At 68.5% G+C, this 54,590-nt stretch carries 55 protein-coding genes, 1 tRNA gene and 1 pseudogene (1 of these 57 running past the window's edge); 24 read left to right on the top strand and 33 right to left on the bottom strand.

The features are described 5' to 3' along the window. The 3 genes in view from AC1DH3_RS00285 to AC1DH3_RS00275 are tightly spaced (at most 17 nt apart) and all read right to left on the bottom strand, a layout consistent with a single transcriptional unit that may run on beyond the window. A protein-coding gene (locus AC1DH3_RS00285; protein ID WP_441416796.1) for an NUDIX hydrolase crosses the window boundary here: on the bottom strand, positions 1 to 142 show its beginning. It extends 770 nt beyond the left edge of the window; only the first 142 of its 912 coding nucleotides appear in the window; the start codon lies at positions 140 to 142; the stop codon falls past the left edge of the window. A gap of 17 nt (positions 143 to 159) precedes the next feature. Continuing rightward, positions 160 to 729 (bottom strand): RidA family protein, encoded by a 570-nt coding sequence (locus AC1DH3_RS00280; RefSeq protein ID WP_476908373.1) that lies wholly within the window; start codon positions 727 to 729, stop codon positions 160 to 162. A 2-nt stretch (positions 730 to 731) separates the two neighbouring features. Next, the gene (locus AC1DH3_RS00275; RefSeq protein ID WP_175321496.1) at positions 732 to 887 is read right to left on the bottom strand and encodes a DUF4177 domain-containing protein; all 156 of its coding nucleotides are present in this window, start codon (positions 885 to 887) and stop codon (positions 732 to 734) included. A gap of 37 nt (positions 888 to 924) precedes the next feature. Here AC1DH3_RS00275 and AC1DH3_RS00270 point away from each other — a divergent pair, with 37 nt between their 5' ends. The 5 genes from AC1DH3_RS00270 (at position 925) to AC1DH3_RS00250 (ending at position 8,564) form a co-directional block, all read left to right on the top strand. Continuing rightward, positions 925 to 3,276, top strand: a complete 2,352-nt coding sequence (locus AC1DH3_RS00270; RefSeq protein WP_441416794.1) for a transglycosylase domain-containing protein — start codon at positions 925 to 927, stop codon at positions 3,274 to 3,276. After that, positions 3,276 to 4,223, top strand: coding sequence for a metallophosphoesterase (locus AC1DH3_RS00265; protein WP_476908372.1), 948 nt, complete (start codon positions 3,276 to 3,278; stop codon positions 4,221 to 4,223). Before AC1DH3_RS00270 ends, AC1DH3_RS00265 begins: the two co-directional genes overlap by 1 nt. Positions 4,224 to 4,726: 503 nt before the next feature. Further along, the gene (locus AC1DH3_RS00260) at positions 4,727 to 6,544 is read left to right on the top strand and encodes an ABC transporter ATP-binding protein (protein WP_476908371.1); all 1,818 of its coding nucleotides are present in this window, start codon (positions 4,727 to 4,729) and stop codon (positions 6,542 to 6,544) included. Continuing rightward, entirely contained in the window at positions 6,541 to 8,373 is a 1,833-nt protein-coding gene (locus AC1DH3_RS00255) for an ABC transporter ATP-binding protein (RefSeq protein WP_476908370.1), read from the top strand. Before AC1DH3_RS00260 ends, AC1DH3_RS00255 begins: the two co-directional genes overlap by 4 nt. Positions 8,374 to 8,487: 114 nt before the next feature. Then, positions 8,488 to 8,564, top strand: a tRNA-Pro gene (locus tag AC1DH3_RS00250). 228 nt (positions 8,565 to 8,792) lie between these two features. On the opposite strand, the gene AC1DH3_RS00245 is transcribed toward AC1DH3_RS00250, so the two are convergent. Further along, complete coding sequence (locus AC1DH3_RS00245; RefSeq protein WP_175321501.1) at positions 8,793 to 9,038, bottom strand: hypothetical protein; 246 nt, start codon at positions 9,036 to 9,038, stop codon at positions 8,793 to 8,795. A 143-nt stretch (positions 9,039 to 9,181) separates the two neighbouring features. Here AC1DH3_RS00245 and AC1DH3_RS00240 point away from each other — a divergent pair, with 143 nt between their 5' ends. Beyond that, positions 9,182 to 10,447, top strand: a complete 1,266-nt coding sequence (locus tag AC1DH3_RS00240; protein WP_175321502.1) for a helix-turn-helix domain-containing protein — start codon at positions 9,182 to 9,184, stop codon at positions 10,445 to 10,447. A gap of 33 nt (positions 10,448 to 10,480) precedes the next feature. Here the strand turns inward: AC1DH3_RS00240 and AC1DH3_RS00235 are convergent, their stop codons facing one another. Both AC1DH3_RS00235 and purD read right to left on the bottom strand, forming a co-directional pair. Beyond that, positions 10,481 to 11,428, bottom strand: a complete 948-nt coding sequence (locus AC1DH3_RS00235; protein WP_476908369.1) for a phosphoribosylaminoimidazolesuccinocarboxamide synthase — start codon at positions 11,426 to 11,428, stop codon at positions 10,481 to 10,483. A gap of 2 nt (positions 11,429 to 11,430) precedes the next feature. Continuing rightward, positions 11,431 to 12,753, bottom strand: a complete 1,323-nt coding sequence (gene purD / locus AC1DH3_RS00230) for a phosphoribosylamine--glycine ligase (protein ID WP_476908368.1) — start codon at positions 12,751 to 12,753, stop codon at positions 11,431 to 11,433. Between the two features lie 849 nt (positions 12,754 to 13,602). Between purD and AC1DH3_RS00225 the strand changes: the two genes are divergently transcribed. The 3 genes from AC1DH3_RS00225 to AC1DH3_RS00215 are packed head-to-tail and all read left to right on the top strand — an operon-like array spanning position 13,603 to position 16,713. Continuing rightward, positions 13,603 to 15,234: a molybdopterin-dependent oxidoreductase gene (locus AC1DH3_RS00225; protein WP_476908367.1), complete on the top strand. Its 1,632-nt coding sequence runs from the start codon at positions 13,603 to 13,605 to the stop codon at positions 15,232 to 15,234. Positions 15,235 to 15,270: 36 nt separating this feature from the next. After that, positions 15,271 to 16,287 carry an asparaginase gene (locus tag AC1DH3_RS00220; RefSeq protein ID WP_441416787.1) on the top strand — a complete coding sequence of 339 codons (1,017 nt, stop codon included), beginning with the start codon at positions 15,271 to 15,273 and terminating at the stop codon, positions 16,285 to 16,287. A gap of 3 nt (positions 16,288 to 16,290) precedes the next feature. After that, on the top strand, positions 16,291 to 16,713 hold the full coding sequence (locus AC1DH3_RS00215; protein WP_476908366.1) for a sterol carrier family protein: 423 nt from the start codon (positions 16,291 to 16,293) through the stop codon (positions 16,711 to 16,713). A 49-nt stretch (positions 16,714 to 16,762) separates the two neighbouring features. Here AC1DH3_RS00215 and AC1DH3_RS00210 read toward each other — a convergent pair whose 3' ends face one another. Further along, positions 16,763 to 17,524, bottom strand: coding sequence for an SDR family oxidoreductase (locus AC1DH3_RS00210; RefSeq protein ID WP_441416785.1), 762 nt, complete (start codon positions 17,522 to 17,524; stop codon positions 16,763 to 16,765). Positions 17,525 to 17,670: 146 nt separating this feature from the next. Here AC1DH3_RS00210 and AC1DH3_RS00205 point away from each other — a divergent pair, with 146 nt between their 5' ends. Then, the gene (locus AC1DH3_RS00205; RefSeq protein WP_476908365.1) at positions 17,671 to 18,597 is read left to right on the top strand and encodes a CHAD domain-containing protein; all 927 of its coding nucleotides are present in this window, start codon (positions 17,671 to 17,673) and stop codon (positions 18,595 to 18,597) included. A 30-nt stretch (positions 18,598 to 18,627) separates the two neighbouring features. Here the strand turns inward: AC1DH3_RS00205 and AC1DH3_RS00200 are convergent, their stop codons facing one another. The 4 genes from AC1DH3_RS00200 to AC1DH3_RS00185 form a co-directional block, all read right to left on the bottom strand. Further along, positions 18,628 to 19,803: a zinc-dependent alcohol dehydrogenase gene (locus AC1DH3_RS00200; protein WP_476891987.1), complete on the bottom strand. Its 1,176-nt coding sequence runs from the start codon at positions 19,801 to 19,803 to the stop codon at positions 18,628 to 18,630. 77 nt (positions 19,804 to 19,880) lie between these two features. Beyond that, on the bottom strand, positions 19,881 to 20,597 hold the full coding sequence (locus tag AC1DH3_RS00195; RefSeq protein WP_476891986.1) for an HAD family hydrolase: 717 nt from the start codon (positions 20,595 to 20,597) through the stop codon (positions 19,881 to 19,883). Beyond that, on the bottom strand, positions 20,584 to 20,886 hold the full coding sequence (locus tag AC1DH3_RS00190) for a YegP family protein (protein WP_441416781.1): 303 nt from the start codon (positions 20,884 to 20,886) through the stop codon (positions 20,584 to 20,586). The genes AC1DH3_RS00195 and AC1DH3_RS00190 overlap by 14 nt, the downstream gene beginning before the upstream one ends. Before the next feature lie 144 nt (positions 20,887 to 21,030). Continuing rightward, entirely contained in the window at positions 21,031 to 22,794 is a 1,764-nt protein-coding gene (locus AC1DH3_RS00185) for a glycoside hydrolase family 15 protein (RefSeq protein WP_476908364.1), read from the bottom strand. Between the two features lie 158 nt (positions 22,795 to 22,952). On the opposite strand from AC1DH3_RS00185, the gene AC1DH3_RS00180 reads away from it, so the two are divergent. Beyond that, positions 22,953 to 23,717, top strand: a complete 765-nt coding sequence (locus tag AC1DH3_RS00180; RefSeq protein WP_441416779.1) for a DUF72 domain-containing protein — start codon at positions 22,953 to 22,955, stop codon at positions 23,715 to 23,717. A 49-nt stretch (positions 23,718 to 23,766) separates the two neighbouring features. After that, positions 23,767 to 24,849 (top strand): App1 family protein, encoded by a 1,083-nt coding sequence (locus AC1DH3_RS00175; RefSeq protein ID WP_441416778.1) that lies wholly within the window; start codon positions 23,767 to 23,769, stop codon positions 24,847 to 24,849. Here the strand turns inward: AC1DH3_RS00175 and AC1DH3_RS00170 are convergent. From AC1DH3_RS00170 to AC1DH3_RS00155, 4 genes are all read right to left on the bottom strand, one after another. After that, a complete protein-coding gene (locus AC1DH3_RS00170) occupies positions 24,846 to 26,399 on the bottom strand; it encodes a glycoside hydrolase family 1 protein (protein WP_441416777.1) in 1,554 nt (517 codons plus the stop codon). The two genes, AC1DH3_RS00175 and AC1DH3_RS00170, sit on opposite strands and share 4 nt — an antisense overlap. Before the next feature lie 127 nt (positions 26,400 to 26,526). Further along, entirely contained in the window at positions 26,527 to 26,916 is a 390-nt protein-coding gene (locus AC1DH3_RS00165) for a hypothetical protein (protein ID WP_441416776.1), read from the bottom strand. 93 nt (positions 26,917 to 27,009) lie between these two features. After that, on the bottom strand, positions 27,010 to 27,429 hold the full coding sequence (locus AC1DH3_RS00160) for a DnaJ domain-containing protein (RefSeq protein ID WP_441416775.1): 420 nt from the start codon (positions 27,427 to 27,429) through the stop codon (positions 27,010 to 27,012). Positions 27,430 to 27,549: 120 nt separating this feature from the next. Further along, the gene (locus AC1DH3_RS00155; RefSeq protein WP_441417825.1) at positions 27,550 to 27,975 is read right to left on the bottom strand and encodes an Hsp20/alpha crystallin family protein; all 426 of its coding nucleotides are present in this window, start codon (positions 27,973 to 27,975) and stop codon (positions 27,550 to 27,552) included. A 149-nt stretch (positions 27,976 to 28,124) separates the two neighbouring features. Between AC1DH3_RS00155 and AC1DH3_RS00150 the strand changes: the two genes are divergently transcribed. After that, positions 28,125 to 28,412, top strand: coding sequence for a MerR family transcriptional regulator (locus AC1DH3_RS00150; RefSeq protein WP_441416774.1), 288 nt, complete (start codon positions 28,125 to 28,127; stop codon positions 28,410 to 28,412). A 29-nt stretch (positions 28,413 to 28,441) separates the two neighbouring features. Here AC1DH3_RS00150 and AC1DH3_RS00145 read toward each other — a convergent pair whose 3' ends face one another. Further along, positions 28,442 to 29,221 carry a phosphatase PAP2 family protein gene (locus AC1DH3_RS00145; RefSeq protein ID WP_441416773.1) on the bottom strand — a complete coding sequence of 260 codons (780 nt, stop codon included), beginning with the start codon at positions 29,219 to 29,221 and terminating at the stop codon, positions 28,442 to 28,444. 123 nt (positions 29,222 to 29,344) lie between these two features. On the opposite strand from AC1DH3_RS00145, the gene AC1DH3_RS00140 reads away from it, so the two are divergent. Further along, positions 29,345 to 30,442, top strand: coding sequence for a DNA alkylation repair protein (locus AC1DH3_RS00140; protein WP_441416772.1), 1,098 nt, complete (start codon positions 29,345 to 29,347; stop codon positions 30,440 to 30,442). Positions 30,443 to 30,558: 116 nt separating this feature from the next. Further along, entirely contained in the window at positions 30,559 to 30,768 is a 210-nt protein-coding gene (locus AC1DH3_RS00135; protein ID WP_346957867.1) for a hypothetical protein, read from the top strand. Positions 30,769 to 30,896: 128 nt separating this feature from the next. Here the strand turns inward: AC1DH3_RS00135 and manD are convergent, their stop codons facing one another. From manD to AC1DH3_RS00100, 7 genes are all read right to left on the bottom strand, one after another. Continuing rightward, positions 30,897 to 32,126, bottom strand: coding sequence for a D-mannonate dehydratase ManD (gene manD / locus AC1DH3_RS00130; RefSeq protein WP_346957868.1), 1,230 nt, complete (start codon positions 32,124 to 32,126; stop codon positions 30,897 to 30,899). Between the two features lie 65 nt (positions 32,127 to 32,191). Further along, positions 32,192 to 33,181 (bottom strand): sugar kinase, encoded by a 990-nt coding sequence (locus AC1DH3_RS00125; RefSeq protein WP_441416771.1) that lies wholly within the window; start codon positions 33,179 to 33,181, stop codon positions 32,192 to 32,194. Continuing rightward, a complete protein-coding gene (locus AC1DH3_RS00120) occupies positions 33,178 to 33,852 on the bottom strand; it encodes a bifunctional 4-hydroxy-2-oxoglutarate aldolase/2-dehydro-3-deoxy-phosphogluconate aldolase (RefSeq protein ID WP_476908363.1) in 675 nt (224 codons plus the stop codon). The genes AC1DH3_RS00125 and AC1DH3_RS00120 overlap by 4 nt, the downstream gene beginning before the upstream one ends. 5 nt (positions 33,853 to 33,857) lie before the next feature. Then, a complete protein-coding gene (dgoD, locus tag AC1DH3_RS00115; RefSeq protein WP_441416769.1) occupies positions 33,858 to 35,006 on the bottom strand; it encodes a galactonate dehydratase in 1,149 nt (382 codons plus the stop codon). 7 nt (positions 35,007 to 35,013) lie between these two features. Further along, positions 35,014 to 35,904: a carbohydrate ABC transporter permease gene (locus AC1DH3_RS00110; protein ID WP_441416768.1), complete on the bottom strand. Its 891-nt coding sequence runs from the start codon at positions 35,902 to 35,904 to the stop codon at positions 35,014 to 35,016. Next, positions 35,901 to 36,866 carry a carbohydrate ABC transporter permease gene (locus tag AC1DH3_RS00105; RefSeq protein WP_441416767.1) on the bottom strand — a complete coding sequence of 322 codons (966 nt, stop codon included), beginning with the start codon at positions 36,864 to 36,866 and terminating at the stop codon, positions 35,901 to 35,903. The genes AC1DH3_RS00110 and AC1DH3_RS00105 overlap by 4 nt, the downstream gene beginning before the upstream one ends. Positions 36,867 to 37,024: 158 nt before the next feature. Further along, positions 37,025 to 38,314: an ABC transporter substrate-binding protein gene (locus AC1DH3_RS00100; RefSeq protein ID WP_441416766.1), complete on the bottom strand. Its 1,290-nt coding sequence runs from the start codon at positions 38,312 to 38,314 to the stop codon at positions 37,025 to 37,027. Between the two features lie 134 nt (positions 38,315 to 38,448). Between AC1DH3_RS00100 and AC1DH3_RS00095 the strand changes: the two genes are divergently transcribed. Then, positions 38,449 to 39,183 (top strand): FadR/GntR family transcriptional regulator, encoded by a 735-nt coding sequence (locus AC1DH3_RS00095; protein ID WP_175323859.1) that lies wholly within the window; start codon positions 38,449 to 38,451, stop codon positions 39,181 to 39,183. A 73-nt stretch (positions 39,184 to 39,256) separates the two neighbouring features. Here AC1DH3_RS00095 and AC1DH3_RS00090 read toward each other — a convergent pair whose 3' ends face one another. Both AC1DH3_RS00090 and AC1DH3_RS00085 read right to left on the bottom strand, forming a co-directional pair. Continuing rightward, entirely contained in the window at positions 39,257 to 40,288 is a 1,032-nt protein-coding gene (locus AC1DH3_RS00090) for an aldo/keto reductase (RefSeq protein WP_476908362.1), read from the bottom strand. A 37-nt stretch (positions 40,289 to 40,325) separates the two neighbouring features. Continuing rightward, positions 40,326 to 41,198 carry an NAD-dependent epimerase/dehydratase family protein gene (locus tag AC1DH3_RS00085; protein ID WP_441416764.1) on the bottom strand — a complete coding sequence of 291 codons (873 nt, stop codon included), beginning with the start codon at positions 41,196 to 41,198 and terminating at the stop codon, positions 40,326 to 40,328. A gap of 147 nt (positions 41,199 to 41,345) precedes the next feature. Here AC1DH3_RS00085 and AC1DH3_RS00080 point away from each other — a divergent pair, with 147 nt between their 5' ends. The 4 genes from AC1DH3_RS00080 (at position 41,346) to AC1DH3_RS00065 (ending at position 43,614) form a co-directional block, all read left to right on the top strand. After that, the gene (locus tag AC1DH3_RS00080; protein ID WP_476908361.1) at positions 41,346 to 41,810 is read left to right on the top strand and encodes a universal stress protein; all 465 of its coding nucleotides are present in this window, start codon (positions 41,346 to 41,348) and stop codon (positions 41,808 to 41,810) included. Between the two features lie 38 nt (positions 41,811 to 41,848). Continuing rightward, complete coding sequence (locus AC1DH3_RS00075) at positions 41,849 to 42,562, top strand: SRPBCC family protein (RefSeq protein WP_476908360.1); 714 nt, start codon at positions 41,849 to 41,851, stop codon at positions 42,560 to 42,562. Continuing rightward, entirely contained in the window at positions 42,559 to 43,236 is a 678-nt protein-coding gene (locus AC1DH3_RS00070) for a hypothetical protein (RefSeq protein WP_476908359.1), read from the top strand. Before AC1DH3_RS00075 ends, AC1DH3_RS00070 begins: the two co-directional genes overlap by 4 nt. A 117-nt stretch (positions 43,237 to 43,353) precedes the next feature. Further along, positions 43,354 to 43,614 (top strand): DUF6480 family protein, encoded by a 261-nt coding sequence (locus AC1DH3_RS00065; protein WP_441416760.1) that lies wholly within the window; start codon positions 43,354 to 43,356, stop codon positions 43,612 to 43,614. Positions 43,615 to 43,777: 163 nt separating this feature from the next. On the opposite strand, the gene AC1DH3_RS00060 is transcribed toward AC1DH3_RS00065, so the two are convergent. The 3 genes from AC1DH3_RS00060 to mgtA all read right to left on the bottom strand — a co-directional run bounded on the left by AC1DH3_RS00060 (position 43,778) and on the right by mgtA (position 48,398). Further along, on the bottom strand, positions 43,778 to 44,191 hold the full coding sequence (locus AC1DH3_RS00060; protein WP_476908358.1) for a DUF302 domain-containing protein: 414 nt from the start codon (positions 44,189 to 44,191) through the stop codon (positions 43,778 to 43,780). Further along, positions 44,188 to 45,549 carry a phosphoribosyltransferase family protein gene (locus tag AC1DH3_RS00055; protein WP_441416758.1) on the bottom strand — a complete coding sequence of 454 codons (1,362 nt, stop codon included), beginning with the start codon at positions 45,547 to 45,549 and terminating at the stop codon, positions 44,188 to 44,190. Before AC1DH3_RS00055 ends, AC1DH3_RS00060 begins: the two co-directional genes overlap by 4 nt. 101 nt (positions 45,550 to 45,650) lie before the next feature. After that, on the bottom strand, positions 45,651 to 48,398 hold the full coding sequence (gene mgtA / locus AC1DH3_RS00050; protein WP_476908357.1) for a magnesium-translocating P-type ATPase: 2,748 nt from the start codon (positions 48,396 to 48,398) through the stop codon (positions 45,651 to 45,653). 311 nt (positions 48,399 to 48,709) lie between these two features. Here mgtA and AC1DH3_RS00045 point away from each other — a divergent pair, with 311 nt between their 5' ends. Then, positions 48,710 to 49,444 carry a GAF and ANTAR domain-containing protein gene (locus AC1DH3_RS00045; protein ID WP_441416756.1) on the top strand — a complete coding sequence of 245 codons (735 nt, stop codon included), beginning with the start codon at positions 48,710 to 48,712 and terminating at the stop codon, positions 49,442 to 49,444. Between the two features lie 12 nt (positions 49,445 to 49,456). On the opposite strand, the gene AC1DH3_RS00040 is transcribed toward AC1DH3_RS00045, so the two are convergent. From AC1DH3_RS00040 to AC1DH3_RS00030, 3 genes are all read right to left on the bottom strand, one after another. After that, a complete protein-coding gene (locus AC1DH3_RS00040; RefSeq protein WP_441416755.1) occupies positions 49,457 to 50,140 on the bottom strand; it encodes an esterase/lipase family protein in 684 nt (227 codons plus the stop codon). Next, positions 50,137 to 50,937, bottom strand: a complete 801-nt coding sequence (locus tag AC1DH3_RS00035) for an alpha/beta fold hydrolase (RefSeq protein ID WP_476908356.1) — start codon at positions 50,935 to 50,937, stop codon at positions 50,137 to 50,139. Before AC1DH3_RS00035 ends, AC1DH3_RS00040 begins: the two co-directional genes overlap by 4 nt. A 173-nt stretch (positions 50,938 to 51,110) precedes the next feature. Continuing rightward, entirely contained in the window at positions 51,111 to 51,458 is a 348-nt protein-coding gene (locus AC1DH3_RS00030) for a cupin domain-containing protein (RefSeq protein WP_476908355.1), read from the bottom strand. Between the two features lie 132 nt (positions 51,459 to 51,590). Between AC1DH3_RS00030 and AC1DH3_RS00025 the strand changes: the two genes are divergently transcribed. Next, positions 51,591 to 51,839: a hypothetical protein gene (locus AC1DH3_RS00025; RefSeq protein WP_476908354.1), complete on the top strand. Its 249-nt coding sequence runs from the start codon at positions 51,591 to 51,593 to the stop codon at positions 51,837 to 51,839. A gap of 19 nt (positions 51,840 to 51,858) precedes the next feature. Here AC1DH3_RS00025 and AC1DH3_RS00020 read toward each other — a convergent pair whose 3' ends face one another. Next, a complete protein-coding gene (locus tag AC1DH3_RS00020) occupies positions 51,859 to 52,272 on the bottom strand; it encodes a VOC family protein (protein ID WP_441416751.1) in 414 nt (137 codons plus the stop codon). 159 nt (positions 52,273 to 52,431) lie between these two features. Then, positions 52,432 to 52,998: a type 1 glutamine amidotransferase domain-containing protein gene (locus AC1DH3_RS00015; RefSeq protein ID WP_476908353.1), complete on the bottom strand. Its 567-nt coding sequence runs from the start codon at positions 52,996 to 52,998 to the stop codon at positions 52,432 to 52,434. A 559-nt stretch (positions 52,999 to 53,557) separates the two neighbouring features. On the opposite strand from AC1DH3_RS00015, the gene AC1DH3_RS00010 reads away from it, so the two are divergent. Both AC1DH3_RS00010 and AC1DH3_RS00005 read left to right on the top strand, forming a co-directional pair. Beyond that, entirely contained in the window at positions 53,558 to 54,169 is a 612-nt protein-coding gene (locus AC1DH3_RS00010) for a hypothetical protein (protein ID WP_476908352.1), read from the top strand. 90 nt (positions 54,170 to 54,259) lie between these two features. After that, a pseudogene (locus AC1DH3_RS00005) lies at positions 54,260 to 54,590 on the top strand (hypothetical protein); the annotation flags it as partial.

The raw sequence follows: 54,590 nt of genomic DNA, 5'->3' as shown, positions 1-54,590 counted from the left end.
CGGTGGGCGAATCCCGCAGCAGGACCACGGAGGAGGCGTAGCGGGGGGCACGGGGGGTCCGCTCGCCGTGTTCAAGCCAGCTGCGGGCTGCCCCCTCAAGATCCGGGGGAAGGCTAAACAGGCGTCGTGCTAAGTGCGGCAAGGGAAGCGACCGGCCCTCTAGGCGAATTCGGCGATCAGTTCGACTTCGACCGGAGAGTCGAGCGGCAGAACTGAAACGCCGACGGCGGAACGTGCGTGCTGGCCGGCGTCGCCAAGGACTTTGCCCAGGAGCTCGGAGGCGCCGTTGATGACGCCGGGCTGGCCGGTGAACGATGGATCGGAAGAGACGAAGCCGACCACCTTGACGATCCGGGTGATCCGGTCCAGGTCGCCAATGACGCTCTTCACGGCGGCCAGCGCGTTGACGGCGCAGACCTCGGCGTAGCGCTTGGCCGCTTCCGGGGACACGGTCGACTCGTCCGAGGTCCCTTCGGTCCCGGAGGAGACCTTGCCGGTGGCTTCAAGCTTGCCGTTGATGAAAGGCAGCTGGCCGGAGGTGTAGACGTGGTTGCCGGAGATGACGGCCGGAACGTAGGCGGCCACCGGGGCGGCAACCTCGGGAAGGGTCAGGCCGAGCTCGGCCAGGCGCTGTTCGACGGCGGACGACGCGCCGGTGCCGGCGTCACTTTGGACCGTGTTGGCGGGGCTCGTGGCCTGTGCCGGAGCCGCCGTTTCGGGGATGCTCATGGCTAGTTCTTCTCCCGCTTCAAGTAGGCAACCAGGCCGTTTCCATCGGGGCCCGGAACAACCTGGACGAGCTCCCAGCCGTCGTCTCCCCACTGGTCGAGGATCTGCTTTGTCGCGTGGATAATGAGCGGAATCGTGGCGTACTCCCATTTGGTCATGAAGTAAAGCCTAGTCCTTGCCGGTAAAGTGGAAAACATGGCGACTGGTAAGAACCCTTTATTCGACACGGCCACCACCCTCGGAAAGCTCATCCTTTTCCTGGGCGTGAGCGCGATTTGTGGTGTCCTGATGGCGGGCCTGCTGGTCCCTGCGGCCGCCGTCTCCGGCAACGCAGCAAGCGGTTCGATCAAGTTCTTCGAGACCCTGCCGGCCGAGCTGAAGGTTGACCCGCCGAGCCAGTCGACCAAGATCCTGGCCGCGGATGGCAGCGTCATCGCCAACCTCTATCTTGAGAACCGCACCCGCGTGTCGCTGGACCAGATGTCGCCGTACATCAAGGACGCGGTGATCGCCATCGAGGACAGCCGCTTCTACGAGCACGGTGGCGTCGACACCACCGGTATTCTCCGCGCGCTCGTCGCCACCGCGCGCGGGAACAAGCAGGGCGCCTCGACCATCACCCAGCAGTACGTGAACAACGTCATCAACTCCTCCCTGGAGTCCGAGGGCAAGGGCGACCAGGTCCTGCTGAACGGTGTCAACAAGGGCGTCGGCGACAAGCTCCGCGAGATGAAACTGGCAATCGCGCTGGAGAAGAAGTTCACCAAGGAACAGATCCTTGAGGGCTACCTGAACATCGTCTTCTTCAACCGCGACGCCTACGGCATCGAGGCGGCCTCCCGGCTGTTCTTCAGCACCTCGGCCAAGAATCTGACGCTGCCGCAGGCCGCGCTCCTGGCCGGCGTTGTGAACAGCCCGTCCTTCTACGATCCGATCACCAACCCGGACAACGCGAAGGTCCGCCGCAACCTGGTCCTCAAGGCCATGCTCTCGCAGGGCAAGATCAAGCAGGCGCAGTACGACGCCGCCGTCGCCACCCCGGTCAAGACCAAGGTGACCCAGCCGCGCCAGGGCTGCGCCTACTCGCCGACGTCGCCGTACTTCTGCGATTACGTGCTGCACCTCCTGCTCAACAACCCGGCGTACGGGGCGGACACCAAGGAACGCGAGCGGAAGATCTTCCGCGGCGGCCTGACCATCAAGACCACGCTGGAGCCCAAGGCACAGAAGGTCGCGCAGGCGCAGGTCGACGCCGCTGCCGGTGCGAACCCGAACAAGTGGGGTGCAGCCCTGGTCTCCGTGGAGCCGGGGACGGGCAAGATTACCAACATGGCCCAGAACACGTCCTGGCTGCCGGGCAAGGGCAAGTTCGACACCCAGCTGAACTTTAACGTCGACAAGTACGACGACAAGGGCAATGACCTTAATGGCCTCGGCGGCGCCCAGCCGGGCTCCACTATGAAGCCGTTCACTTTCGCCGAATGGCTGGACGAGGGCAAGTCCATGAATACCGTGGTGGACGGCTCCGTGCGCCGATACCCGTTGGACTTCCAGTGGCGGAACTCCTGCGGCGTCACCACGGGCGCCTACAGCACCCCGGAACACGACGCGCAACTGGGTGCCGCCGAGGACCTCCAGAACGCGGAGCCGGACTACTACAGGCCCATGACGGTGCTGAAGGGTCTCTACAACTCGATCAACACCATTACCTTCGCCTCGGCCGCGCAGCTCGACTTCTGCGGGATCCAAAAGATCGTGGACGCGGCAGGACTGCACTCCGGCCTGCCCACCCGTGACCAGAACCAGAAGATTGTGTTGGATGCGAACGGGAGGATCAAGGAACCGAACCCGAAGATCAACATGTCGATGCTGTCGAACCTCCTCGGCTCCACCCAGACCGCGCCGCTGACCATGGCCAGCGCCTTCGCCACCTTCGCCAACGACGGCCGCTACTGCGAGCCGATCGCCATCACCTCCGTGACGGATGCGACCGGGGCCAAGCTGCCCGCCCAGGCCACGAACTGCCGGGACGCCCTCAAGCCCGAGGTTGCGCGCGGTGTGAACTACGCGCTGCAGGAAGTCTTGAACCGGGGCTCCGGCTCGCTCATCCAGCCGCGCATTTCCACTGTGACAAACTTCCCGATCGCGGCGAAGACCGGTACCTCGAACAACAACGGCTCCACCTGGGTGGTCGGGCACACCACCGGTCTGGCGACGGCGGCCTGGTTTGGCGACCCGCTCGGCGACCAGGGACGCTCCGGGCAGAACATCACTGTCAACGGCCAGTTTTACGAAGGCATCGACGGTTACATGATCGCCGGGCCGATGTTCTCCAAGTTCATGGCCGAGATCGCCCCCTCGCACGGCGCCGAGCCGTTCCCGGAACCGCCGTCGAACCTGCTGTCCGAGCCGTACCAGCAGCCGACCAACAACGACGCGGGCCGGAACAACAACTTCATGCCGCCGGCGACGCAGAACCCGGCACCGGCGCCGTCATCCCCCGCGCCGGCCCCGTCGACGCCAAAGAAGCCCGGGAACGGAAAGTAGTGACCGCCGGAACCACCCTGGCCAGCCGCGCCCGAAGCATCGGGCGCGGCTTTGCCGTAACCGCCGCCGCCGGCGCCGCCGCGGGCGCCGCCGCGGGCGGCTACGGGTTGTGGGAGAAGAACCAGTTCGTGCTGCGGGAAGAGTCGCTCGCCATCCTGCCGGCGGGGTACGGGCCGCTCCGCGTGCTGCACCTGAGCGACATCCATTTCGTCCCCGGCCAGAACCGCAAGGCCGCGTGGCTGCGCTCCCTCGCCGGGCTGGAGCCGGACCTGGTGGTGAACACCGGCGACAACCTCAGCCACGCCAAGGCAGTCGATCCCCTGCTGGAGGCGCTGCGGCCGCTGATGGAGTTCCCGGGAGTCTTCGTCCCCGGCTCGAACGACTACTTCGCGCCGCGGCTGAAGAACCCGGCATCCTACCTGCTGGGGCCGTCCAAATCGCGTCCCGACCCCGTCGAGCTCGACTGGCCGCGGCTCCGGTCAGGCTTCGGCATGGGCGGCTGGGTGGATCTGACCAACCGCTGCCAGTCGCTCGTGATCAAGGGCCTGCGCGTGGACTTCTCCGGCGTCGACGACCCGCACCTTCGCCTCGAGCGCTACGCCGGCTGGCCGCGCGGCACCAAGGGCCAGGACGCCAAACCGCACCTGCGGATCGCCGTCGCGCATGCCCCGTACCAGCGGGTGCTGGACCACTTCACCGAGGACGCCGCGGACCTGCTGCTGGCCGGCCACACTCATGGCGGCCAGATCTGCGTCCCGGGCTACGGCGCCCTCGTGGCCAACTGTGACCTGCCCACCTGGCGTGCCAAGGGACTGCACGACTGGGAAAGCAACGGACGCACGACGCCGGTCAACGTCTCCGGCGGAATCGGCACCTCACGCTTCGCCCCGGTCCGGATCGCCTGCAAGCCCGAGGCCGTGCTGCTCACCCTCACCGCCCGGCCCTGAGCCCGTCGGCGCCTCCCCCGCGCCAGCTCCGGAGGGACATGCCCACCCCCGCGCTCTGACTCTCCGCGGGACATGCCCACCCCCGGCACTTGCTCCCCGCGGGACATGCCCTGTCTTCCCGCCCAGGGATGGACATAACGGCATCCTGCCCACGCCCGGCGTCCAGGGATGGACATGTCCCCCAAGGGCGGTCGCGAAGAATGAGCATGCTCAGCGGAGCGTCCGCGGAACGGGCATGTCCCGAACCCGTGTGCTCGAGGAGCGGGCATGTCCAGAACTCGTACGGTCGAACCATGGGCATGTCCCGCTGGCATGCCGAGCGATGGGCATGCCCCAGGGAAAGCCCGCACCTCCCCGTGCCATTGCGGAACATAATTACTGGGACAGATTCCGGAACGGCCCGATATCCTGTGAACCGGGTCACGCGATGGCCTAGGGTAGTTGCTACAGGAAACTACATCCAGTTGCGTAATCCATTTCGCAGTTGCAGTTAAGAAGCAGGCATGGCCAAGCAGACTCCGTTTTTCTCATCAATCAGCCGTCTCTATCCGCACGTCAGACCGATCATGCCGCGGCTGGTCATGGGCCTGCTGTCCGCCCTGCTGGCCAGCATCGTCGCCCTGGCCATCCCCCAGGTGCTGCGCGTACTCATCAACGACTGGCTGAGGCCCGGCGGCAGCAGCCAGGCCGTCTGGATCGCCTCGACCGTGATCCTGCTGCTGGGCATCGCCGAAGCCGGGCTGGTGGCACTGCGCCGCCAATTCGTCATCAACCCGGCCACCACGGTGGAAACCCGGATGCGGGTGTCGCTCTACGACCATCTGCAGGACCTGACCGTCTCCTTCCATGACCGCTGGGGTTCCGGTCAGCTGCTCTCGCGCGCCATGACAGACCTGAACTTCCTCCGGCGCTGGATGGCGTTCGGGGCGATCATGCTCGTGGTCACCACGCTGACCGTGGTGATCGGCGTCGTCGTGATGTTCTCCATGAGCTGGCAGCTGGCCCTGATCTTCCTGGCCGCCGCCGTGCCGATCATGATCTACGGCTTCCGGTTCCGGACCCGCTTCAGCAAGGTGGCCCGCCGCAGCCAGGACCAGGCCGGAGACCTCGCCACCACGGTCGAGGAGTCCGTCCACGGCATCCGCGTGCTCAAAGCCTTCGGACGCAGCCGCGAGGCGCTCGAAAATTTCAATGAACAGGCCGAGGAACTGCGCCAGACCGAGATCGCGAAGGCCAAGCACCTGGCCGCCTTTAGCCTCGTCGTCACCTTGCTGCCAGAACTCGCCCTCGGTGCCGGGCTCGTCGTCGGCGTCATGCTCGCGGCCGACGGGCAGCTGAGCATCGGCTCGCTCGTAGCCTTTTTCGCCACCGCCGCCGTGATCGCCGCACCGGTGGAGTTCTGCGGCATGCTGCTGGCGATGGCGCTCACCGCCAAGTCCGCCGTGGACCGGCACTTTGAGGTAATGGACTCGGTCAACACCATCACCAGCCCGCCGCAGCCGCGCCGGCCTGCCGAGCTCAAGGGCGCCCTGGGCTTCCACAACGCCACCTTCGCCTTCGAGGACGCACCGGACAAGCCGATCCTCAAGGACATCAGCCTTGACATCCGCCCCGGCGAGACCATGGCCCTGGTGGGCATCACCGGCAGCGGCAAGAGTGCCCTGCTGCAGCTGGTGCCGCGCCTGTTCGAGGTCACGGCGGGCTCGGTCACGATCGACGGCGTGGACCTGCGCGACTTCAGCGTGGAGGAGCTGCGCACCGTCGTCGCCGTCGCCTTCGAGGACACCACCCTGTTTTCCAACTCCGTCCGGGACAACGTGCTCCTCGGCGTGCAGGGGCACGAGACGGAGGAGCGCCGGGAGCAGATCCTGGCCGAGGCGCTGGACACCGCCCAGGCCCACTTCGCCTACTCCCTGCCGGAGGGACTGGACACCCTGATCGGCGAGGAGGGCCTCAGCCTCTCCGGCGGCCAGCGGCAGCGCATCGCCCTGGCACGGGCCGTCGCGGCCCAGCCGAAGGTGCTGGTCCTGGACGATCCGCTCTCCGCGCTGGACGTGAACACCGAGGAACTCGTCGAGGCAAGGCTCCGTGAGGTGCTCGCTGACACCACCACCCTGATCGTGGCCCACCGTCCCTCCACCGTGGCCCTGGCCGACCGCGTGGCCCTGCTGCAGGACGGCCGGATCTCCGCCGTCGGCACCCACACCGAACTGCTCGCGGAGAACAGCCACTACCGCTACGTGATCGCCAGCCTGGACCCGGAACCTAGGGACCTGGACTCCGAATTGTCCGCCCTCGAGGCCGAGGAGGTGTCGCGATGAGCACGGCCACCTTCGGCACCGCCAACGAGGACAACGCCCACCTTTCCAAATCCGAGAGCAAGGCCGTCCGGCGTCGCTCCCTGGCCCTGCTCGGCTCGCTGATCCGTCCCGTCCGCCTGCGTTTCTGGCTGACCATCGCCGCCGTCGTGCTGTCCCAGGCCGCCCGCGTCGCCGGGCCGGCCCTGATTGCCTTCGGCATTGACCACGCCCTGCCTGCCCTGCGCGCCGGGGACAACCTCCCGCTGGTGCTGGCCGGCGTCGCGTACCTCGCCGCGGCCGTCGCGACCGCCGGGCTCACCGCCCTGTACGTGACCTCGACGGCGCGCCTGAGCCAGGCGATGCTGCTGGACCTGCGCGTGCGGGTCTTCCGGCAGACCCAGCGGCTGAGCCTGGAATTCCACGAGAAGTACACCTCGGGACGCATCATCGCCCGGCAGACCTCGGATCTTGAGGCCCTGCGCGAACTCCTCGACTCGGGGGTCAGCTCGCTCGCCTCCGGGATGCTGTTCATGATCTTCACCGCCGTCACGGTGTTTGCCCTGGACTGGCGCAGCGGGCTGCTGGTGCTCGCGGCCGGCGTGCCGATGTACTTCCTGGCCCGCTGGTACCAGAAGCACTCGCAGATAGCGTTCCGCGAATCCCGCGTCGTCTCGGCCCGGCTGATTGTGCACTTCGTCGAGACCATGACCGGTATCCGTGCGGTCAAGGCCTTCCGCAAGGAGCGCCAGAACGCCGAGCGCTACGCCGAACTCTCCGAGGAGTACCGCAAGGTCACCGTCCGCTCCATCAACCTCAACGGCGTCTTCCAGCCCGGCCTGGTGCTGATCGGGAACGTCTGCGTCGCGGTCGTGCTGCTTTCCGGCGGCTTCCGCGTCCTCAGCGGCGAGCTCGCCGTCGGCGTGCTGCTGGCCCTGATCCTGTCCACCAAGCGGTTCTTCCAGCCGGTGGACCAGATGGCGATGTTCTACAACTCCTTCCAGAGCGCCCAGGCGGCGCTGGAAAAGGTCTCCGGGCTGCTGGAGGAAATACCCACCGTCCGGCCGCCGAAAAACCCCGTGGCCCTGCCCGAGGCGAAGGGCAGCATCGATTTCGAGAACGTCGAGTTCCGCTACGGCGACGGCCCGGTCATCATCCCGGCCATGGACCTGCACATTCCCGCGGGCCAGACGGTCGCGCTGGTGGGCCAGACCGGCGCCGGTAAGTCGACGCTGGCCAAGCTGATCGCCCGCTTCTACGACGTCTCCTCCGGCTCGCTCACGCTCGACGGCGTGGACCTGCGGCAGCTGACGACGGCGGACCTGCGCCGGAACGTCGTCATGGTCACCCAGGAGGCCTTCCTGTTCAGCGGATCGGTGGCGGACAACATCGCCCTGGGCCGGCCCGAGGCCTCCCGGCAGGAGATCGAGGACGCCGCAAAGGCCGTCGGCGCCCACGAGTTCATCTCGGCGCTCCCGGAGGGCTACGACACCGACGTCAACAAGCGCGGCGGCCGGGTCTCGGCCGGGCAGCGCCAGCTGATCAGCTTTGCCCGGGCCTTCCTGGCCCGGCCCGCCGTCCTGATCCTCGACGAGGCGACGTCCTCGCTGGACATCCCGTCCGAGCGGATGGTCCAGGCCGGGCTGGCGAGCCTGCTGCAGGGCGTCAGCTCCGGCGAGGCGGGCCGCACGGCGTTGATCATCGCGCACCGGCTCTCCACCGTGGAGACCGCGGACCGGGTGCTCGTGGTCCATGACGGCCGGGTGGTGGAGGACGGCACACCGGCGGAGCTGATCGGCGGCGGCGGGCGCTTCGCCAAGCTGCACGGCGCCTGGAAGGACTCGCTCGTCTGATTCCTCCGCTCCGGCGGCGCTTCGACGAAGCTCGGGCGGCGCTTCGACGGCGCCGATTTCGCATCCGGGGCCGGAATCGGATACTCTTGTGAAGTTGCTTTTGAAGTAACGGATCGGGATGTGGCGCAGCTTGGTAGCGCGCGTCGTTCGGGACGACGAGGTCGCAGGTTCAAATCCTGTCATCCCGACCAATCTAAAGAGGGTCTTCCAATCGGAAGGCCCTCTTTTGTGTGCCGGCGATATTTGCGCCCTTCCGACGGCGCCCGCACCGTCCACCGCCGCCGTACCCCATCGACTGCTCCGCAACCGCCGTTTAGACCCGTCATAAGGGTCCGCTTCGGAGCAATCGACGGAGGGACCGGGGCAAAGAACAGCCCCGGGACACACCTTGGGTGTCCCGGGGCTGCCTGGAGCGTTGGTTACATCGGGTCCGGCCAGTTGCCGATGTTGGTGGAGTTGGACATCGGGTCCGGCCAGTTGCCGATGGCCGAGAGGGTGCCATTGCTCGAGCTCATGGGATCGGGCCAGTTGCCGATCGCCAGGGTGCTGTTGCTCATGGGGTCCGGCCAGTTACCGATGGCACTTACTGACAGCACTGCGGGAGCCGCTGCGGAGAACGCCAGAGCCCCAGCCAAGGCGACAGAGGCAGCAATCTTCTTAAACATGTGGGTTCCTCAATACGAGTCGGAAATACGATTCGGAAAGTTACAAAGCCAGCACCAGCCCTTGTTGACATACATTGTAAAATTACTTGCACAGAGACTGTCAAGCATTTAGTACATCGACTGTCCGGAATTAGGAGGATCCCGTGGGGAACGGATTCGGGGAAAAACTCCGAGCGGAACGGCTGGAACGCGGCCTCACCCAGGCCGAACTGGGTAAGGACCTGTTTTCACCCAGCTACATCTCGCTACTGGAGACCGGCCGCCGTGAACCGACCGCGGACGTCATCGAAGAGCTCGCCCGCCGGCTGGAGCTCGCCCCCAAGGCGCTGGAGGCCTGGAGCCAGCCCGTGTCCGTCAGCGACGCCGAATACGTGCTCGCCGGGCTGTACGCGCGGCAGGCCTGGGACTTGCGCGACTATCCGCTGGCCGCCAGCCACGCCGCCACGGCCGCCCAGATCGCGCTGGAGGGGAAGAACACCAGCGCCTGGTGGAACATGACCTACATGCAGGCCGAATGCCTGATGAAGCAGGGCCAGCTCAAGGAATGCCAGAACCTGGTACAGCGGCTGCTGGACCACCCGATGGCTGCCGAATCGGCCGGCCTCGGGGTGCGCGCCCGGCAGATGCTTGCCGCCGTGTGCCACGGCCAGGGCCAGCTGGCGGTCGCCGTCGAGCACGCCCAGGAAGCGGTGCGGCTCTGCGCCCAGCTGCCTAAGGGCTCCACCCTGATCATCGGCGCGCTGCGCGCCCTGATCGGCGCCCTCGCCGAAAGCGGCCGGCTCGACGAGGCGTGGCAGTACTGCCAGGACATGAACGACCAGATGGATGACCAGTCCATCTCCCAGCTGGCCGGAGAGGTCGCCTGGGTGATCGGGAACGTGGCGTTCATGCGGCATGACTACGCCGAAGGCATCAAGTACCACGAGAAGGCGGCCAAGCTGCTCTCCCCGGCGAACGACATCGACCTCTGGGCCCGGTTTAACAAGGCTTCCGCCGCGGTCCGTCTGTCCTCCGGGATCGTCGAACCGGAAACCCTGTCCTCGATCGAGCGCGCCGAGCTGGCCCTCTCGATCGTGGGCGGCAACAAGACCGACCGGCTCGAGGTGGCCTTCATCCGGGCACGCTGGCTGTACCTCACCGGGGACATCGTCGGCGCGGTACAGAAGCTGCGGGAAATCCACGCCGAACGGGATTCGCTGGCCAAACACGTCGCCGGCGAGGTGGCCCTGCTGCTCGGCAAGGCGCTCAAGGCCGCCGGCGAGTCCGAGGAAGCACTCGTCTATCTCGAGGAAGCGCAAAAGGAGTTCAGCGCGGCCGGGGCCTCGGACCGGGTCCAGCAGGCCATGGACGCCGTGCTGGAAATCCGGCTGGCCCAGCGCCGCGCCGAAGCCGCCGCTGCCGGAAGCTAGGCGGACGGCCGGGCGCCAGGCGAAGGCGGACGGCTAGGCGAAGGCCCGGCCCGTCAGCAACTCGTAAGCTTCCACGTAGCGGCTGCGGGTGCGGGCGACGACGTCGGCCGGCAGCGCCGGCGGCGGCGTGTCGGAGGACTTGTCCCAGCCCGATTCGGCCGACGTCAGCCAGTCCCGCACGTATTGCTTGTCATATGACGGCTGTGCCTTGCCCGGCTCATAGGTGGCGGCATCCCAGAACCGCGAGGAGTCGGGGGTCAGGACCTCGTCGCCGAGCGTGATGACGCCGGTCGCGGCGTCGATGCCGAATTCGACCTTGGTGTCGGCCAGGATGATGCCGCGGCCGCGGGCGATCTCCTCGGCCTTGGTGTAGATCTCCAGGGTCAGCTCGCGGAGCCGGCCCGCGATGTCCGGGCCCACCAGCGCGACGACGGCGTCGTAGGTGATGTTCTCGTCGTGCTCGCCCACCTCGGCCTTCGCGGAGGGGGTGAAGATGGCCTCGGCAAGCCGGGACCCGTCCACCAGGCCGGCCGGCAGCGGAATGCTGCACACGGTCCCGGACTGCCGGTATTCGGCCAGCCCGGAGCCGGTCAGGTAGCCGCGGGCGATGCATTCCACCGGGAACATGTCCAGCTTCTTGCAGATCATCGCGCGGCCCTCGACCGCCGCAGGCACGCCGCCGTCGACCGTGGACGCGAGCACGTGGTGCTCCACACCCAGCTGCTCGAACCACCACAGGCTCAGCTGGGTGAGGATGCGCCCCTTGTCCGGGATCTCGCTCGCGAGGACATGGTCGTAGGCGCTGATGCGGTCGCTCGCGACAACCAGGACGCACTCGTGGCCGACGCGTTCGGTGATGGACGCGTCCGCCGGGACGTAGAGGTCGCGGACCTTGCCGGAGTAGACATGCTTCCAGCCGGGCAGGTCCAGCGTCTCGGTGTGCAGGCCGCCGGCGGGCATCGCGGATTCAGTTGCGTTCATGCTCAGGCCTTCGCTTTCGCCGCGGCGGCCGCGGCAGCCGCTGTGCCGGGCGCCGTCACCTTGATTTCGCCGCGGGCGGCTTTGCCGCCGATGTCGGTACGGAACTGGCCGCCGTCGAGCTGGACGAGTTCGACGCCGTCGTACGCCCGTTCGCGGGCCTCCACGAGGTCCGTCCCGAGCGCCACCACGGCGAGGACGCGGCCGCCCGCGGAGACGACCTTGCCCTCGTCGTCGAGCTTGGTGCCGGCATGGATCACGTGCACGCCCTCAATGGCTTCGACCTTCTTCAGGCCGCGGATCCGGTCCCCGGTCCGGGGCGTGCCGGGATAGTTTTCGGCGGCGACGACGACGGCGACCGCTGACTCCTTGGACCAGCGCAGCGGCTGGACCTTGTCCAGTTCGCCCTTGGCGGCGGCCATCAGCAGGCCGCCGAGCGGCGTCTTGAGCCGGGCCAGGACGGCCTGGGTTTCCGGGTCGCCGAACCGGACGTTGAACTCGATGACGCGGGTGCCGCGGGAGGTCAGGGCGAGGCCGACGAAGAGCACGCCGACGAACGGGGTGCCGCGGTGGGCCATCTGGTTGACGGTGGGCTGCGCGACCCGGTCGATGACCTCCTGGACGAGGCCTTCGGGGGCCCAATCGAGCGGGGTGTAGGCGCCCATGCCGCCCGTGTTGGGGCCTTCGTCGTTGTCGAAGATGCGCTTGAAATCCTGTGCCGGGGAGAGCGCCACGGTGGTGCTGCCGTCGCAGAGGACAAACACGGAGACCTCGGGGCCGTCAAGGAATTCCTCGATCACCACGGTGCCGCCGGCGTCGAAGCAGCTCTGCGCGTGCGCCAGCGCCTCGTCCCGGTTGCGGGTGACGACGACGCCCTTGCCGGCGGCGAGCCCGTCATCCTTCACGACGTAGGGGGCGCCGAAGGTGTCGAGCGCGTCGGCGGCTTCCTCGGCGTTGGAGGCCACCCGGGCCATCGCGGTGGGCACGCCGGCCTCGGCCATGACTTCCTTGGCGAACGCCTTGGAGGCCTCAAGCTGGGCGGCGGCCTTGCTGGGGCCGAACACCGGGATCCCGGCGTCGCGGACGGCATCGGAGACACCCGCGGCCAGCGGGGCTTCCGGACCGACCACCACGAGGTCGACGGCGAGCTTGGTAGCCAGCGCGGCGACGGCGTCGGGGTTGTTCGCGTCGATGGCGTGTGTGGGGACCAGCCTGCTGATACCGGCGTTGCCCGGGGCCGCGTGGACCTCGGAAACATTGGGGTCGGCGAGCAAGGATCGGACAATGGCGTGTTCGCGGCCGCCGGGGCCGATGACAAGTACCTTCACAGTTCCCAAGGGTACTTTGTGGACCCTGCAGGCTCCTAAGCTGTGACTGCCACCGGACATGCCCACTCCTCACGCCGGATTTGCGCACAGGCCACGGTTGCAGCGGACATGCCCACTCCACGGGCCCCGGTTCCAGCGGGACATGCCCACTCCGCGCCGCAGCCACTGGACATAATGCGTATATGCCCACTCCTCACGCCCAAGGATGGGCATGTGCGTCGCCGGGGAAGCCGCCCAGTCCACACGACGTGCCATTCCGGACCCGAGCTCCACGGGACATGCCCACTCCACGCCGGAACCACTGGACATAATGCGCATATGCCCATCCCTCACGCCCAAGGATGGGCATGCCCGTCCCTGGAAGCCGCCCAGTCCATCGGGCATGCCATTCCGGACCCGAGCTCCACGGGACATGCCCACTCCACGCCGCAGCCACTGGACATAATGCGCATATGCCCACTCCTCACGCCCACGGATGGGCATGTGCATCGCCGGGGAAGCCGCCCAGTCCACACGACGTGCCATTCCGGACCCGAGCTCCACGGGACATGCCCATTCCGCGCCGGAACCACTGGACATAATGCGTATATGCCCACTCCTCACGCCCAAGGATGGGCATGTGCGTCGCCGGGGAAGCCGCCCAGTCCACACGACGTGCCATTCCGGACCCGAGCTCCACGGGACATGCCCACTCCACGCCGCAGCCACTGGACATAATGCGCATATGCCCATCCCTCACGCCCAAGGATGGGCATGTGCGTCGCCGGGGAAGCCGTCCAGTCCACCAGGCATGCCCATCCCACGCCCCGGCCGGACAATCCGCGGGCTCCGCCGCTCCGAACATCCAGTATGAAGACGCCCAGCACCCCGCAGCCCGGCACTACCCCCCGGCCCGGGAACCAGAGAAGGAAGCGGCCCGCACTCTTCTCCGGCCCCACCGCCCTGGCCGCGCTGGCCGGGGTAGTCTCGGCCGCCGTCGTGCTGGCCGTCGCGGAGCTGATCGGCGCCTTCTTCACGGCCCGCGCGACGCCGCTGATCGCCCTGGGCTCGACCTTCATCGATTTCACTCCGCCGTGGATGAAGGACTTCGCCATCGCAACCTTCGGCACGAATGACAAGGCCGCCCTGTTCGTGGGGATGGGCCTGACCATCCTGCTGCTGGCCTGCGTGCTGGGCATCGTCGCCTTCCGCAAGTGGGCTCTGGGCGTGGCCGGCGTGTTGCTGCTGGGCGCGGTGATCGTGGCCAGTGTGGTGACCCGGGCCAGTGTGAAACCGCTGGACGCCATCCCTTCGCTGATCGGCACCGTGGCCGGCCTGGTTGTGCTCCGGTTCCTGATCAGCAAGCTGTGGCGGACCCGGGAATGGCCGGAGGTGGCGTCGGACCTCGGCGCCAAGGAGCCGGACCGTCCCGCCACCAGCCGCCGCGCCTTCTTCACCGCCAGCGGCATCACCGCCGTCGCTGCCGCCGCAGCTGCAACGGGCGGACGGCTCCTGAGCGCCGCCCGCAGCAACGTGGCCCAGGCCCGCGAAGCCCTGCAGCTGCCCGCCCCCGCCAAGGCCGCCGCCGCCGTGCCCGCCGGCGTCCAGTCCAAGGCCCCCGGCGTCACCCCGTGGCTCACGCCGAACAAGGATTTCTACCGGATCGACACCGCGCTCAGCGTGCCGGAAATCGACGCCCGGTCCTGGGAATTGCGGATCCACGGCCTGGTGGAACAGGAAGTGCGGCTCAGCTTCCAGGACCTGCTGGATGCGCAGTTGATCGAATCCCACGTCTCGTTGACCTGCGTCTCCAACCCCGTCGGCGGGAACCTGGCAGGCAACGCCAAATGGCTGGGCATGCCCATTCGTGACGTGCTGAAGATGGCCCGGCCCAAGGACGGCGCGGACATGGTGCTCTCCACGTCCGTCGACGGGTTCAGCGCCTCCACTCCGCTGGAGGTCCTGCAGGACGACCGCGACGCGATGCTGGCGATCGGCATGAACGGCGAGCCCCTTCCGCTGGAGCACGGCTACCCGGTCCGCATGGTGGTCCCCGGGCTGTACGGCTTCGTCTCGGCCACCAAATGGGTGGTTGACCTGGAAGTGACCCGCTTCGCGGACAACAAGGCCTACTGGACGCAGCGCGGCTGGTCCGAGCGCGGCCCGATCAAAACCATGGCCCGGGTGGAGGTCCCCAAGTCCTTCGCCAAGGTCGCTGCGGGAAAGGTCGCAATCGGCGGCACCGCCTGGGCGCAGACCCGCGGCATCACCAAGGTGGAGGTCCAGATCGACAACGGCCCGTGGACGGCGGCCGTGCTCTCGGCCGAGGCCTCCGTGGTGACCTGGCGGCAGTGGTCCTTCGACTGGGAGGCAACCCCGGGACCGCACTACATCAAGGTCCGCGCCACCGACGGCACCGGCGAGGTCCAGACGGACAAGCGCGCCGATCCTGTGCCCGACGGCGCTTCCGGCTGGCAGTCTGTCATGGTCACCGTGGAGTAACCGGGCTGGGCCCGCAACGCACCATAGACTTGCAGCATGCCCTTGAACCCGCATGCCACCTTCACTGTTGAGTCCGCCGTCGAACTGGCAGTTGTTGAACGCAGCGGTTTCATCGAGTCCCGCCACATCGGCTCCGCCGTCGTGATGGCCGCGGACGGCAACGTGGTCACCGAACTCGGCGACATAACGACGCCGATCTACGCGCGCTCCACGCTCAAACCCCTGCAGGCGCTCGCCTCGATGCAGTCCGGCGTTCCGCTGCGCGGCGCCCAGGTGGCGATCGCCTGCGGCAGCCACGTCGGCTCGCTCGACCACATGGACGTGGTGGAGGGCATGCTGAAGGCTGCCGGCGTCAAGGAGGACCAACTCCAGTGCCCCGCCGCCTGGCCCGAGGACGAGACGGCCCGGACCTGGCTGGTTCAGACGGAGCGCGGAAAATCCCGGCTGGCTTTCAACTGTTCCGGGAAGCATGCGGCGTTCCTGTGGGCCTGCACGGAGAACGGCTGGGACACGCACAGCTACCTGGAACCCAACCACCCCCTGCAGCAGCGCATCCGTTCCGTGATCGAGGAGTACTGCGGCGAGCGGATCGCCCACCTCGGCATCGACGGCTGCGGCGCCCCGGTGGCCGCGGTGTCGCTCACCGGCTTGGCCCGTGCCTTCTCGCGGCTGGCCAAGGCTCCGGGGGACAACAACTCCAACGCCCGCGCCGCCACGATCGCGACGTCCATGCTGGACTACCCGTGGGCCGTGCAGGGCCGGGGCCAGGCCAACACGATCGTGATGGACGAGCTCGGAATCATCGCCAAGATCGGCGCCGAGGGCGTGCTGGTCATGGCCACCCCGCAGGGCGTCTCGGTGGCGATCAAGGTCCTGGACGGCAACGTCCGCGCCACGACGCTCGTGGGCCTGACCCTGCTCGCCGCCGCGGGCGCCGTCGAGATCCCGGAGGTTTCTTCCGTGCTGGAAAAGGTGGTTGACCCGGTGCTGGGCGGCGGCCGGCCGGTTGGCAAGATCCGCCTCGGCCACGCCGTCTCGGCGCTGCTGGACTAGGCCGTGGCTGTGTCACGGCGCCGGATCCCGGTGGATGAGGGCCGCGCCGCGCTGGCCGCCTGGCGGGACGCCGCCGCGCCCGAGCCCTCCGACGCTGCCGCGCCCGAGCCCTCCGGCGCCGCTGCGCCTGAGGGCCCGGCAGTGCCCCGCAATACGCTCGCGACGGCGGTGCGCTACTCCCTCGAGGAAGTCACCGCCCGGGCCCCCGGCAACTCGGTGGAGGTCCGCGTGCCGCCCTTCGGCGTCACCCAGTGCGTGGAGGGCCCGCGCCACACCCGCGGCACTCCCCCTAACGTCATTGAATGCGACGCCGCCACCTGGCTTGCCATGGTCACCGGCCGGCTCAGCTGGGCCGACGCCGTCGAATCCGGCCGGGTGGCCGCCTCGGGGCTGCGGGCCGACCTGTCCGGGCTGCTGCCGCTCTAGGCACGCCGGGTAGGCCGGGCGCCAGCGGCACGAGGCCCGCCCTAACGAGTCAGCCGCGGCCGATGAACGGCATCCCGGCGGCCGTGATGACGAGGGATCCCACACTGGCGGAGGCAGGCATGCCGGCCATCAGCAGCACGGCGCGGGCCGCGTCCTCGACGGGGAACGTCGGCTCCGGCCGGCGGCTGCCGTCGGCCTGGAGCGCGCCGTCGCCTACGCCAATCTCGTCCATTAGCTCCGTCGCGGCGTTGCCGATGTCGATCTGCCCGCAGCTGATGCCGAAGCCGCGGCCGTCGAGGTCAATGCTCTTGGTCAGCCCGGTAATGGCGTGCTTGGTGACCGTGTAGGCCACGGTGCGGGGGCGGGGTGAGTGCGCCGCGATGGAGCCGTTGTTGATGATCCGGCCGCCCTGCGGCGATTGCGCCTTCATGGCCCGGACCGCGGCGGCGGCGCACAGCATGGAGCCGGTCAGGTTCACGGCCACCGTGGCCTCCCAGTCCTCGACGCTGATCTCGTCCACCGAGGCCGCGGGGCCGAACACGCCGGCGTTGTTGAACAGCACGTCCACCCTGCCCCACTGCTCAAGCGCTACGGCGAAGAGCCGTTCGACGTCGCCGGGCCGGGAGATGTCGCAGGGAAACGCGAGCGCCTGCGCGTGCCCGGCCGCGGTCTCCAGCAGCGGTTTCTCCCGCCGGCCGGCCAGCACCACGCGGTAGCCGTCGGCCAGCATGAGCCGAGCCACCGCCCGCCCGATCCCGGAACCCGCTCCGGTGACGACGGCGACCCGGCCGAGGTGGCGCTGGTGTGTCATGCGGGGCTCCTAGGGTGGCGTGGTCGATTCCGGTCCCGGACAGCCTATGCCGAGATGGCACGTCGCGGCAGTGCCCGGGACAAACATTGCCGCGATCTGCCATCTCTCGGCACTGCAGGGGCTTGCGCCAAGACGTAGAGTGAAGCGTGGCAACCACCGCGGGCGAGGCCTTGCTGGCCTATCTTGGACAGCAGCTCGCTGAACTGCGCCAGCATGCGCCCGGAGTCCGGTCGAAGCAACCCGAAGCCGTCCATCAGATGCGTGTTGCGGCGCGCCGCCTCCGCTCGCTGCTGGCTTCGGGCCGGCCGTTGTTCGACGACGACGCAGTGGAACCGCTCCGCGCCGAACTGCGGTGGCTCTCGGGACTGCTCGGGGCGGCCCGGGACCCTGGCGTGGTCCACGAGAGGCTGGCCACGCTGCTCGCCCAGGAGCCCGAGGCGCTGCGCTCGCTGTCCGGGCCGCAGGGCCCGGCCGCCATCCGGATCGACGAGGAGCTCGACGCACTTGAGGCCGCCGGATTCGAAGCGGTCCTCGAGGCGCTCGGGAACGAGCGCTACCCCCGTCTGCTGGCGGCCCTGGACCAATTCCTGGCCGACGCGCCCCTGTCGCCGAAGGCCGCCGGCGCTCCGGGGACGAGGTTCGGCAAGCTGGTAGCCAAGGACCGGCGTCGTTTGAAGCGCGCGGTGAAGGCCCTTCCACCCACGGCCGACGACGGCGGCGCCGCCCGGAATGCGGGCCTGCATGAGGTCCGCAAAGCGGCAAAACGGCTGCGGTACTCCGCGGAGCTGGCCTTGTCACTGCCGAAGGAGGCCCCCGATGGATTGGCGCCGGACAGGAAGAAGCGCCGCGGCGCGAAGCGGTTGGCCAAGTCGGCCCGGCGGATCCAGCAGCTCCTGGGCCTGAACCAGGACAGCGTCGTGGCCCGCGAACGGCTGGCCGAGCTGGGCGGTCGCGCGCTGCGCAGCGGTGAGAACGGCTTCAGCTACGGCAGGCTGCACGCCAAGGAAGAGCACCTGGCGGCCGCCTCAGAGCGGGCCTTCCTGAAGCTCTGGAGAAAGTTTCCCGCCGGCTGAGGCGGCCGCGGGGCTCACCGCCAGGTCCGGTCAGGGCTTCAGCACCACCTTGATGCAGCCGTCCTGCTTCTTCTGGAATTTCTCGTACATCGCGGGGGCCTCATCCAGGCTGGCCTGATGCGTCACGAGGTCCATGACACCCAGCGGGTCCGCGTCCGACTCCACCAGCGGCAGCAGGTCCTCGGTCCAGCGCCGGACGTTGCACTGGCCCATTCGCAGCTGGATCTGCTTGTCGAACATGTGCATCAGCGGCATCGGGGAGGCCGTTCCGCCGTACACGCCGCTGAGGGAGACGGTGCCGCCGCGCCGGACTGCGTCCAGCGCTGTGTGGAGCGCGGAGAGCCGGTCCACCCCGACGGTCTCGAAGGCCTTCTGGGCCAGCTTCTCCGGCAGCAGCCCGGCCGCGTGCTGGGCGAACGAGGCCACGGGCGAGTCATGGGCTTCCATCCCGACGGCGTCCACCACCGAATCGGCACCCCGGCCCTGCGTCATGGAGCGCAGTTCGTCGGCGACGCCCTTGGAGTAATCCAGGGTCTCGATGCCGTGCCGTTCCGCCATCGCCCGGCGCTCGGGCACCGGGTCGACGCCGATGACGCGCAGGCCGAAGTGCTTGCCGATCCGGGACGCGAACTGTCCCACCGGCCCCAGGCCCATCACCGCGAGGGTGCCTCCCTCGGGCACGTCGGCGTACTTCACGCCCTGCCAGGCGGTCGGCAGGATGTCCGAGAGGAAGAGGTAGCGTTCGTCCGGGAGTTCCGCCCCCACCTTGATGGGTCCGTAGTCAGCGTGCGGCACCCGCAGGTACTCCGCCTGCCCGCCCGGCACGGAGCCGTACAGCTCGGAGAAGCCGAAGAGCGAGGCTCCGGAGCCCTTTTCCTTGACCTGCGTCGTCTCGCACTGGGACTGCAGGCCCTGGCTGCACATAAAGCAGTGGCCGCAGGAGATGTTGAACGGGATGACCACGCGGTCGCCCTTGGCCAGGTTGGTGACGGCGCTGCCCACTTCCACGACGACGCCCATCGGCTCGTGGCCGATGATGTCGCCCTTGTGCATGTAGGGGCTGAGGACTTCGTAGAGGTGCAGGTCGGAGCCGCAGATCGCCGTCGACGTGATGCGCACGATCGCGTCGGTGGGTTCCTGGATCACCGGGTCGGGAACTTCTTCAACGCTCACAGAACGTTTGCCCTGCCAAGTAAGTGCCTTCATGTGCTTGCCTTTCGGTCGCGGTCTGGAGGGGAAATTTGGAAGGAAGAGTCGGAGCGCAGCCCGGCAGGGCCGGTGGGTCAGCTGCCGCGGACGCGCGCGGCCAGCTTGCCGATGGCACTGCCGGCGAGGTTGTCCAGCAGCGCGCGCGGGCTTTCATAGACCTCCACGGCGCCGGCTTCGCGGAGTTCGGCTTCGCTGGTGCCCCCGCAGGTGAGCCCGATCGCCGGGATGTCCAGCTTCCCGGCAGCGTAAATATCCCAGACGGCGTCCCCCACGTATACGGCGTTGCCGGCGGGGACGCCGACGGCCTTGAGCGCCGCGACGAGGATGTCCGGCGAGGGCTTGCTTTCCTTCGCGTCAGCCGAGCTGGTGGCGGCGTGGATGTAGGCGTCGGCGTCGATGGTGTTGCGGAGAATCTCCAGGTCGCGGTCCCTTGCCGAGGACGCGAGGGCGACGGCGAGACCGGCGTCGAAGCATTGCGCCAGCAGGTCCCGGGCGCCGTCGAGCCGCCGGAGCGAGGGCCAGAAGGTGGAGAACACCGCGGCGTGGGAGGTCATGATGTCGGCGTCGCCGAACGTGTCGCGGTCTTCCGGCAGCAGGCGGTCAAGGATCCTGTCCCCGCCCATTCCCACCGAGCGGTGGATGCTGGCCATCGGCACGTCGTAGCCGGCCTGCCTGAAGGCCTGCCACCACGCGAGCGTGTGGATGTAGGAGGAGTCGACCAAGGTTCCGTCGACGTCGAAGAGGACTGCGGCCTGGTGCTGCCCGGCCGACGACGGGTCAGTGGTGGGCACGGGTGCGCTTCGTGGCCGCCAGGGTGCCGCCGGAGAGCGAGGAGCCGCGTCCCGTGCCGCCGCCGGTCCGCCGCTTCGCCAGCGAGGCCATCACTGCGGACTGGCCGTCGCCGCTGCGGTCCCGGATCAGGCCGGTTCCGGCGATCTCCCGCGCCTGGGCAATGCCCGCCACGGCCGCGCGTTTGGTGGGGAACGTGACCGAGACGGCCATCAGGCCGCCGGCAGCGTCCATCATCCGAATCCGGTAGCCGCCGTCGGGCGCATCCACGAGCTCGAAATATCCAGCCATTGCATACTCCTTCAATCCTGCACCCCGTGCGGGGATATTAGTAAGTATACTTATCTAAGCTCTGGAGGAAAGTCCGGCGGCCGGTCCCGGTCCGGCGGATTTCGCCGCCGTCAGCCGGTGCCAGGACACCATTGGAGCATGCCGTCAGTGGCCGTCGGCCTGCAGTTCGAGTGCGCTGCGCACCAGTGCGAAGTGGCTGAAGGCCTGCGGGGTGTTCCCCAGTTGGCGCGCCTCCTGAACGTCCCATTCCTCGCTCAGCAGCCCGACGTCGTTGCGCAGCGCCAGCAGCCGTTCGAACAGCTCCCTTGCCTCGCGGCGCCGGCCCGCACCCAGCAGCGCCTCCACCAGCCAGAACGAACACGCGAGGAAGACGCCTTCGCCGCCCGGCACGCCGTCGTCGCTCTGTTCCTGCCGGTAGCGCAGCACAAAGCCGTCATGGGTGAGCTCCCGCTGCACCGCCTCGATGGTGCCGACCACCCGCGGATCATCCGGAGCCAGGAACCCCACGCGCGGGATCAGCAGCAGGCTGGCGTCCAGTTCGGGCCGGCCGTAGGACTGGACGAAGGTGTTGCGTTCGGCGTCGAAACCGTTGGCCATCACGTCGGCGTGGATCGTGTCGCGGAGCGCTTCCCAGCGATCCGCCGGGCCGGGGAGGCCGGAATCCCGGACGCCCTTGACCATGCGGTCCGCCGCCACCCAGGCCATCACCTTGGAGTGGGTGAAATGCCGGCGCGGTCCGCGCATCTCCCAGAGACCGTTGTCCGGCCCGGTCCAGGCGGTCTCCAGATGCTCCATCAGCGCCACCTGGACGTCCCAGGAGTCATCGCCGTCGTGCAGCAGTGAACTCCGGGTAAGGGCCAGGCAGTCCAGGACCTCGCCCCAGACGTCCAGCTGCAGTTGCCCGGCTGCGGCATTGCCGATCCGCACCGGCGCCGACCCCTCATAGCCGGCCAGCCAGTCCAGCGTCATTTCCGGCAGCCTTCGCTCGCCGTGCAGGCCGTACATGATCTGCAGATCGGCCGGATCCCCCGCCACCGCGCGCAGCAGCCAGTTACGCCACGCGGCGGCCTCCTCCGAGTAGCCCGAGGCGAGCAGGGCCTGCAGCGTCAGGGTCGCGTCCCGCAGCCAGCAGTAGCGGTAGTCCCAGTTGCGTTCCCCGCCGAGCTCCTCCGGCAGCGACGTGGTCACGGCGGCCACGATGCCGCCGGTCGGGGCGAAGGTCAGGGCCTTGAGGGTGATCAGCGAGCGCAGCACGGCATCGCGGTACGGGCCGGTGACCCGGCACTTGGCCGACCACTGCTGCCAGAACGATTCGGTGGCTTCAAGCACGCCTTCCGGATCCACCTTGCGCGGGCGGCCGAGGTGGCTGGGTGCCCAGGTCAGCACGAAGGGAATGCGCTGGCCAGCCTTGACGGTGAAGTCGCTGGCGGTCTGCATGTGCTCGCCCCGGAGCGGGGCCTCGGTGACCAGGTATGCGGCGTCGGGGCCGGCCACGGCGTGGATCCCGTGCTCGTCGCGGCGCACCCAGGGGACGATGTGGCCGTAGTCGAAGCGCAGGGCCAGCTCGCCGCGCATCCGTACCGTGCCGCGGATCCCCACCACGATCCGCACGATGTCCGCCGCGCCGTCGCGGGGCGACATGAAGTCGATCACCTTGACCTTGCCCTCGTCGGTTTCCCATTCGGTTTCCAGGATGAGGGTGTTCTTGCGGTAGTGCCGCCGGGTGCATTCGCCGCCGGACGCGGGCGCGAGCAGCCAGCGGCCGGCCTTGGGGCTGTCCAGCAGGGCGTTGAAGCAGGCCGGCGAGTCGAAGCGGGGCAGGCACAGCCAGTCGATGGAGCCTTCCGTGCTGATCAATGCGGCGGTGTGCAGATCGCCGACCATTGCGTAATCCTCGATGCGTGCCATGGGTCTTACAGTGCCACACGCCGTGCTGGCGGCCGAGGACGACGTGGCAGATTGCGGGGCGGATGTCGCTGCGCGGGCACCGGATGTCGCTGCGCGGGGCAACGGGTTCCGCTGCGTGGGGGCTGGGACGGGCGGCCTGCCGGCACTAGGATCCCAACATGCCGGAACAGGACTACGGGGTACACCGCCACGGCGTGGCGCACATCGGAACCAGCGGCTGGAGCTACGACCACTGGGAGAACGTGCTCTATCCGCCCGGGCTGCCGGCACGGGACCGGCTGGCCCATTACGCATCGCGCTTCACCACGGTGGAGCTGAATGCGAGTTTCTACCGCTGGCCGCGGGAGAGCTCCTTCGCCGGGTGGCAGCGCCGCCTGCCGGAGGGCTTCACCATGTCCGTCAAGGCGCCGCGGGGCCTGACCCACGGCAAGAAACTCTACGGCCCGGAGGTCTGGGCGGAGCGGATCACCCGCTGCTGGCACGAACTCGGTGACAAGCGGGCCGTGCTGCTGGTCCAGCTGCCGCCGGATTTCGCGCGCGACGACGCCCGTCTGGGCTACTTCCTGGCCGCCCTGCCGGAGTGGATCCGCGTGAGCGTGGAGTTCCGCCACCCCAGCTGGGACCACCCGGCGGTCTATGAGCTGCTCGAACGGCACGGCGCCGCCTACTGCGTCATGAGCGGCGCGCAGCTGCCGTGCATCCTGCGTGCTACCGCCGGGTTCGTCTACGTCCGGCTGCACGGGCCCGACCGGGACCACCTCTACGCCGGCTCCTACTCCGACCAGGAACTTGGCTGGTGGGCGGAACGGACCCGCGAGTGGCTGGCGTCGGGCAAGGACGTCTACGCCTATTTCAACAACGACGGCGGCGGCAACGCCGTGCGCAACGCCACCAGGCTGCGTGAACTGCTGGGCGACGCCTGACCGGCGGACCAATCGCCGGCAGGACGCGCCGCTGTGGGAGAGTGGAGTTATGGAATTGGCCTCGCAGGAACCAGCGCAGCAACCGCAGCCGGACAGGAAAGTCTCGGGCAGCCAGGCCTTCCGGCTGGCCCACTGGGTCTCGGACTCGGTCAACCACCTCCGCCTGAAGGCAGCCAGGCGCTGGAAGTTCAGCCCGCAAACCATCGCCTACCAGGGCTACGGCTCCACCGAGTGGGTCCGGGTACTGGGCCGCGTCCTGCTCACGAGCAAGCCCACACCCGGCAGCCGGGCGGAGCAGGCGGCGCAGAACGGCAACCAGAATGTCCGCGGCTGGCGCGCGTTTACGTCTGTCCCGATCCAGTTCATTGAGGTGGAGATCGAGATCGGCGGCATCACCACCCGGGTGCATGCCGACCGCGGTGGCATCGTGGACACCGTGGTCCCGGTTTCACTTACGCCCGGCTGGCACCGCGCCGTGCTGCGGGCCGAAGGGACCGAGCCTGCGGAGGCGATGATCTATGTCATCTCCCCGGACACCACCCTTGGCATCGTCTCGGACATTGACGACACGATCATGGTCACGGCACTCCCCCGGCCGTTCCTGGCCCTGTGGAACACCTTTGTGCTCAACGAACGGGCCCGGATGGCGACCCCGGGCATGGCCGTCCTGATGGACCGGCTGCTGGTGGAACACCCCGAGGCGCCGGTGATCTACCTGTCCACCGGCCCTTGGAACGCCGCCCCGACGCTGGCCCGCTTCATCACGCGCAACATGTACCCCTCCGGAACCCTGCTGCTGACCGACTGGGGCCTCACCCACGACCGCTGGTTCCGCAGCGGCCAGGAACACAAGCGCCGGAACCTGGAACTGCTGGCCAAGGAGTTCCCCAACATGCGCTGGCTCCTCTTCGGCGACAACGGCCAGCACGACGAGGCCATCTATTCGCAGTTCGCCCGGGAGCACGGAGACCGGGTCGCCGCGATCGGCATCCGCCAGCTCTCCACCGGCGAGGCCGTGCTGGCGGGCGGACATTCCGAGACCGGCGACCACACGGGCTCCAGCGTCCCGTGGGTCTACTCGCCCGACGGCGCCGGCATGGCCAAGCGCCTGCAGGAGCTGGAGATCCTCTAGCCGGCCGCCGGGGCTTCGGCCGCGGTTCCTGCTTCGGGGGTTTCGACGTCGGCGGTGGCGCTGTCCGCCGTGCCGCCGTCGCCCGCGACCATCGCAGCTGCCCCGGCGTCCCTCTTCCGGGCCGCCATGAGCTCCCGGATCCAGTAGTAGGAGGCCTTCGGCGTGCGGATCATGGTGTCACGGTCCACGTGCAGCAGGCCGAACTGCTGCTTGTAGCCGGCGGACCATTCAAAGTTGTCCAGCAGCGACCACACGTAGTAGCCGCGCAGCTCGATCGACTCTGCGGAGCCGCCGGGTGAGGTCGCCTCGATGGCCGCCCCGATGTGCTCGGCAAGGTACCGCACGCGGCGCTCATCCGGGACGATGAGGCGGCCTTCGGCGTCGTGGATCTCCAGATCCTCGAAACTTGCGCCGCCCTCGGTGATGTAGACCGGCGGCAGTTCCGGGTAGCGTTCGGCCATTTCCGCGAGCGCCACGGCCATGTAGTCGGGCTTGATCGGCCAGCCGTAGGCGGTGATCTCGGTGTCCGGGAAGCTCTCGATGTGGAACGGGGTTCCGGACCCGCCGCCGTTGAGGTCATTGCCCATGGCCTCGGCCATGCCCTGGGGCACGGTGCCCTCGCCGGGTCCGGCCGCCACCCGGGTGGGCATGTAGTAGTTCAGCCCGTAGAAGTCCAGCGGCTGCGAAATCAGTTCCATGTCCTCGCTGGACGGGCTGAAGGAGGAGAAGAAAGTGGCGGCCCTGATGGCGTCCGGATACTTGCCCAGCAGCACCGGGTCCGCGTACAGGCGGTTCTGGGCCATGTCCATCAGCCCGGCGCTGACCTTGTCCAGCGGGTTGGCCGAGGCCGGGACCATCGGTGAATAGACATTGGTGAGGCCGATTTCACCGGGCACCTTCGCCGCCCGCAGCGCCTGCATCGCGAGCCCGTGGCCCAGCAGCTGGTGGTGGACGCTCGGCAGCGCCTTGAGCATGTGCGCTTCGCCCGGGGAGTGCACGCCCAGCATGTAGCCGTTGGCACTCACCGTGGCCGGTTCGTTGATGGTCACCCAGCGGGCCACCCGGTCCCCGTAGGCCGCGGCGGCGATGGCGGCGAATTCCCCCAGCCGGTAGGCGGTGTCCCGGTTCATCCAGCCGCCGGCCTCGTCCAGCTCCAGCGGCGTGTCCCAGTGGTACAGGGTGGCCATCGGCGAGATCCCGTTGGCCAGCAGCAGGTCGATCAGGCGGTCATAGAAGTCCAGGCCCTTGGGATTCACCGGACCGCTGCCGCCGGGCTGGATGCGGGGCCAGGACAGCGAGAACCGGTAGGAATCGATCCCCAGCTCCTTCATCAGCGCCACATCTTCGGGCATCCGGTGGTAATGGTCGCAGGCCATGGCGGGGCTGTGATCATTGACGATCGAGCCCGGGGTAGCCGCAAAGACATCCCATCCCGAAGGTCCGCGCCCGTCCTCGTCCAGCGCCCCCTCGATCTGGAAGGCGGCGGTCGCCACGCCCATGGTGAAATCGGCCGGCAGCAGAGCGGCCAGATCGTGGGCGGAAGCATTCATTGGCGGATCCCCTATGCAGTTGCGCTGGTGGTTGATTGATTTTAGGCCCCGGCGGGCGCCCACGCCACAACCGGCGCCGGCACCTCCGCCGGTGTGTCCGGCGCCTCCGCCCCCTGAGCCCGGCGCCCTAGTAGGTGGACTCCTCCGGCCCGAAGAGGAACTCCTTGGCATGGGCGACGGCCTTCTTGAACGCGTCATTCCGCAGGCTCAGGAGTTGCTCCGCCTCGTCCGCCGCGGGCTCAAGGTAGCCGGTAAACCCGGGCCGGAGCACCCAGATGTCCCCGGCGGGCGGTAGATAGAACACCCCGAAGGAGCGGTGCTGGCTGTCCTCGGCGGCCCAGATGGGCACCACCGCCAGCGCGGCGCCGGTGTCCACATTGATCCACTGTGCGCGCGGAAGGGGCAGTTCGTGGGCCTCCGGGTCAAGGAAGGGCGCGGTTCCTTCGCCCCACCTCTCCTCGAACCGCTCGTGGAACGCGGGCATCAGGTGCGAATCGTAACGCCGCCATGCGCTCATGGCTATCCTCCATTTTCTTGTATTCCTGCCTGCTGCTTCCTGCCTGGTGCTTCCTGCCTGGTGCGGCACGCGGCACCGCCCCTGGTTCCCGCGTCACTCCGGCCCCCGCTCCCACCGCACCGGGGTCACGCGCAGCACCGGCTGCCCGCCTCGGTGGTGCCGCACCGGAATGTCCCGGCCGACGGCGGTGCGGCCGGCGGCGGTGCCCCCGGTGTCTGCCACGCGGGCCGGGCGGGCCGGCCGGGCCGCGGAACCGGCGGCGTCATAGGCGGCCCGCGCGTCAGGATTCCGCAGCACCGAGAACGACTCAAGGATGCGGCGCGCCTCCTCCCCGCCGTCAGACCCGGCGCCGGGCCGGGCATCCGGGCCGCCTCCGGACGCCGCACCGGCGGCCGCTTCGACGTCGGGATGGCGGCGGCGCATCAGCGCGCGGAAGGAGCGCTGGATCTCGGCCGGAGACGCATCCGGCGCGACGTGCAACGCGGCGTAGAAGCCGCGCGGGTCGCGGTTCATCGGCTCACCTCCTGGCTGGCCGGACGGGGCTCGGGCCGATCAGGCGGGGATCCGGCCGCACGTTCCGGCCGGCCGGATCCCCGCACCGCCAGCGGTCCGAAGCGTCCGCCGCCGGCGCTGTTACTTCCCGATCTCCTGCATCTTGTCCTGCGTGTGCGTGATTTCAATCTTCCGCGGCTTGGCCTGCTCCAACACCGGAATCCGGAGCGTCAGGACGCCGTCGGCGTAGCTCGCCTTGACCTTGTCGGTGTCCAGCGTGTCGCCCAGGATCAGCTGGCGGCTGAATACTCCGCGCGGCCGTTCCGAGGCGATCAATTCAACGTTGGGCTGCGTCGGGTCGCGCCGTTCGGCCCTGACGGTCAGGACGTTGCGCTCGATGTCGAGATCCACCGAGTCAACATTGACGCCGGGAAGATCGAACGCGACGACGAATTCGCCGTCCTCCTGCCACGCGTCCATCGGCATGGCGGCGGGCCGCGCCGCCGTTCCGAAGACTTGCTGGGTCAGCCGGTCCAATTCACGGAACGGGTCCGTACGCATCAACATCATTTCCCACTCCTTCATACGAGAGTCTTGAATCTTCCTGCCTATCCAGCCCACTCGGTTATCTGTGGTGGTGGATATAGATTTTTTATAGCACCAGTGCCAAACTGATGCAACAGGAAATTTTTCGACCACACGAAGGGACGTGAGCCATGGCGGAACGTGAAGCGGACGTCGGGGTGTACGCGATCTCCGTGGTGGCTCAGCTGGTCGGGACCGGGCCGCAGAACATCCGGCTTTACGAGCGCAGGGGACTCCTGACCCCGGACCGCACGGCGGGCGGAACGCGGCAGTACAGCGAGACGGATCTGGTGGTGCTGCGGCGGATCAGTGAGCTGCTGGACGAGGGGCTGAACCTCGCCGGCGTCGCCAAGGTGCTGGAACTGGAAACGGCTAATGCCAAGCTCCGTGCGGAGCTTAAACGACGCGGGGCGCGCTGACCGGCAGCGCGCCCCGTCTTCGCCGGCGCCTACTCCGCGCCGGTCTCCTGCTTGGAGAGTTCACCGGTGATCCGCTCGCCCGGGATCCTGGCGGTCCGCCAGGTGTCCAGCAGGATCACGGCGCCCAGGATCACGAACGAGATGGACAGCGAGGCAAGGGCATCGGTGGTCCAGTGGTAGCCGAGGTACAGCCGGCTGAGCGCGGCGAAGAAGATCCCGATGCCGGCTACGGCGAAGCCCGCGACGGCGGCTTTCGGGTTCTTGCGGCGGGAAAAGATCAGGAACGTGGTGATCAGCAGGAAGTCACAGGCGCCCAAGACGTGGCCTGACGGGAACGAGAACGTGGAGTCAGCCCCGAAGAGCATAAGGTCCACCGGCGGGCGCTGCCGGCCGACCGACCGGCCGATGATCTGGGCCAGGATGACCCCGGTCAGCATGCCACCGGCCAGCACCATCGGCCGCCAGGCGTGCTTGGCCAGCAGCCCCCACGCCACCGTGAACACCAGGATGATGATCGGCAGGCCGATGGGTCCGAAGACAATGGCCAGGATGATCATGATGGTCGTGGCCGGCTCCCCGCGCAGGGCCACGAGCCCGGAGCGCACCGGCTCGTCAACGGCGGTGATACCGCCGTGCTGCAGCACGCTAACCAGGATGGCAATGAACGCCACGACGCCGACGACCATAAGCCCGACGGCGATCCGGTACAGATTCCGCCGCGCATCCACGCTCATGTAGCGCTCCTCCACCACAAACTTGTCATGGAAGACCCGCCACCAGCCGGATTGCCCGGTTTTCTGCTCTGCCATTGCCGTATCCGCCTCTGCGCCGTGTGTGGACATTCCCAACGTGAAGAATATCCCGGTTCCCGCGCCGCGGGCGCGTCGGACCGGCAGCCGGTCCCGCGCCGTTCCCGCCGGTAGCCTGAACCCATGGGTGTCATGAACGAACTGATCAACCCCGGGGTGGTCGGCTCGCTGGGACGGATCCTTGCCGCTGCTTCCCCCGGCCGCCGCTTCCCGCAACTGGCCGGCACGGCCGGGCAGCTGGACGGGCTGGGCCTGCGCGAACGCACCGACCTGCTCAGCAGCGCCCTGCTCACCGATCTGCCCGCCGACTACACCGCTGCGGCGGCGGTCTTCCGCCAGGCGCTGAAGGACCCGGACTTCACCGGCTGGATGATCTGGCCGGTCAGCGAGGCGGCCGCCACCCTCGCCCTTGCCCGGAGGGGCCCCGCCGATTTCGAGGACTGCTTGTCGCTGCTCGCCGAGCTGACTCCGCGGCTCACGGGTGAATTCGCCATCCGGCGGCTCCTGGATGCGGACCTCGACCGGGCCCTGACGGTCATCCAGCGCTGGACCAGCCACCCCGACTGGCAGGTCCGACGGCTCGCCAGCGAGGGCACCCGGGCGTACCTGCCGTGGGCAATCCGTGTTCCCGGACTCACGGCCCGGCCGGCGGCAACCCTCCCGATCCTGGACGCCCTGTACCGCGACCCGGTCGAGGATGTCCGGCGGTCGGTGGCCAACCACCTGAACGACCTGGCCCGGCATGCCCCCGACGAAGTGGTCGCCGCCGCAGCGCGCTGGCTGGCGGAGCCGGACGCGAACACCGCCAGGGTGGTCCGCCACGGCCTGCGGACCCTGGTCAAGAAGGCCCACCCCGGCGCGCTGGAGTTGCTCGGCTTCGCGCCGGCGTCGCTCGCCGTGACGCCTCCCCGACTCGACCGCACCGTCGTGGAACTGCCGGGAGACCTGGGCTTCGATTTCGACGTCGCCAACACCGGCCCGGCGGAGGCCCGCATCGCCGTCGACTACGTGGTGCACTACGCCAAAGCCAACGGCGTCCTCGCGGACAAAGTGTTCAAGCTCGGCACGGCCGTCCTCGGGCCGGGTGAATCCAGGACATTTTCGAAGCGCCACGCCTTCCGCCAGATGACCACCCGGGTCCACCACCCCGGCGACCACGCGCTGCAGCCGCAGGTCAACGGGGTGCGCTATCCGGGGGCCGGTTTCACGGTGCTGACCTAGGCTCCGGAAACGGACGGCGGCGTGCCCGCGTGGTGATTTGACTCACATTTAAATCAGACGTTATCCTCGCTTCAGCCGTTGGCCCCGCGGCGACCACCTCCCGGAAAGACAGTGCGATGACGACAGCAAGCGAATGCATCGAGATCCAGGTCGACAATCGCCAACTCCTGGACGACCGGCTCAACGACGCCGTCCAGGGGCTGCAGCGGCTCGCCATGCTCACCGGCACCCACGGCATCCTGCTGACCCGGCACAAGCCGGGGCACTACACGGCCGCACTTTCGGACCAGGTCCCCTTCGGGATGACACGGGAAGTCGTCCGCTAGGCCGCGGGCGCGGCGGCCCGGGGACGACGCGCCCCGGCCGCTAACCAGACCAGGTCCCGGGCGGCTGAGCTGCGAATCGCCGCCCGGGACCTTTTTGGCTTCAGCGGCGGTTCACCAGCCGTGGCCAATCACCAGTCATGGACGGTGCCGTCGACGAGGCGGTTGTAGGGCAGGTAGGCCTGCTGGTACGGGTAGGCCGCGGCGGCCTCCTCGTTGAACTCGACGCCGATGCCGGGGGTCTCCCCCGGGTGCAGGTAGCCGTCAACGAAGGTCATGGACTGCTCGAAGACCTCGTTGGTTGCATCCGAGTGCTGCATGTATTCCTGGATCCCGTAGTTGTGGATGGCCAGGCCCACGTGCAGCTGCGCGGCGAACCCGACCGGGGAGATGTCCGTGGGGCCGTGGAAGCCGGACTTGATCTGGTACTGCGCGGCGAAGTCCATGACTTTCTTCAGCGGCGAGATACCGCCGAAGTGCGTGGAGGCGGCCCGGACGTAGTCGATCAGCTGTTCCTTGATGATGGTCTGGTAGTCGTACACGGTGTTGAAGATTTCACCGATGGCCAGCGGCGTGGTGGTGTGCTGCCGGACCAGGCGCAGCGCCTCCTGGTTTTCCGCCGGGGTGCAGTCCTCCAGCCAGAACAGGTCGTAGGGTTCCAGCGCCTTGCCCAGCTTCGCGGCCTGGATCGGCGTCATCCGGTGGTGCCCGTCGTGCAGCAGCGGGATTTCCGGTCCGAACTCGTTCCGGACCGCCTCGAACACCGTCGGCAGGTGCCGCAGGTAGGCGCGGGTGTCCCAGTCCTCCTCCTGCGGGAACGCACCGCGCCCGGCGGGTTCGTAGTCGTACCGCTCCCCCGAGGCCTGTGCCTGCGCCGCGACCCCGTACACGGCCTTGATGCCGGGCACGGCGGTCTGGATCCGGATCGACTTGTAGCCCAGCTCCAGGTGTTCGCGGACCGAGTCGAACAGCGATTCCAGGTCCGAGCCGGAGGCGTGGCCGTACGCGCGCAGGCCGTTCCGGGACGCCCCGCCCAGCAGCTGGTAGACGGGCATGCCGGCCAGCTTGCCCTTGATGTCCCAGAGCGCCATGTCGACGGCGGCGATCGCGGCCATTGTGACGGGGCCGCGGCGCCAGTACGAGGACCGGTAGAGGAACTGCCAGGTGTCCTCGATCCGGTGCGGGTCCTTGCCGATCAGCAGCTGCGCAACATGCTCCTTCAGGTACGCGGCGACGGCCAGCTCACGGCCGTTGAGGGTGGCGTCGCCGATACCGGTGACACCGTCCTCGGTGGTGATCCGCAACGTGACGAAGTTGCGGGAGGGGCTGGTCACAAAGACTTCGGCGGCAATGATTTTCACGGCTGGTCCAGGCTTTCGGTGTCGGTCGGGAGGGATTCCGGGATGGTTCCGGAAGGTTGGGGGTCTTAGCGCTGGGTGCTTCCGTCCGGGGCGGTATCCAGCAGCGCCAGTTCCGCGGCGCTGGGGAGGCCCTCGCAGTCACCGGCGGTGCTGACCGCAAAGGCGCCGGCGAGGGTGCCGCGCTTGAGGCGGGCGGCGACGTCGCCGCCGTCGAGCAGGGCGGAAAGATAGCCCGCGGTGAAGGCGTCCCCCGCACCGACGGTGTCGATACTGGTCACCGGCACGGCGGGGGCCTCCCAGCGGCCGGCTGCGGTGTGGACCCCGGCGCCGGCGGCGCCGCGCTTGACCACGACCTCCCGGACACCGCGCTCCAGGAGCTCGGCGGCCATGGCCAGTTCGGCGGCTTCGGGACATGCCCCGCTGCCGGCGTCCCCCAGGCCTGCGGCCCCCATGCCGGCGACCAGCCCGAGTTCGTCGTCGGAGGCGACCAGGACGGTCGCGTGCCGGGCGATCGGGGTGAGGACGGCGCGGGCCTCGTCACGGGACCACAGTTTGCTGCGGTAGTTGACGTCGAGGGAGACCGCCAGGCCTTCGGCTGCGCCGCGCGCGGCCGCGTATTCGACGGCACGCCGGGCATCCGGGCTCAGTGCGGCGGTGATACCGGTCAGGTGCAGGACGCGCGGGCCGGCGACGAAGGCCCGGTCCACGTCCTCGCGGCTGATCGTGGACCCGGCGGAACCGGCCCGGTAGTAGTAGGCCCGGCTGATGTCCGCCGTGCGCCGTTCCAGGAACATCACCCCGGTGGCCCGGGCCCCATCCACCCGGTGCTGCACCGCGATGCCCTCGGAGCGCAGCTGCCGGAGGATGAACTCGCCATGCGGATCCGCGCCGACGACGCCGGCCCAGGCAACACTGTGGCCCAGCCGGGCGACGCCGACGGCGACGTTGGACTCCGCCCCGGCCACGTGCATGCCGAGGCTGCCGCCGGCGGACAGCGGCCCCGCGGAGCGCAGCGAGACCATCGATTCGCCCAGGGTGAGCAGGTCGACGGTCACCGCGCAGGCTCCGCGGCCATCCGCCGGCCGTATCCGGACGCCAGGTCGACGAAGGCGCGGGCCCGTTCGCGCATCGGGGCAAGGTTCCCGCCCGAGCCGGCGTCGCCGAACAGCGGGCCGCCGAGTCCGACCGCGATAGCGCCGGCGTCCCAGTACCCGGCCGCCTCGTCGAGCCCGACGCCGCCCACGGCGATGAACGGGATGCCGGGGAAGGGGTCGCGGAGTGCCTTGAGGTAGCCGGGACCGCCGATGGAGGCGGGGAAGAGCTTCACCGCGGTGGCACCGCGGTTCATCGCCTCGTAGGCCTCGCTGGGGGTGAGGGCCCCGGCCAGAACGGGGATCCGCAGGCGGGCGGCTTCCTGGATGGAGCTGGCGAGCGAAGGCGTCACCATGAACTGTCCGCCGGCGTCGGCGACGTCTTCCACGTCCGCGGCGGTGAGGACCGTGCCGGCCCCGACGAAGCAGCCGGCGGGTGCGGCGGCACGGACCGTGCGGATCGCGGCCAGCGCGTCCGGGGTGGTCAGGGCGATCTCGACGTAGCGGAAGCCTTCCTCCATGGCCGCGAGGGCAGCCTTGGCGGCGGCCCCGCCATCGGTGCCGCGCACGATCGCCACGAGGCGGGTCTCACGGATTCCGGCCAGCAGGTTCTCGGGGGTGGGTTCGGATGTCATCTCATTCACCATTCTGCGAAGGCGCCGTCGGGGTGGCGCCAGACCGGTCCGCGCCAGGCGTGGCCGCGCTTGTCCGCGGCACGGACCACGGCCTCGTCGATCTCGATGCCCAGGCCAGGCCCGGTCAGCCGTTCGATGTGGCCGTCGACGAATTTCAGCGGACTCTTGTCCACCACGTAGTCAAGGACCTCGGCGCCCTGGTTGTAGTGGATGCCGATGCTTTGCTCCTGGATCAGGAAGTTGGGCGTCGCGAAGCCCACCTGCAGGCAGGCGGCGAGTGCCAGCGGGCCGAGCGGGCAGTGCGGGGCCAGCTGGACCTCGTAGATTTCGGCGAGCGAGGCGATCTTGCGGACCTCGGTGATGCCGCCGGCGTGTGAGAGGTCCGGCTGGGCCACGGCGATGCCGGCCTGCAGCGCGGGCAGGAATTCCTGCCGGCTGTAGAGCCGCTCGCCGGTGGAGACCGGCGTCGTGGTCGATGAGGTGAACTCCCGGAGCAGGTGGGTGTTTTCCGGGACCACGGGTTCTTCGAGGAAGAAGGGCCGGTACGGTTCCAGCAGCGGCGCCACGCGCCGGGCGTTGGCCAGGCTAAAGCGGCCGTGGAAGTCGACGGCGACGTCGCGGTGGTCACCGAGCACCTCGCGGGCGGCGGCGACCCGGCGGACGACGCCGTCGAGTTCGGCGACGGAGGCGATCGGGCTCATCCGGCCGCTGGCGTTCATCTTCACCGCGGTGAGACCTACCTCCAGCTGGGCGCTGATCTGGTCCGCCACCTCGTTCGGCTCGTCCCCGCCCACCCAGCCGTACATCCGGATCCGGTCGCGGACGTGGCCGCCCAGGAGCTGGTGCACGGGGGTGTTGAAATGCTTCCCCGCGATGTCCCACAGCGCCTGGTCCAGGCCGGAGACAGCGCTGGCCAGGATGGGCCCGCCCCGGTAGAAGGAGCCCTTGGTCATGACCTGCCAGTGGTCCTCGATCCGGAGTGCGTCGTTGCCGATCAGCAGCTCGGAGAGCTGGTCGACGGCGGTGCGCACCGTTTCGCTGCGGCCCTCGCAGCTGGCCTCGCCCCAGCCGACGATCCCGCTGTCGGTTTCGATCCGGACGAAGAGCCAGCGCGGCGCGACGAGGAAGGTTTCAATCCTGCTGATGCGTGTCATGTGCTGCCTAGCCCTTGGTCGCACCGGCGGTCAGACCGGAGACGATGTACTTCTGCGTGAAGAGCGCAATGATCATGATCGGGATGGTGACCACCGTGGCGGCCGCCATCAGCCCGCCCCAGTCGATGCTGGCGTAGGAGACGAAGTCGAAGATCGCCACCGGCAGGGTCTTGGTCTTGGAGCCGGAGAGCACCAGGGCGAACATGAAGTTGTTCCACGAGAAGATGAAGGACAGGATGCCGGCGGTGGCGATACCGGAGACGGACAGCGGCAGCGTGATGCGGCGGAACGCGCCGATCGGGGTGAGGCCGTCAACCTGGGCCGATTCCTCCAGCTCCAGCGGCAGCGAATCGAAGTAGCTCATCATGATGTAGACGATCAGCGGCAGCGCGACGAACATGTGGCTGAGGATCAGCACCTCGAAGCCGCCCACCATCTTCAGGTTGGAGAAGACGTAGTACCAGGGCACCAGCAGCGAGACGCCCGGGATGACGCGGGCCATCAGGACCACCAGGGCCGAGCGGTGCATGGTGAAGCGGCTCATCGCGTAGGCCGCCGGGACGCCGAGGACCAGCGACAGTGCGGTGGAGACGAACGCCACCCAGAAGCTGTTGAAGATGAAGACGAAGTAGTTGTTCCGCTGCAGCACGTTGGCGTAGTTCTCGCCAGTGGGAGTGAAGACGAACGACTTGGCCGTGTCGTAAATGTCCACGTTGGTCTTGAAGGACGCCAGCAGCATCCAGATCAGCGGCGCGACCAGGAACAGCACCACCGCGACCAGGGCGGCAACACGGAACACCTTGTAGGCGCGGGTGGCCAGCGGCTTGCGGCGGCGCGGGGCCGGTGCCTGCCGGGCGGCTGCGGTCCGGGATTGGGTGTCTTGGGTCTGGACGGTCATTTGCTTACCGCTTTCTTGCGCATGGTCAGCAGCCACATGGTGCCGATGATGATCATGAAGAACAGGATCAGCACCGCGGAGGAGAGCCCGTACTGGTTGTAGTCGAAGCTCAGGCCGTAGGCGTAGACGTTGAGGGTCTCCACCTCGTGGAAGGAGCCGCCGCCCTTGCCCTTGGTGGCGTAGAGGATGTCGAAGGTCTTCAGGGCGTCGATGCCGCGCAGCAGGATGGCGACGATTACGGTCGGCATCATCAGCGGCAGGGTGATGAAGAAGAAGCGCTGGGCGGCGTTGGCGCCGTCCATCCGGGCGGCCTCGTCCGGTTCCTCGGAGAGCGAGGTCAGGCCGGCGAGCAGGATCAGCACGACCATCGGGGTCCACTGCCAGATGTCCATGAAGATCGTGGTGCCCAGGGCGGTGTCCTGGCCGGACAGCCACGGCTGCGGCGGGATGCCGATCATGCCGAGCAGCTGGTTGACGAAGCCGATGTTCGGGTCGAAGATCAGCCGCCACATCATGCCGACGGCCACCGGGGTGGCGACAAGCGGCAGCAGGATGGCGACCCGCACCCATTTTTCGCCGCGGAAGGGCCGCCACAGCAGCAGGGCGATGCCCATGCCCAGAACGACCTCGCAGACCAGGGCGACGCCGGTGAAGGACAGCGTGCGGCCGACGGCGGGCCAGAACCGTTCGACGTCGGAGAGTACCGTCACGTAGTTCTCCAGGCCGATGAACTCGGATGCGGCGCGGACCGACCCCTGCGAGTCCGTCAGGCTCAGGTACAGCGTCCAGGCCAGCGGAAAGATGATCAGGACGCCCACGAAGATCATGGCGGGCGCGGCGAAAAGCCACTTGCGGTGCCGGTTGGCCCAGGCGGAGAAGTTCTCCCCCGGGCCGGGCGTGCGGGCCGCGCTGCGGCCGGCGCCGCGGGTGGTGCCGCCGCGGGAGGTGTTCAGTACAGACATGGTTCACCTAAGGAGTTGGGGGTGAAGTGAAGAGCGTTGCCGCGGCGGGACGGCGGCTGGGCAGCCGTCCCGCCGGGCAGTGTTGCGTCAGGCAGTTTGCGTCACAGTTTGTGACGCAGTTTGCGAAGCAGTTGCGTCAGGCGCGGTGCGCCGGAGCGCTACTTCTTTTCGCTGTCCAGGAACTTCTGGAAGGCGTCGTTGGCGGTGTCAGCCGCTGCCGAGGCGTCGCCCCCGGTGATGGTGGCGACGATCGGGGCACCGACGATCTCGCGGGCCTTGCCCACGGTGACAACCTGGGGACGGTCGTGGCCCACACCGGCCTTGGCGCTGGCGGCGATGGCCTCGGCCAGGTCCTTCGGGTAGGTGGAGGTTCCGGCCGGGTCGGCCCAGACCGAGGCACGCGGACCGGGGACGCCGGCCTTCTGTGCTGCCAGCGTGCGTTCCTTGCTGGTGGCCCACTGGATGAACTTCCAGGCGTTGTCCTGGTTGCCGGACGCCTGGTTGACGGCCAGGCCCCACGACGGGATGTTGTACGGCTTGGAACCGGCGGGGCCGGCGGGCAGCTGGGCAAAGCCGACCTTGTCCGCGACCTTGGACTTGGCCGGATCGGTGGCGTTCTTGTAGAGCGAGTCCGCTTCGGTGTAGAAGGCGGCCTTGCCCTGGGTGAAGATTGCCATCGCCTCGGGCCAGCTCATGTCGGTGCTGACGTTCTTGGGGCCGTAGTTCTTGATCAGGCCGCCGTAGAAGGAGTAGGCCTTCTTCGCTGCGTCACTGCCGACGGCGGACTTGCCGTCGGCGTCGGTGAAGTCACCGCCGAAGCTGTAGAGGAAGCTGGAGAACTGGGTCACGGCCGCGGACTTGCCGGTGCGGGCCACGAAGCCGGCGGTGTCCGGGTTGGCGGCGGCGATCTTCTTGGCGGCGGCCTCGAGCTCGTCCATGGTCTTGGGGACCTGGATGCCGGCGGCCTGCAGCAGGTCCTTGCGGTAGTAAAGGACTTCGCGTTCGGTGATGATCGGGACGCCGACGACCTTGCCGTCCACCGTGGTGGCCTTGACGGGTCCTTCCTGGTAGTCCTTCCAGTCCCAGTTCGCGTCCGAGGAGACCTTGGACGTCAGGTCAGCGAGGTAGCCGTTCTTGGCGAACGCCTTGCCCTCCTGCAGCGGACGGTACATCATCACGTCGATCTCGTCGCTGCCGGCGTTGAGCTTGACGTTGTACTGGTCCGAAAGCTGGTCTTCGCCGAGCTGGGTGAGTTCGACCTTGAGGCCGGTCGCCTTTTCGAATTCCGGAATGGCGGCCTTGATGCCCTCGGTCCATACGTGGTTGGCCAGCGTGACCCGGACCGTGCCGGCGGCCTTGGCGTCGCCGCCACCGCCGCCGCAGGCGGTCAGCCCGAGCGACAGCGCCGCGGCTACGGCCGCGTACTTCACAATTGAACGTCGCTTCATTACGACTCCCTTGTCTTCAGGGCCGGATCAGGCTCCAGCCACCCGCGGATGCATCTTTACATCTGCTCTGGAGCGATCTTAGAGAAATAAAGCAGACTTAAACAACCCCTTGCGCCCACCCGTATGATTTATTCATGCAAACCCCAAAGGCGGAGTCTTCAGCAGACCTGCACTCCGTGCTCGTCCAGACCCTGGGGCTCGCTATTGCCGAGGGGAGCCTGGCGCCGCACTCGATCCTCCGCCTGGACGAGCTGGAGGCGCAGCACAGCGTGTCGCGCTCGGTGGTGCGGGAGGCCACCCGGGTGCTCTCCTCGATGGGCATGCTGGAATCCCGGCGCCGGCTGGGCACGGTGGTGCAGCCGGAGGAGTCCTGGAACCTCTACGACCCGCAGGTGATCCGCTGGCGGCTGGCCTCATCCAGGCGGGTGGACCAGTTGCGGGCGCTGAACGAACTCCGCGGCGCGATCGAGCCGCAGGCGGCCCGACTGGCGGCCGAACGGGCCTCCTGGGACACCGGCAGCGATCTCGTCGCCCAGGCCGCGCGGCTCTGGGCGGCCGGGCAGCGCGGGAACCAGGACGAGTTCCTGCGGCTCGACATCGAGTTCCATGCCTCCGTGCTCCGGGCCTCGGGCAACCCGATGTTTTCGCAGCTGCACAACTTGGTTGCCGAGGTCCTCACCGGCCGCACCGAGCACGGCCTGATGCCGCACCTGCCCCAGCACGAGGCGCTCCAGCTGCACGTGGACGTGGCCAGCGCCATCCAGCGCGGCGAGATGGACACCGCGCACGCGGCGATGCGCCGGATCGTGGAGCAGTCCACCGAGGAGATCGGCGACATCTGGTCCAGCCACCAGGGCGGTCCGGCCTAAGAACCACGACGCGGGGTCAGATACGGCCCATGTTGGGCCCCGGGATGGGCCGTATCTGACCCCGCGTTGTTCCCTAGCGGCCGCCCTCGAGCTTTCGGCTGCGCTGCTCCTGGGCCATGGGCCCGTACGGATAGACGCCGACGCGGGGCTGGCTGACCTCGGTCAGCCGATCCGTCTCAGCGTCGGTAAGCCGGAGGTCCGCTGCCGCCAGATTGTCCGCGAGCTGCTCGGTGCTCCGCGCCCCCAGGATCACCGAGGTGACCGCCGGCCGGTCCGCCAGCCACGCGAGCGCCACCTGGGACGGGCTCACGCCGTGCCGCCCCGCCGTTTCCTGCACCTCGGCAATGACGTCCCAGGTCCGCGGGTCACCGTTGCGGGCCTCCCACGCCTCCATCCCGCGTTTGGGATTTTCGCCGAGCCGGGTGGCGCCGGCGGGCGGCTGGTCGCGCTTGTACTTGCCGGACAGCCAGCCGCCGCCCAAAGGCGACCAGGGCAGCAGGCCGATGCCGGCGTCGAGCGCTGCCGGGACGATTTCCGACTCGATCTCGCGGACCAGCAGGCTGTACTGCGGCTGCAGTGTCACGGGCGCGCTCCAGCCCTGGGCCCTGGCCACGTGGACGGCCTTGGTCAGCTGCCAGCCCAGGAAGTTGGAGAAGCCGTAGTAGGCGATCTTGCCGCTGCTGACGGCGTCGTGCAGGAACCGGAGGGTCTCCTCCAGCGGGGTCACCGGATCCCACGCGTGCAGCTGGTAAAGGTCGATCTGCTCGACGCCGAGCCGGCGCAGCGAGTCATCCAACGCCCGGGCCAGGTGACGGCGGGAGGTCCCGACGTCGTTGGGTGCCTGGCCCATCGGGAAGCGTCCCTTCGTCGCCACGACGGCCCGGTCCCGGAGCTCGGGCCGTTCGGCCAGCCACCGGCCGATGATTTCCTCCGACACCCCCGAGCTGTAAACGTCGGCAGTGTCGATGAAGTTGCCGCCGGCCTCGAAGTAGGCGTCCAGGATGGCGCGGGACTGCTCCTCACTGGCCTCGGCGCCGAAGGTCATGGTGCCCAGCGCATAGTTGGAGACAACGGCGCCGCTGTTGCCCAGGGTGCGGTATTGCATGGAACTCCTCAGTGGTCGGTGGGGGTCAGGCCGCGCTTCAGTCCTCGGTGGGCGTGGTGCGCAGCGAGTGGTAGTTCCGCCAGCTGTGCTCCGGGGCGTAGCCCAGGAGCCGTTTGGCCTTGTCGATCGAGAGCATCGTCTCGTGCTCGCCGAGTTCCTTGACCACCTTGACGTTGGGGAACACCTCGGCGGCCAACTCGCTGCTGGGGCGGCTCATCACGGTGTCCTCGTTGGCGATGATGAAGGCCTCGAAGCCCGGCTTGCCGTGCTCCAGCGCCCGAGCCACGGCCTGCGCGCCGTCGCGGCCATCAATGTAGCCCCAGAGGTTCCATTTGCGCAGCGAGGCATCGGCGTCGAACGACGGGAACTCCTCGTAGTCCTCCGGGTCCATCACGTTGGAGAACCGCAGGCCGGTAATGCTCAGCGTGGGGTCCCAGCGGGTCAGCTGGATCGCCATCTGCTCTTCGAGGTGCTTGACCAGCGAGTAGGTGCTTTCCGGCCGGGCCGGGTATTCCTCGTCCACCGGGATGTAGGGAGGGTCGACGTCGAACGGCAGTCCCAGCACCGTCTCGCTGGAGGCGTAGACAATCTTCTTGATGCCGGCCCGGCGCGCGGCCTGGAACACGTTGTAGGTGGCCTGCATGTTGTTCTCGAAGGTCGCGGCGTCGGGAGCGAGGCCCGGGGCCGGGATGGCGGCCAGGTGCACGATTGCGTCGAAGCCTTCATGCCGGTCATCCAGGCCGAGGATGACGTCGACGACCTGCCCGTAGTTGCGCAGGTCCACGCGGGTGAATCCGTGCTCCCGCTCGCCCGCCTGGTCCAGGTTGGTGACCTGGTGGCCGTCGTCGGTGAGCCTGCGGACCACGTTCCTGCCGAGCTTTCCGCTTCCTCCGGTAACTGCAATTCTCATCAAGGTCTCCTCGGTCGTCGGGGCGGCTGCCGTCCCCCCACCCTAGATCGGACGGCGTCCCCGGTGCACCCCGCACCCGCCGGGGCGCGCCGCCGCGGTGACCTTTGGCCCTAGGCACTGCCGCGGTGACGGGGCAGGGTGGGTGCCATGAGCGGAGATCAGCGGATAGTCGTGGGCGTGGACGGCTCCGAGTTTTCAACGACGGCACTCCGGCTCGCCGGGCGCATGGCCACCAGCCTGAACGCCCCGCTGGAGGTCATCACGTGCCTGGGCACCTCGGATTTCTTCCTCGCGTCCCACCTGCCGGAAGAACGCACCGCCTCGCCAGGCGAGCTCGAGGAGACCGCCAAGCGCCTGGTGGAACAGTCGCTGGAACGGGCCTTCGGCAGCTCCCGCCCGGAGCAGCTGAGCCGGCAGATCAAGTTCGGGCCGCCGGCCAAGGTGCTGATCGAGGAGAGCAAGGACGCGCAACTGCTTGTGGTGGGACGGCGCGGCCAGGGCGGCTTCCTCGCCCAGGTGATGGGGTCGGTCAGCGGCGCCTGTGCGGCCCACGCCCATTGCCCGGTGCTGGTGGTCGGCCAGGAGGCCGGCGAAGGCCAGCCGACCGAATGAACGCAGGCCGCACGGCTGCGCCCCGCTTGCCCGCCCGGTTGAAAGGGCCGCTCGCGGCGCTGGCTGCCGCGGCGGCGGCCGCAGGCTACGTCCTCGCCGTACGGCCCCGCCTGCTGCACTGGGGAGCGACCGCCCAGGAAGCGGCCGGCCCCCTGCCGGGCGATGAACTGGTACCCACCGCGCGCCTGCAAAGCACACGGGCCGTCAACATCGCCGCGCTGCCCGCCGCGGTGTGGCCGTGGCTCGTCCAGCTGGGGTCCGGCCGCGGCGGGATGTACAGCTATGACGCCCTGGAGAATGCGGTGGGGCTGGGCATGCACAGTGCGGATCGGATCCTGCCCGAATTTCAACAGCTCTCTGTCGGAGACACCATTCCGCTCGCCCCCGGCGCCGGCATCCCGGTCCGGCGGCTCGAACCGGGGGCGGTGCTGGCCCTGGGCGGCACCATGGATCCGCGCACCGGGCACATCACAGATCACATCACCGGGCATCCCGCGGCGGAGGGACGCCGTCTGGCCGGACCTCGCCTGGAACTGGGCTGGACCTTCGTGCTGGAGCCGCTCGGTGCCCGCAGCACCCGGTTGCTCTCGCGGACCCGCTATGACTACTCGCCGCTGCCGCTGGGCATCCCGCTGCGCGTCGTGCTTGAACCGCTGCAGTTCCTGATGGAGCGCCGGATGCTGCTGGGAATCCGCTCCCGCGTGGAGCGGCGCCGGCCCCGCAGCAGGCGCCGCCGGGGAGGGCCGCGGTGAAATCGGCAAGGACCAGCATTCTCGCCGGCATTGTCCTGATGACGGTCGGTGTGCTGTGGCTGCTGGATGTGCTCGGCATCGTCGAGAGCGCCGCGTATCTGGCGCCGCTGATCTTCGCCGCGGTGGGCGTGCTGTTCCTGTCCCTCTTTTTCCGGGGCCGGGAGAACTGGTGGGCGGCAATCCCCGGCTCGGTGTTCCTGGGCCTGGCCGCGGTCATCACCGCCACGCAACTCACGGACGGCCGCGCGGGCGGCGCCTTCCTTTTCCTGTTCATGGCGGCCGGATTCGCCGCGGTCTATCTGCGCGAACGGGCCAACTGGTGGGCCCTGATCCCGTGCGGGGTGATGTTCACGCTGGCCATCGTCGTGGCCCTACCGCAGGAACTGCAGGGCACACCTGTGGCCGCCGTCCTGTTCCTCGGGCTGGCGGCCACCTTCTGGCTGCTTTCCCTGGTTCCGGTCCGGACCCCAGACAACACCGGCCGGATGAAGTGGCCCCTGGTCCCGGCGGCAGTTCTCGCCGTGCTTGGCGTGGCCTTCGCTCTGCAGGCGACGGCCGTGCTCATCGCCGTGGACTTCGCCCTCCCGGCCGCCATGATCCTGGCCGGGATCGCCTTGCTGGTGTACGCGTTCCGCGCCCGCCACAACGGGCAGCACAAGACCCACGGCGCCTAGGAGCTCCTTCCTCCGGCCCCCGCTGACCTTTCATGGCCGGATCCACGTCCGGACGGCTAGGATAATCAGCATGCTTATTAAGCACCCAGAGTTACCGTAACCAGGGAAGGCATAACCATGAGCACGTACCATCCGGAAAATGACCCGGCCAACCCCGATCCGCCAAAACCGGGTGGCGGTTCCGCGCGTCCACAGAGCGTGCCGAACGCGGCGCAGCGCGGCGATCAGGAGCCCCAGGCCGCCGACCAGGGAGCTTCGCCCAATCCCGATCCACTCAGCGGCAAGATTACCGGGCTGGAGCCGGGCGGGGGTGTCCCGCCGGGTGAGACGCCGCCGGCGGAGGGCTCGATGAGCCGCGACCAAGGCCACAGCGAGTAACGCACCCTAACGGGACTGACCGAGACGTTCCCGCCCGGTTGTTGGCGGCCCGGGCCCCACACGGGCCGCGGTTCCGCGCGGGGGCCGGGCTTCCCCCGGCTGCGGACCGGATGAACCGGGCAGGAACGTCGCCGGCGTCGGACTGGCCGCGGCCGGCACCCACCTAGGCGTCCGCCGACAGCTGGGCCAGGGCGGCACGGAGCCGGGCGCCGGCGTCGTCCGCCACCTCACGGACCGCGGGGCTGTCGCTGAGTTGCACCATGGTCTGGGGATCGATCACGTCCACCGTCGTATCGGCGGCGCCCGGGCCGCGCCGGACCACCACATTGCACGGCAGCAGGGCGCCCATTTCCGGCTCGGCCGCCAGGGCGCGGCTTGCCAGCTGCGGGTTGCAGGCCCCGAGGATCACGTAGTCGCCCAGGACCTGCGCGGCGTCCTCCCCAAGCTTGGCGGCAAAAGTGTCGCGGACGTTGATCTCGGAGAGGATCCCAAAGCCTTGGCCCGCGAGGGCGGCCCGGGTCTTCTCGACGGCGTCCGCCCAGCTCAGCGGGAGGACGGCGGTGTAGGTATAGCTCATGGCTCACTCCTGGCTGGTGGGGTCGGTTCGGACACGGGCAGGAGGTACTTGGCGAACCAGTCCCTGGCCAGGATGGCCGCCGCGGCCAGCGTGCCGGGCTCCTCGAACAGGTGCGTGGCGCCCTGGACCACGGCCAGCTGATTGGGGCACCGCATCATGGCTTTGGCCTTGCGGTTGAGTTCAAGCACCTCATAGTCGAAGCTGCCCACGATCAGCAGCGTCGGCGCGCGGACGGCGGAAAGCCTCGGGCCGGCCAGGTCGGGACGGCCGCCGCGGGAAACGACGGCGGCGATCCGTGCGGAGGGTTCGGAGGCGGACCACAGCGCGGCGCCCGCCCCGGTACTCGCCCCGAAATATCCGACGGCGCAGGAGGCGGTGTCCTCGCGGGTGGCGAGCCAGTCGGTGGCCGAGGACAGCCGGCGCGCCAGCAACTCGATGTCGAAGACGTTGGCGCGGTTGCGCTCCTCCCCCGGCGTGAGCAGGTCGAGCAGCAGGGTGCCCAGCCCGGCGCGCTGGAGCAGGCTGGCCACGAAGCGGTTCCGCGGGCTGTGCCGGCTGCTGCCGCTCCCGTGGGCGAACACCACCACAGCGCGGGCCGGCACGGGCAGGTGCAGATGGCCCTGCAGCCGGACACCCCGGGACGGGATCTCCACCTCTTCGTCGAATTCCACCGGGTCCTCGGAGACCGCCGTCGTCCCGGCCGGACGCGGCGAGTCCTTCAGGCGCCGGGCGGCGGCGTCGAGCAGCTGGATCACCTCGTCGTCCTCGGTGGGCGAGAAGTCGCGGTAGTGGTATCCGACGGCGGCGAAGTGCCGGGGAGTGGCCAGGCAGACCACCTCGTCGGGTTCGCTCAGGCTCGCCAGGGTGTCCGCCGGGGCGACGGGCACGGCCAGGATCACCCGGGCGGCGCCCAGTTTGCGGGCGATGCGGCAGGCGACCCGGGCAGTGGAGCCGGTGGCGATTCCGTCGTCGACGATCACCGCGATGCGGCCGGTCAGGTCCTGGCGCGCGCGCCCCTTCCGGAACCGCGCCACCCGGTTCTCCAGCACGGCCCGTTCGCGGTTCTCGACTGCCTGCAGCTCCTGCTCGCTCACCCTTGCCTGGGCCAGCACATGCTCTTCCAGCACCCTCGCGCCGCCCTCCCCGATCGCCCCCATGGCAAGTTCCGGCTGGTAGGGCAGCCCGAGCTTCCGCACCACAATCACGTCCAGCGGTGCGTCCAGGGCCGCGGCCACCTCGAAGGCGACCGGGACGCCGCCGCGGGGCAGGCCGAGGACCACAATGTCCTTGCCGCGCAGATCCGCGAGCCGCCGCCCCAGTTGCCGCCCGGCATCAACCCTGTCTTCAAAAATGCTCATTGTCTTGGCTTTCCAATCGGGCGCCGGCCGCCGGGCTCATCCGGCGCTGCGCTCCGCAGGCCGGGCATCGGACCAAGTTGGCCGTTTCATCCCACTATCCGTCAGGAGTTCCCGGGATGTGAGGGCCCTTGTACCCGGTTTCGTTTGCGCCGGACCGGCCGTCCCCGGCGGGGTGCCAGCGGGGCCCTGCGTGCTTGACGGGTGGCCGGTTCCGTGGTGCTGAAGCGTGCGGCGCGGCGGGCCACATGGTGGTCCTTGCCCCGGCGCCGGACCCTTGGCAGCACCGGTGCGGCCGGTTGCTGCGCCGCCCGGGAGAAAAACCACTGCTTGGCCAGCTCCACCAGCACCAGGTACACCACGGTCATGCCCAGCAGGGCCAGGAAGAACGGAACCGGCAGCGGATCGAAGCCCAGGACCGCCGCCAGCGGGGACAGCGGAAGGAAGACCCCCAGGGCCACCACGCCCAGCGACGCGCCGAGCAGTCCGAGCGACGGCCGGCTGCGCAGGAAGGGCACCCGGCGGGTCCGGATCGCAAAGATGATCAGCGTCTGGGTCGCGATCGACTCGATGAACCAGCCGGCCCGGAACTCCCCCGGCACCGCGTCGAAGACAAAGAGCATCAGGGCGAACGTCGCGAAGTCGAACACCGAGCTGATCGGGCCGAAGAGGAACATGAAGCGCCGGATGAAGGATATGTTCCAGTGCGCCGGTGCCAGCAGCTGCTCCTTGTCCACCCGGTCCCCCGGGATGGCCAGCTGGCCGGTGTCGTAGAGCAGGTTGTTGAGCAGGATCTGCCCCGGCAGCATCGGCAGGAAGCTCAGCACCACGGAGGCCGTTGCGGCGCTGAACATGTTGCCGAAGTTGCTGGAGGTGCCCATCAGCACGTACTTGATGGTGTTGGCGAAGATCCGCCGTCCTTCCATGACGCCGTCGGCCAGCACGCCGAGGTCCTTGTCCAGCAGCACGACGTCGGCGGCGTCCTTGGCGACGTCGGTGGCGCTGTCCACGGAGACGCCGATGTCGGCCTGGTGGAGCGCGAGCGCATCGTTGACGCCGTCGCCCATGAACCCGACCGCGCCGCCGCTCTGGCGCAGCAGCCGGATGATCCGGGCCTTCTGCTCCGGCGAGACGCGGGCGAAAATGCTGGCCTCGCGGGCCGCCGCGCTCAACTCCGGGTCGGACATCGCCTCCGCCTCGGCGCCGGTAATGGTCCCGCCGGAGAGCACACCGAGTTCGTCGCAGACCCGCTCGGCCACCTTCGCGTTGTCCCCGGTGGCAATCTTGACCGTAATTCCCAGCGCCTCCAGCCGGTCCAGGGACTCCCGCGCATTCGCCTTGGGCCGGTCGAGGAAGACCAGGAAGCCGGCCAGGACCAGGTCCTTCTCGTCAGCCGGTGACATGTCCTCCATGCCGGCGGCGTCCCGGGTGGCCACGGCCACCACCCGCGAACCGGCGTCGAACTGTTCGTCCAGCAGGGCCTGCACCTTGGCGGCCGTGGCGCCGCACAGGGCCAGGACGTCCTCCGGCGAGCCCTTGGTGATGATCCGGGCGGGGCCGCCGGCCTCGCGGACCAGCACGCTGGTCCGCCGGCGCTGGTGGTCAAAGTCGATCACGTCGAGCCGTTCATAGCGCGAAGGTTCGAACGCCGCCGCCTGCGGGGACTGCCAGAGCGCGGCGTCCAGCGGGTTTTGCCCGAGGACGGACCGTTTCGCCTCCGCGTAGTCCGCCTCGGTGGCCAGCAGCCCCAGGCTGAACAGCTTATCCGCGGACACGCCGGCCGCCACCGGCAGGGCCGCCGTGAAGCTGATCCGGCCCTCCGTCAGGGTTCCGGTCTTGTCCGTGACCAGGATGTCCATGTCGCCGAGGTCCTCGATGCAGACCAGCCGCTTGACCAGCACTTTGCGTTTGGCCAGCTGGCGGGTGCCGGTGGCCAGGCTCGTGCTGACGACGGCGGGCAGCAGCTGCGGGGTGATTCCCACGGCGATGGCCAGGGAGAACAGCAGCGACTCGATCACCGGCCGCTGCAGCAGCAGGTTGGCGATGAAGATGAGCGAAGTCAGTGCGATGGCCACCTGCAGCAGCAGGAAAGAGAACCGCTTGAGCCCGAGCTGGAATTCGGTCTGCGGCTGCCGTTCGCCCAGGCCGAGCGCAATCCGGCCGAACTCCGCCCGGCCGCCGGTCGCCACCACCACCCCGGTGCAGCTGCCGGACTGGATGACGGTGCCCATGAACAAGCAGGACGTCAGGTCCCCCAGGGCGACGCCGCCGGCCACCGGCGCGGGATCCTTGCCCACCGGCAGCGACTCCCCGGTCAGGATGCTTTCGTCGCAGAGCAGGTCCTTGACCGTCAGCAGGCGCAGGTCGGCCGGGATGATTGCGCCCAGGCCCAGCTGCACGACGTCGCCGGGCACCAGGGCGGTCACGTCCACCTCGCGCGCGGTGCCGTCGCGGAGCACGACGGCGGTGTGCGTGACCCGTGAATGCAGCGCCTCCGCGGCGCGCTCGGCCCGGAATTCGTTGCTGAAGCCCAGGCCCACACTGACAAGCAGGATCACACCAATGACGATCGAGTTGGTGGCGTCCCCCAGGAAGAGCGAGAGCCCGGCGGTGACGAGCAGCAGGATCAGGATGGGGCTGCGGAATTGCCGGCCCAGCACGGACCAGCCACTTGCCTCATGCGTGCGGACCGCATTCGGCCCCAGCACGGCAAGCCGCTCCGCCGCTTCCGCTTCGCTTAGACCACCCGCAACTGAACCCAGCCGGGCGAGCACTGTGCCCGCCTCGGTGCCGGCGGCGTCCGCGATGGTGAGCGGCGGGGAGGCGGACTCCCTGGTTTCGAGCTGTGACATACAGAATCCGTCCGACTACCTCGAGATACCGCTAAGACTACGTCGGGAGCCGCCGGGAGTCATTTGGGTCGGGGAAGGCTCGCGGCCGGGCTGCCGGCCCCGCGCCGAATCCGCCGAAAGGATCCGGCGAATGTCCCGGCAAAACGGCTGCAAAGTCCTGTATATAATTTTTCCCGGTACGGTTTAGCAGAAGGCCGTTGGATAGTTCTTCGATCCGGCTTCGCTGCCGCTACCACCGCCCTCTTTCGCTGCTGTGGTGCGTTCCGCCTCGCCGGCTCGATTCGACCCGAGCGAAACGGCATCAAGGAATAGTGGTAAGCGAGTCAACCGCAACATCGATCAACCAGCACTTGCATCAGCTCGTGTTGAACAGCGCCGACGTGGAGGAATTCCTCGGCGAATTGGCCCGCGTCTCGGCGCGCAGCCTTTCCGAGCCCGGCGACGAAGTCCTGTGTGGAATTACGCTGCTCCGGCAACGGAAAGCCGCCACCGTGGCCAGCAGCAGTACGGCTGCGCAGGCCATGGACGAAATCCAGTACGGCTTCAGCGACGGCCCCTGCGTGACGGCCTCCCGCGAACAGGAAACGGTATACATTGCCGACCTCGACGACGACACGCGCTGGCCGCAGTGCGCCGCCATGGTCCGGGAGCACGGCATGCGCTCCATCCTCGCCGTACCGTTCCTGCTCGACGGCGAAACCCGCGCCGCGCTGAACCTGTATTCACACCGTCCCCACCGCTTTGACGAACGCGCCCAGGAGCTGGCGAGCATCTTCGTGCGACAAACGACCATGGCTCTGGGGCTGGCAGTGCGTTTCGCGCACTTCAGCGAGACGGCCGACAACCTCAAGGCGACGCTGGAGACGCGCACCGCGATCGACGTCGCGGTCGGCATCATCATGGCGCAGAACCGGTGCAGCCAGGCCGAAGCCTTCGAGCTGCTAAAGACCGCATCAAGCACCCGCAACGTCAAGCTTCACGCCGTCGCCTCCGCCATCGTGGACGGTCTGGGCCAGGGCCCGACGCGGACCCACTTCGAGGACTAGGCCCCGGACCCCTCACACCGGGGCCGGCGCGCCCGCTTCTGCCAGCACGGTGCGGATGGTGTCCTCGTCGGCAAGGATCCGGAAATGGCCGCCGGTATCCAGCTGGACGTTCCGCGCTCCGGGAAGCACGCTGCCCTCCGGGATGTGCGGATCGAAGAGGCCGTAGACGGAAGTGATGCGTTCGTTGACGCTCTGCTCGCGGGACAGCTGCAAGGTGACGGCGTTGCGCGGCGACAACGCCCGCAGGCTCGGCAACAGCATGTAGCTTGCGTAACGGGAACCCAAGAACGGGGAGCACACCGCCACCATCCGGGTGATGCGCCGCGTCTGGTCCAGCGACATCATCGTGTACTTGCCGATCAGCCCGCCCTTGCTGTGCGCCACAATCATCGTGTCCCTGAGGTCCCTCTGGTGGAGGTAGTCGGCGATCAGTGCCGCCGCCTTCGGTACCGCGAGCCGGTTGCGCTGCAGCACGGTCACCACGTGCACCGGGTGCCCTGCCTCGTGCAGCTCCCGGATCAGCGGAAGCATAAAGCGCCAGTCCTCGTAGATGCCGGGGATGACGACGACGGGCCGTCCGGTGCCGCTGAGGAATTCGTCGGGACTGACGCGGGAGACCGCACTGCGCAGCTGCCGGCCGACGGCGTAGGCATAGTCCCGGGCCCACCAGCCGGCGATCTGGACGAGCGTGCTCACGCGGTGAATCCTTGCGGCGCTTCGCTTTCATCAGCTGCGATGCCGGCGAAGGCAAGGATGGAGCCGGCAACCTCGACGGCGCGGTTGTGCTGGACCACGTGCCCGGTTCCTGGGATCTCTTCGAACTGTCCGGTGGCCGCCCGTCCGGCAAGCCGGCGGCACCAGTCCACCGGGGCCACCGGGTCGTTCGCGCCGCGCAGCACGAGGACGGGGGCGCTCACCGCGCCGATCCGCTCCTCGAGGCGGTAGTCCATCATGATCCGCAGGTTCTTCAGGTACCAGTCCGGTCCGCAGCGGAGATAGTCGGTGAAAACCAAGGCGTTGGAGGACGGGCTCTCGAAGAACAGGCAGTCCCGGCCCAGTGCCAGGGCCTGCTGCGCCACGGTCGGCCGCTTGTCATTGACCACCGGACCCATCAGCACCACATGGGGTATCCGCTGCGGCTGCTGCAGGGCGGCTTCCACCGCGAACTGGGTCCCCATCGAGTGCCCCACCACCACGAACTCCAGCACTCCCAGCTGCTCGAGCGCGCCAAGGAGGTAGGTGGCCTGCTCCGCAACGGTGAGCGTGTGCTCCGGCGTGGGCGTGGCCCCGAAGCCCGGCAAGTCCATCGAGAACGTGTCAACGGAGTCAGCCAGCAGCCCGTGCAGGCGGCGCAGGTAGCGGTGCGAGGCCCCGATCCCGTGGAGGAGTACGACGGCGGGTGCAGCCGTCTGCGTTCCGGCCGGCCGCCGGGAGGCAAAGACGTGGCCCAGATGGCCAGCGGCCTCGACCTCGATCCGCACGGGCGTGCTCATGGTGGGTCTCGTTTCTGTTCAGTGTCTAGTAAGCATACTGACAGACTCTCGCTGGCCCCGGATGCCCCGGACCCATTTCGACGGTTCCCTGCGGGTCCGTACCGCGGAAACGTCGTGTGCGCAGGGAGCCATCGAAACGGCGAAACGGCGAAACGGCGAAACGGCTGGCGCCGCTAGCTGGGCGCGAGACCGAGGGGCTCTTCGGTGCTTTCCCGCTCCGGGGCAGCCTCCTTGAGCTCGACGAAGATTGTGTGGGTCTCGGTGTCGCCGGTGTTCTCGCCCGAGTGGGACTGCGCGGGCAGCCAGCGCGCCAGCCCTGAGGGAAGTTCGACGTCGACCTCCCGGCCGTGGGCGGAGAGCCGGCGGCGGAAGCTGCTGAGCGTGATCATCACGCTGTCGGGATGAGAATGCTCGACGGTATTTTCCCCGGGCTGGTCCGTGTACTCCAGCACGCGCACCCGTTCATTCTCGAATACCACCCGGTACAAGCCCGGGTTCGTTGCCACCGGATCCTGGTCCATGGCCAGACTCTAGTCCCGGCGGAAGTCGCGCGCCAGAGCGTACTGCGGCCGGCTGTACTAGGGCATGCCTCCACTGTAGTTTGGTGTGACCATCCGGGGGTGAAACCCACGGACCCACCATCGGAGGAACGCATGAGCAACAAGCCAGTCGAGCCCGAGGACATCGTGAATGACGGTGTGGAGGGCGCCCAGAAGCCCGTCCCGCGCGAAGGTAGCGGCATTGACACTCCCCAGACGGCGGCGGGCGCTCCGGAATCCGGCACGTCCGGAACGCACGCACCGGGCAGGAGCGACTCGCAGACGGTGCCTGGACCGGCAGAGGAAGACGACGAAAAGACAGCGGACGACCGCGGCCTCACCACCGACACCACGCCGGACTGAGCAGCCGCCGCCGGCCGGCCTAGCTGGCGGCCGGCGCGATGTTGACGAGCCAGTCCACGCCGAACTTGTCCTTGCACATGCCGAAGGTGTCTCCCCACGGGGCCTTCTCCAGCGGCATCGTCACGGTGCCGCCATCTGACAGCTTGTCCCAGTAGCCGCGCAATTCAGCCTCGTCGGTGCCGCTGAGGGACACCGAGAAGTTGTTGCCGGGGGTGTAGTCCATGCTGTTCGGGGTGTCGGCACCCATCAGCACCAGCCCCTTTTCGCCGGTCAGCATGGCGTGCATGATCTTGTCCTGCTCGGCAGGGTCCTCGCTGGCCTGGAATTCGGCGAAGGTGCTCATATTCAGCTCGCCGCCAAACACAGACTGGTAGAAGGTCATGGCCTCCCGCGCGTTGTCGCGGAAGCCAAGGTAAGGGTTAAGCGTGGTCATATCCGGGACTCCTTGGTAGCGGGTGGCGGCGGTGCGGGCGAATTCAACGCCCGCTCCGCCGCAGCGTACAGGCATATCCTGCCCGAAACCGTGCACTCTTCATAGGGCCCGCCCGCCGCCAGGGAGCTGTCCCCGGCGGCGGCTCCCGTCGGAGGCCGCCTAGGCGGTCTGGCCGGCGTGCTCCCCTTCGGCGATTTCTTCGAGCAGCTTGTCGTTGAACGCCGGCAGATCGTCCGGGTTCCGGCTCGTCACGAGGCCCTGGTCCACCACCACTTCCTCATCCGTCCAGTTCGCGCCCGCGTTCTTCAGGTCTGTCTGAAGCGTGTGGTACGAGGTGAGGTTCCGCCCGCTCACGACGCCGGCGTCGATCAGCAACCAGGGGCCGTGGCAGATCGAGGCCACCGGCTTGTGCTGTTCAAAGAAGCCGCGGGCGAAGGCTTGGGCACCTTTGTCGACGCGGAGGTGGTCGGCGTTTACGACGCCGCCGGGAATCACGAGGGCATGGAAGCCGGAGGCGTTGGCCTGGTCGACGGTCAGGTCGACGTCGAAGGTCTCACCCTTTTCCGTGCCGTCATAGCCCTGCAGCTTTCCGCTCTTGGGCGCCACCAGGGTGGGTTCGCCGCCCGCGTCCTTGACCGCGTTCCACGGGCTGGTCAGCTCGATCTGCTCGACGCCGTCCGTCAGCAGAAACGCGACCTTCTTGCCTGCGATGTTGTGTTCCGACATGTGTCCTCCTCTAGCCAGCGCGAGGGTCCAAGAGCCGTTCGGCCGTTCATGTCCCACGCGGAGAGATTGGTGCCTTACCCAGTCAACTCTAGGAAACAGGAAAATAATAAGCAAGCTGACTATGTGGTTGATTTGTTGCATTTCTATGGACTTCCCGTTGCTGCTGTGGCTATGGTGACGGAAGATGCCGAACTAATCGTCTCGACCTATGCGCCGCACCTGGGGGGTGTTGCACGTGTTGCACGAACGATCTTCCGGGCGCGCCCCGCGCCTGCTTCGACCCGTGTTGCTGGCCGGTGCAGCGACGGCGCTGTGGCTGGCACTTTCCGCAACAGCCGCCAGCGCAGAGACCGGCACGGACCTGGAAATTCCGGGGGGCCTGAACGCAGCATCTTCGTCTCCGTCTACCCCGCCGGAATCCACGAGCAGGTCAGCGTCCCCAAGTGCCGGGGGCGACAGCTCTGGGCTGTTGTCCCCGGCATTGGGGCAGGTCGCGGGCTCCGTTGAAAGGGTTATTGCCTCAATTCCCGCAGCGCCAGCGGTTGCTCCCGCGAGCACGGTGCCCGACCTGGCCTCCCCCGCCGTCGAACTGGTGGACACCGGTGCCGCCGCCCTGGTGGGGACCATCATCCCCGTCGCGATCGAGGCGCTGCCCGCCACCGCTCCCGTGGTGGAGCCGCTGGGTGATGTGCTGACCGGCGCGCAGTCGCTCCCACTGCCTCCCGTCGCCTCTGCGCCGCCCGCCCCCGCGGGGCCGGAGGCCGCCCGACTTGACGCGACGCCTGCACCAACGGGCGGGGCCGCGACCTCGCACCCGAACGCCACCCGCGCCGACGTCGCAGCAGTCCCCACGCCGGCAGCAGTCCCCACGCCGGCAGCAGATGAGTACAGCCCCCAACAGTCAGGGACCCTCCCCGTGCCGCCTGCAGTAGGCGGATCCGTCGCCCCACTTCAGCCGGGCGGCGACCTCGGCGGTGAGGAACTCCCTAGCGTTGTCCCCGGGGTGCCTGGTTCGGGGGCGGGCAGCAGCCAGTCTCCGTCCGGACCGAGTGCAGCCACCGTGACCGCACCCTTCCAGCTTCGACCGCCGCCCGGCGTGAGCGAGGCCACCAAACCGCTGCCCCAAGCTTCCAAACCGGCGTCTTTCGACCCCGGATCTTCTCCCGACTAGTTGGAGCCCCTCTGCCCCGCAACGGGCGGACCACGGCTCATCGGACTGCCCATGCAGTCCGCAACACCAACATCTTCAGGAGAAAACATCATGCATACGAACTTGCGCAGAGGGCTGCTTGGCACCCTCTTTGCCGGCGGCCTCCTGGCCCTCGGAACCTCCGTCGCCTGCGCGGCGGATACAACCTCCGGAAGCGACGGCCTCGCCTCCGGCACCCAGGTCATCGCCCCCGTCACCGCACCGGTGACGCTCGGGGCGACGTCGATCGGGATCCTCGGCGACTCCGCCGCCACCACGGGCGGGACCACCGCACCGGCACCGGCCAGCGCCGGCGGGAGCTCCACCTCCGGAAGCGAGGGCCTCGCTTCCGGCACCCAGGTCATCGTCCCTGTCACCGCACCGGTGACGCTCGGGGCGACGT

The sequence above is a fragment of the Arthrobacter sp. 05L428 genome (genome assembly GCF_056397665.1).
The sequence above is the reverse complement of the archived record's forward strand: the minus strand, read 5'-3'. Positions and strand labels throughout refer to the sequence as shown.

What these genes read in the sequence shown, in the direction of transcription:
- AC1DH3_RS00280 (WP_476908373.1), bottom strand. Translation starts at nt 729, where the DNA reads ATGAGCATCCCCGAAACGGCGGCTCCGGCACAGGCCACGAGCCCCGCC.
- AC1DH3_RS00275 (WP_175321496.1), bottom strand. Translation starts at nt 887, where the DNA reads ATGACCAAATGGGAGTACGCCACGATTCCGCTCATTATCCACGCGACA.
- AC1DH3_RS00270 (WP_441416794.1), top strand. Translation starts at nt 925, where the DNA reads ATGGCGACTGGTAAGAACCCTTTATTCGACACGGCCACCACCCTCGGA.
- AC1DH3_RS00260 (WP_476908371.1), top strand. Translation starts at nt 4,727, where the DNA reads ATGGCCAAGCAGACTCCGTTTTTCTCATCAATCAGCCGTCTCTATCCG.
- AC1DH3_RS00255 (WP_476908370.1), top strand. Translation starts at nt 6,541, where the DNA reads ATGAGCACGGCCACCTTCGGCACCGCCAACGAGGACAACGCCCACCTT.
- AC1DH3_RS00245 (WP_175321501.1), bottom strand. Translation starts at nt 9,038, where the DNA reads ATGTTTAAGAAGATTGCTGCCTCTGTCGCCTTGGCTGGGGCTCTGGCG.
- AC1DH3_RS00235 (WP_476908369.1), bottom strand. Translation starts at nt 11,428, where the DNA reads ATGAACGCAACTGAATCCGCGATGCCCGCCGGCGGCCTGCACACCGAG.
- AC1DH3_RS00225 (WP_476908367.1), top strand. Translation starts at nt 13,603, where the DNA reads ATGAAGACGCCCAGCACCCCGCAGCCCGGCACTACCCCCCGGCCCGGG.
- AC1DH3_RS00220 (WP_441416787.1), top strand. Translation starts at nt 15,271, where the DNA reads ATGCCCTTGAACCCGCATGCCACCTTCACTGTTGAGTCCGCCGTCGAA.
- AC1DH3_RS00210 (WP_441416785.1), bottom strand. Translation starts at nt 17,524, where the DNA reads ATGACACACCAGCGCCACCTCGGCCGGGTCGCCGTCGTCACCGGAGCG.
- AC1DH3_RS00200 (WP_476891987.1), bottom strand. Translation starts at nt 19,803, where the DNA reads ATGAAGGCACTTACTTGGCAGGGCAAACGTTCTGTGAGCGTTGAAGAA.
- AC1DH3_RS00190 (WP_441416781.1), bottom strand. Translation starts at nt 20,886, where the DNA reads ATGGCTGGATATTTCGAGCTCGTGGATGCGCCCGACGGCGGCTACCGG.
- AC1DH3_RS00185 (WP_476908364.1), bottom strand. Translation starts at nt 22,794, where the DNA reads ATGGCACGCATCGAGGATTACGCAATGGTCGGCGATCTGCACACCGCC.
- AC1DH3_RS00180 (WP_441416779.1), top strand. Translation starts at nt 22,953, where the DNA reads ATGCCGGAACAGGACTACGGGGTACACCGCCACGGCGTGGCGCACATC.
- AC1DH3_RS00175 (WP_441416778.1), top strand. Translation starts at nt 23,767, where the DNA reads ATGGAATTGGCCTCGCAGGAACCAGCGCAGCAACCGCAGCCGGACAGG.
- AC1DH3_RS00170 (WP_441416777.1), bottom strand. Translation starts at nt 26,399, where the DNA reads ATGAATGCTTCCGCCCACGATCTGGCCGCTCTGCTGCCGGCCGATTTC.
- AC1DH3_RS00165 (WP_441416776.1), bottom strand. Translation starts at nt 26,916, where the DNA reads ATGAGCGCATGGCGGCGTTACGATTCGCACCTGATGCCCGCGTTCCAC.
- AC1DH3_RS00160 (WP_441416775.1), bottom strand. Translation starts at nt 27,429, where the DNA reads ATGAACCGCGACCCGCGCGGCTTCTACGCCGCGTTGCACGTCGCGCCG.
- AC1DH3_RS00155 (WP_441417825.1), bottom strand. Translation starts at nt 27,975, where the DNA reads ATGTTGATGCGTACGGACCCGTTCCGTGAATTGGACCGGCTGACCCAG.
- AC1DH3_RS00150 (WP_441416774.1), top strand. Translation starts at nt 28,125, where the DNA reads ATGGCGGAACGTGAAGCGGACGTCGGGGTGTACGCGATCTCCGTGGTG.
- AC1DH3_RS00145 (WP_441416773.1), bottom strand. Translation starts at nt 29,221, where the DNA reads ATGGCAGAGCAGAAAACCGGGCAATCCGGCTGGTGGCGGGTCTTCCAT.
- AC1DH3_RS00140 (WP_441416772.1), top strand. Translation starts at nt 29,345, where the DNA reads ATGGGTGTCATGAACGAACTGATCAACCCCGGGGTGGTCGGCTCGCTG.
- AC1DH3_RS00135 (WP_346957867.1), top strand. Translation starts at nt 30,559, where the DNA reads ATGACGACAGCAAGCGAATGCATCGAGATCCAGGTCGACAATCGCCAA.
- AC1DH3_RS00120 (WP_476908363.1), bottom strand. Translation starts at nt 33,852, where the DNA reads ATGACATCCGAACCCACCCCCGAGAACCTGCTGGCCGGAATCCGTGAG.
- dgoD (WP_441416769.1), bottom strand. Translation starts at nt 35,006, where the DNA reads ATGACACGCATCAGCAGGATTGAAACCTTCCTCGTCGCGCCGCGCTGG.
- AC1DH3_RS00110 (WP_441416768.1), bottom strand. Translation starts at nt 35,904, where the DNA reads ATGACCGTCCAGACCCAAGACACCCAATCCCGGACCGCAGCCGCCCGG.
- AC1DH3_RS00105 (WP_441416767.1), bottom strand. Translation starts at nt 36,866, where the DNA reads ATGTCTGTACTGAACACCTCCCGCGGCGGCACCACCCGCGGCGCCGGC.
- AC1DH3_RS00100 (WP_441416766.1), bottom strand. Translation starts at nt 38,314, where the DNA reads ATGAAGCGACGTTCAATTGTGAAGTACGCGGCCGTAGCCGCGGCGCTG.
- AC1DH3_RS00095 (WP_175323859.1), top strand. Translation starts at nt 38,449, where the DNA reads ATGCAAACCCCAAAGGCGGAGTCTTCAGCAGACCTGCACTCCGTGCTC.
- AC1DH3_RS00090 (WP_476908362.1), bottom strand. Translation starts at nt 40,288, where the DNA reads ATGCAATACCGCACCCTGGGCAACAGCGGCGCCGTTGTCTCCAACTAT.
- AC1DH3_RS00085 (WP_441416764.1), bottom strand. Translation starts at nt 41,198, where the DNA reads ATGAGAATTGCAGTTACCGGAGGAAGCGGAAAGCTCGGCAGGAACGTG.
- AC1DH3_RS00080 (WP_476908361.1), top strand. Translation starts at nt 41,346, where the DNA reads ATGAGCGGAGATCAGCGGATAGTCGTGGGCGTGGACGGCTCCGAGTTT.
- AC1DH3_RS00065 (WP_441416760.1), top strand. Translation starts at nt 43,354, where the DNA reads ATGAGCACGTACCATCCGGAAAATGACCCGGCCAACCCCGATCCGCCA.
- AC1DH3_RS00060 (WP_476908358.1), bottom strand. Translation starts at nt 44,191, where the DNA reads ATGAGCTATACCTACACCGCCGTCCTCCCGCTGAGCTGGGCGGACGCC.
- AC1DH3_RS00055 (WP_441416758.1), bottom strand. Translation starts at nt 45,549, where the DNA reads ATGAGCATTTTTGAAGACAGGGTTGATGCCGGGCGGCAACTGGGGCGG.
- mgtA (WP_476908357.1), bottom strand. Translation starts at nt 48,398, where the DNA reads ATGTCACAGCTCGAAACCAGGGAGTCCGCCTCCCCGCCGCTCACCATC.
- AC1DH3_RS00035 (WP_476908356.1), bottom strand. Translation starts at nt 50,937, where the DNA reads ATGAGCACGCCCGTGCGGATCGAGGTCGAGGCCGCTGGCCATCTGGGC.
- AC1DH3_RS00030 (WP_476908355.1), bottom strand. Translation starts at nt 51,458, where the DNA reads ATGGACCAGGATCCGGTGGCAACGAACCCGGGCTTGTACCGGGTGGTA.
- AC1DH3_RS00025 (WP_476908354.1), top strand. Translation starts at nt 51,591, where the DNA reads ATGAGCAACAAGCCAGTCGAGCCCGAGGACATCGTGAATGACGGTGTG.
- AC1DH3_RS00020 (WP_441416751.1), bottom strand. Translation starts at nt 52,272, where the DNA reads ATGACCACGCTTAACCCTTACCTTGGCTTCCGCGACAACGCGCGGGAG.
- AC1DH3_RS00015 (WP_476908353.1), bottom strand. Translation starts at nt 52,998, where the DNA reads ATGTCGGAACACAACATCGCAGGCAAGAAGGTCGCGTTTCTGCTGACG.